Genomic DNA, 53270 nt, shown 5'->3' with positions numbered 1-53270 from the left:
CCAAGACATCATCCGGCAAAAGCGGAACGTATGAATGTCTGGAAATTGCCAAGACACTGAAAAACGCTGTCAACAGCGCCAGACAACAGCAGCAGCAGGGCCAAGGACAGGGGCAAGCATCTGGACAACAGGGTCAGCAGGGCAAGGAACAGCAAGGCGACGCCGGGCAGACACAAAAGGCGCAGACAGGGAGTGGCAGCAGCGGACAAGGTTCGCGCGGGCAAGATACCCCGCAGAAGGGCGAAGGCGGAAGCGGCGCGGGTAAAGCCCGCAGCGCCGGATTTGATGATGCCCTTGCCACTAAGCCGACGGATATATCCGAACGTTTCGGGATGACCAAAAGATATGACGCCAATGAAGCCCATGCCGATGAAAAGCAGCGGCAACAATTCAGCGCCGGTCAAATATCTAGCTGGTGCGGCCAAGCAGAATATCCAATGCCGACAAACCAGCATGTGGATGACACAGTCTATGCGAAGTTGAAAAATATGCTGAAAGGCAACGCAAAGCTCCGCACAGACATCAAGAATATCGTGTCCGCCCCAGATCGTGTGTCCTTTGAGCGTTACCTTGAAGCTGGACGGCTGGACACGCGCCTTGCAGCCAAAATGCGGGCGGGTTCAACTCGCGTGTTCAAGCGCCGCCAAGAGGAAGACGGAACGCTTGCAGCGGTCTATTTCCTTGTCGATATCTCGCCGTCGATGCGGTCCAACGCTCGCAACATGTCCGCCGCGACACTCGCTATTCATATGGCGGAAGCCGTTGAACAGGCGGGCGCAAAGATCGAAGTTGCTGGATTTGACGACGAGAATAGTAGCAATTCCAGCGTTTTGCGGATTGCCAAGCCGTTCAATAAAAAGACGCGCGCATGTGCGGCGAGCATGGCAAATCTGGCCTTCTATCAGAGCAGCGGGACCAACATGTCACCGGCGATCATTCATGCCGCAAAGAAGTTGATGAAAGTGTCTGCCACCCGGCACATTCTTTTCGTTTTGACGGATGGTAATTGCGATTATCGTCCACTGGTTTGCAAAGACGCGGCGCTTGTTGCCGAAAGCATGGGCGCGGAAGTCATCGGCTTTGGCGTGGGGATTGATGTTTCTCGCTCATTTCGAAACGCGATCAAGGTTTCGGACGACATGGACGATATCGCCCGCACCGGCCTTGGAGTGCTGGCGCGGCAGTTGGCGAAAAAGGCTGCATGAGCATCCCCATTGCGGGCGCGGGTTGCCGCGCCCCTTTTCCTCTCAAATCATCAGGAAACAAAATCATGACACATGAACTGGAAGAACCAGCGACAGCATTGCAGCTTGATAAAAACGTGGCGCTTGTCCGGCTGGAAAAGCCGCTTTTTAGTCGCGTTAAACAGGGTGGCTTTGTCGCCGTCCGGCCATGCGCAGAAACATACGGCGGCAAAACGTTCCTAGGCGTTTATCTGGGAGAAATGGGAATCATGATGGGCTGGAAGGTCGAATCCGGCATTCTTTCCATCAAACGCGGATATGCGAACCCCGCGATATTCGTTCCTGATCTGGCGCAGATTATCTACGGCGTGGAAAGCTGGTGGGGTGCTATCAAATCGCCCGACGATTTGCGCACGATCACGGATAGCGACATCAACAACGTATGGTACGTGCAAGCGCTCAAAACACTGGAAACGGAGGCCGCAACATGACCGGCCTTGTGTTCGCGCTGTTCGTCTTCGCCTGTCTTGTCGCCGGGTTTTGCTGGTTCGCCTATTGGGAGGAACGTAGGAACAAGCGGCTTTTGAGCGAGTATAACGACAACCCGCAGAAATACGCGGAGGGCATGAACCATACGCATGTGCTGGCGCGCAAGAAAGGCAGGAACCGCAAATGACAGGTAATCTCTGGGTCAAACGCGCGATTGCTTCTAGTTCGTCCGCGTTGGTGTCTTGGTTCTTCGGGGGGTGTCGCTCTCTGGATGTTCACAGATGGTATGCATTGGGCGGTCCGAACCGGACCGTTTGCAGGGAGCTTTACAATACTGGCGGGAACGTTCGCCGTGTTCATAACCATTCTGGCCGCAATTGTTGCGATAGGCGCGTGGGTTTGGGACGGGGCAGACTTGACAGAGTAAACCCCGCCGTTGAAATCTCCCCCTGTTGTCTTAGATCGCAGGGGGATTTTTTATGCGGGGGTTATCTATTGCCGTGGTGTGCGGGGTCTTGAGCGTTGCCGGTTGTCAGTCAGACGTACCGACATACATGCAGCCGAAAATCTATCCCGGACACTCGCAAGCCGAAATAGACAGATGCCAAATTGCGTCATTCAAAGAAATACCGCAGGCCGTCGGCTCTTTCCAGATGAATGACCCGAATCTGGTCACGGGCGCGCCGTCTGGACGTATCGTCCCGGTAGACATGAACAGGGGCTTGCGCGAGCGGTACATGGACCGATGCCTAGCGAAAAAATACAACCGGCTACAGCCACCTAAATAGCTGTTAAAAATCCAGATTTTACTAATATGTTTTGATTTTCTGGTGAATTTTCATTTTGAAATTTCAAACTTCGCGCAAAAGAAAACCCGCCGAATAAGGCGGGTTCTAATTTAGGGGAAACGTCAAAAAGTGACAACAGAAACGTAACGAAATAACGTTTCAAAGTCAAGCTGTCACCTCAAGTTTCTGGCTTATTTGCGACCCCGCCGAAGTGATCAATTTCCCCGACCGGAGTAAGCGTTGCAGAGAAGATTTCAGCATCTTCGTGTCTACAAAATCTTCGATTTCAACCGGCGGCTGCACATTGTCGTAAACCCATGATGGCGCGTAACGGGACTTGGACATATGCGATGCACCAAGCTCAAGGCCGCGCCCCGCCGCAGTGTGAATGCCTTGGATCAGGTAGTCGTCAACATCCTGATCGTGGTTGCCCGCGCCGCCCTGTGACGATGCCACGACAACAAAGACGCCCTTCTCCCACTTGAGCGTGATTTCATCGCCAGTGGATGAATAGTTGGATTTGTTCTTGGCGAGCGCATAGGTCACGCCGTCTTCATTCTTGCGCATGCCTAGCTTTTGCCGAACTGCGCCGTCCCACGCCGTGCTGCCCGATGACAGGTCTTTGCCCTGCATTGACGATTTGCTTGGGTGTGCGAGAACAAGGATTGCAGCCCCGGTTTCTTGCGCCAACTTGGCCAACGCCCCCTTGATGAAAAGGTTGACCTTGTATCGGTCATTTTCGTTGTCCGGGAATGTGTCGGCCACCGTGTCTACAATAATCAGGTCAAAGCCCTCTTTCTCGGTCAGAACTTTGACCCCCTTCCAGAAATCGGTGAGAGTGCCTTTGTTGGTCTGGGGATCGATGGTCATCAAGGCGTTGTCGATGTTTCCGACGCGGCTCCAATAGCCGACACCAACGTCCACTGTCTGCATGTCTGTCATCAGATGGGAGTTCACGTCCTCCTGTCTACGCCAGATCTCATCGAGCTTGTCTTCGCAGGCCAAGACAAGAGTCCTGCCCGCCTTCGTCGGCAGCCCCAACCAATCCGCGCCGATTGCCCGGCACGTGGAAAGCTGCTGCGCCAAAAGGGATTTGCCGGAACCGCCGGGCGCATAGAACGACGTGACCTCTGCAGCCGGTATCCATCCATCGACCAACCAGACACGGGCGGGTGCTGTCTTGCCCTTCCAATCCTTCGGGTACACAAGCACAGATGCGACCGAGTTCAGCAAATTGCTTTTGGCCTGCTGTGACACCGGGGGCTTTGAACCCAGATCAACGTCATCGAAAGCGTCCCGCGCGGCGGTTGCAGTGCCGTCTGTCCAGCCGTTCTGTCGGGCTTCCCAGATCAGAGAGCCAAGACCGACATTGCCGCGGTTGGAGACAGCAATATCGTTCTCCCATTTGTGTCTCGTGAAATCCGGGTCATCCTTGGGGCTGCGAGCTGAAAACTCTTCCCAGATGGCGAAAGCTTCCGCCTGTCGATCCTCATTGTCTCCGGCGCATGTCCTGAGTGCGAAACCCACCTTGAGCCAATCGTCCCAATGCCGGTCATCATCGTTCGGAATGGCTGCGACGATAGACGGAAGCTGTTCCCATTGTTCGTCTGTGACTTCGATCTGTGGAGCCGCTTGCACCTGTGCTTGATGGGTGCTTGTGCCGTTTACCTTGATTTTGGTGCATCCCATCCTTTCAAAGTGTTCGGCAATCCTTTCAATGGCGGTTTCGGCAGACATCACGTTCACCATGTCCAGCTCATCCGCGTTGCGCAGCGTAGACAAAATCCCGTATTCGGACCCGTCGGGGTGTGTTCCTGCAAGAACTACCTGTTGCCCGTCAGCAAGTAGCTCCACCGCAATTTCGTCGCCCGATACTGTCTTGGCAGACACGCGCATCTTGCGGAATTTTCCAGCGAACGGGTCAAGCCTGTAGACAAAAGCCCGTTTAACATAGGGCCTTCCGTTCGCATCTTTCCGACCTCGAAATACGTATCGCGCTCCAATCGTGTCGCGCAGGATCGTTTCAACTGCGGATGCCACCGCAGGAATGGAAATATCGATATCGAACGTTGGGTAGTATGTGGTCCGCAGGCCGACATTGTTTCGCTGCATGTCCCAGCGGTCAATGTCCTTGTCACCGACGACGTATGTTTCCCAATCCGGGAACATCGGGACTTTGCTACCGCGCGCAACGGCCACAAGTTCATCCTTAAAACCAAAGTCAGCCTGTGTTTTGAAGTTTCCAGCCATGTCATTGTCCCTGAAATCTGGCTTGACGCCTTATGTTCGCGCGCACGTTGAGCGCCGCGCGGAAATCGCTTGCGGTGGCAGCGCAGACAGTAATGTGTCTTTCGCCGGTCACGCTGACCCAGAACACTTTCCAGTGTTTGCGGCCCTTGATGGTTTGCTGCACTGTGCCGCCTACAGCGGCAATCTCTTCTCGCATTTCGCGTATAAGCCCCCGGCGCAGGTTCATTTGCGATACCTCGGGCCGGTCCAGCCGTCCGAGCTTACGGGCAGACCGCCAGCCCAGACCGGGGGAGTATTCATGATTTGCGCAATTGTGTCTGCTGTGTTTTTCTCATTTACCAACAAACATTCGTGGATCAGCTCGTCGTGCACAGACATGACGATACCGGGAATGCGGGTTTCAATCTTGACTGTTGCCTCTGCCAGCACGTCGCGGGCGACCGCCTGAGTGATGTTCTCGACCAACTTTCCGCCATAGGTCCGCAAGCGTTCCCATTTCCGGGTGTACTGGTTCATGCCCATGTAGGTAACTTCGAGACCGTATCTGCCCTGCTCAAGCGTGGCGTCCCGATACACAAGGTATCGCGTGGAGGGCAACTTTATGAGCAAATGGCCCGCTGTCCTGCCGGAAGTGGAAACACCAATCTGGACACGTCTTCCGGCGGGGCCGACAAAGTGTCTTGTGCCGGGGGAAGCGATTGCACGGACACAAGCCTCCTGTATCAGACGCCAGTAAGAGACAATTGACGGATTGTTTGCTCGCCAACCTTGAACAGCCCGTTCGGAAAAGTCATCGGACAGCGACAAGCCGTAGGTTTTGGCGGTGTCTTGGAATTTGGACCAGCCCATGCCGAAACCGCAGGCAAGAACCAGAACTTTGCCAAGTTGGCGATCACTAGAGCCCATCTTGTTCGCGGTATAGACATACACGTCGTCGCCGCTCTCAAAGACACTCAAGATATCGTCTTGCCCGGCTAGCCACGCGACAACGCGAGCCTCGATCTGGGACAAGTCGTTTTGTGCGAAGATGCATTTTGCGGATGCAGCGAAACAGCCGCGTATCACCGAAGACACGGCATCCAAAGGATTGAGGAACAGACCTACTTCGTCCGGCCCTGCCCCCTTCAACACCATGGCGATAATCTCGGCCACGCGCTTTGTGGTGGGTCTGGGTAGGTTTTGAATTTGGACCAGCCGACCGGCCCAACGCCCGGTGCGGTTCGCACCGTAGTATTGTATCAGCCCTCGCACTCGCCCGTCCCGGCAGACAGTGTTCAGCATGGCCTCAAGTTTGGACGTGGAGCTTTTGGCGGCGTTCTGGCGCAGCTCAAGCACTTCGCGCGCCACAGGGGTCAGTCTGCTTGCGAGCGCGCCTATGATCGCTTCCTTGTCCAGAGAAAGCACATGCGGGTTGTTCTTTTGGACGAATGCCAGAATGCGGGCAACCTGATTGCAGGTTGTCACCTCCCCGCCGGTCAATTGCTGCATGCGCCGGTCAAGGTCTTGCTTCTCGTAGTCTGTGAACTTTTTCAGTTCTGAGACAAGCTGCATGTCCAACTGGACGCCGCGCTCATTAATTTGGAGGTCGGCCATCCAGACTTGCTGTTCCGTGTCCGGCAGTTCGGGGATTTTGTCCGAGACGGCGCGTTCGGCTGCAACGTCCTGTTTGCAATAATCATAGAGGCCGGGGAGCAATGACGGGTCGGCGTCATGCCACCAAGTCCCGTCTTTGCGGGGCTTGCTCAACTTGCGCATGAGCGCAGCGCCGATCTTGTCTTTGAGTATGCTTGCGCCACAGGCAAACGCTGCCATGTCCAAAGACAGGGGCAGGCCCCAATATGCGGCCGCAGCCATGGTGTCCCGGAGCTGGTAGACACGCAACGCTGGCCAGCCTAGACGAGGAACACATATCCGGTTCCAAATGGCATATTCGAACGCCGCGTTCCATGCGTGGACCTTGCGGCCACCCATGACATAGTCCGAGATTGCCTGCGGCAGCGGTTGCCCCTCGATCCAGATATCTACAGGTCCGTTGCCGAAGGCATAGGCCATGCAGAAAACGTCCGTAGAGCTGTCTTCTGCATAGCGCCACGCGCCCGACTTTTTGAGGTCCACTCGTGAACGTGTCTCAAAGTCGATATATAGCTTATCAGCCATGCTGATTGACCAAGGCTTGCACGACGGTTTCAATGTTCTCGTACAGATCGTGGATGTTGCCGTGGTTGATGATGGTCGCGTGGCACAAGCTCTTGAGGTTGCCAAGTTCAGAGACATGCTCGCTTGAGACGCCCCGGTCAGCTGCGGGGCGATCCACATAAAGGACGTACCCGCCAAGGGCCTTTACAGTCTCGATTTCGTTGGGAAATCGCGTCCCTTCCTCGACAACAGACAGGCCGTCGGCAAGTACACGCTTGGCGCGGACGGTCCAATGATCGGTCCAGACCTTGGGGAAGATCATGCCCCGGCCCCACTCGGTGCCAAGGGTTTGCATGGCGTGACGAGGTGTCTTTCCGCCCAGACACGCCAACGGCATGTTTTTCAGACGACCTTCAAGATGTTCATTCGTCAGCCCAAAGGACCGCAACATGTCTTTCAGCGGTTGGCTGAAAGCCTCGCGCTCGAAGCCGTGAACATCCTGCAGATATTGCGCAACTTCGGATTTACCGGACTCGATAGGACCAGCAAGGGCGATGATCATTGGCTTTGCCATGGTCATTCTCCCCGGCCCTGATTGAGTTTTTCCACGACGGCGGAAATCTCACCGATCACGTCAAAGCCAAAATCTTTATTGTATCCGAGGAAGACAGAGCCATGCGCAGTCTGCCGGGCGAACGTGACCCGCTTGGGGTCTATGGCCACTCGCTGGCCCTTCCCTTCCGTGATCACGAACTTGTCAAATAGTTGAAGTCTGGAAGCCATGACGGCAGCTCCTATGCAGAAAACAATCGAAGGGTTTGGGGGGTGCGCCCGGCGGGGGAGGATTTCCGCCGGGCGCTGCAGACGATCAGCGGAAAGGATCACTGTCGTCTGTGTCTCCTGCATTTCCAGACACATCGCCAGCGTCATCGAATGCCTTGTTTGCTGCAGTGCGTCCGTCGAGGCGTGGCATGTCGAACTTGCCAATCTGGATATTCTCAAGACCCAGAGCTACGCCCTTGTTGCCGGACGTGTCATAGGCAAAAGGCTTCACGGTGATGCGGGCGAGCTGGCCAGCCCAAACGTCGTTGGGATCAAGGATGTCTTCACGGTTCGGGCCAACAATGCCGGGAGGATTTTTTGTCCAAGCATTGATGAAGACACAGCCGTCATCATAACCGGCATAATCCTTTTCCGAGGCGTCCCGGATGGGATTGCGCAGGTTGGCAGGCATCTTGTTGCCCCACTTTTCCTTGGCGCACTGAGCGATTGCGTCTTTCAGGGCCTTGAACTCTGGGGACTGTTGGGCCTCCTTGTCGAAGACAAGATTGACCGAGTAGCGTGGGTCCGCACCCTCAACAGGTGCGCGGGCAGTAAAGATGTTCGGGAATGAGAGAAGTCCGAACGGGGTACGAAGTGCAGCCATGTGATAGTCTCCTTATTACGATTGAACCGGTGGCTGCCGGGGTGTTGTCTACAGGTCAGCGTCTTCAAACGCGTTCTGCGGGCCTGTAGGTGCCGCAGAGCGAGTGTCTTCATCAGGCACAAGTGTCGTGCCGGAACTTTCTGCTGTGATTGCCGCGTCAAGGCCCATATCCTTGAGATCAAGAGCAAAACCCCTCTTGAGGGCCTTTTCCATCTGTGCGGGAGACAGCGGCTTAGGTTCGGTGCAGAGTTCACCGATACCGGTCGAACCCATCTCTTTCCTGAGAATTTCAAGCACTTGCTGTTCGTCGGTCCATTTACGGGTTGCCCGCTTGAGGACCAGCTTCCAGCCATTGACTGTCTTGCCGGTGTCAATGGCGTGAGACACAGCAGCGCGGACTTGCGCCACCCAACCGGAAATCAGTTCGGCCTGTGCGAGGATCGCCCCCAAATCATCCAGCGAAATAAGACCCGGATCAGGAGGCGTTGCTGTCACGTCGTCAAACTGTGTCTTGGCGATCTGCATGGCGTCCTTGCGCAGTTCCGGGCAACGCCCTGCAATGGGACACCAGCGACAATGTTTGCCTGTTTTGTAGGCCGTATTACCAGACAAAATCGCTTCAACAGTAGGAATGATGACCGTATCAGCCCACAAAAGCAGGTCGATTGTCGGGATTGTCCACTGCCGTACAGGTCCACCAGCGCCGTGAGCGCGGGGCTGCACAATCGTCAGACAAACATTGTTCGGGAGCCGGTATCCTTGCTCACTCAGATGAAGCAACGCGCCCAGACCGTAATACCGGAGCTGTGTGTTGTTCACAGCCTCGACAATGACCCCCGCACCATATTTGAGGTCCACGACATGCAGGGTGTCACCGGCATACGCGATGAAATCGGCGGTTCCGTATAGATCGGTCGGGCATGTCTTGCCCTCAACCTCCCATAGCGATTTCAACGACACGACCGTTTCGACCGCGTGATAGGCACTGCCGGACATCAACGTGCGGCAATGATCCACGAAAATCTGCACACCATCCGCCATTTCACGGGATACCTTGAACCCGTTGAAATCAAGATTGAGGAACAGGTCAGCGTCTTTCTGATCCCGCAAGCATGTCTCGGCCAACTCATGCGCTGCGGTGCCTTCGGCGGCAAAGACACTATCTTTGCGCGGTGGAGCATCCGGCAATGCCGAAAGCTCCCCCGATTTCGTGCAGTTCAACCAGATGGATGAACCGCTGGCCGACAAGACGGCATGAGCTTTCTCCGCCATTATTTGGCGTCCCATTTGGTCTTGAGGCTGGAAGCTTTTTCAAGCAAGTCAACGCCGTGTTCGTCGGCATCAATATCCATGAAGCTCTTGACGCCATATTCCTTGAGAACGGCCATGACATCGGACTTGGCATCCGGCTTGTTCGCGTAGATTTCCATCATGATCGCAACGCCCTTGTCGTAGGCGTCCTTGCCGGACAATGCCGACGCAGGTTCGTCCGCTGCGGGCGCAGGTTCGTCTTTTGCGGCGTCTTCGGTCGGCTCGGCTTTCGCCTTGGATTTCTTCTCCGCCTTGGGCGCGGGCGTTCCTGCCTTGGCGACATCTTCCGTGGCGTTGTTCGTCTGCGCGGTGATTAAATCAATGCTATATCCGCGATGGACAAGCTCGCCTGCCAGTTCCTTGTCCGTGTATCCGGCAAGCCCCTTGGCCTGCGCCGGGAAAGCATCTTCCCCTAGAATACCAATCGCAAGTTTCTGCAGTTCTGCACCCAATTCCGCGAGATCGTCTGCGACGACCGAGATTTTAAGCCCCATGACTGTTTCCTTTCTTTCAGCCAAAAAATTCCGCCAATTCTTGTGTTTTGCGGGTGATCACCCGCAAAACGAGTTCGTCCACGGTGCCGGTAGCGACAATGAGACGTGCCAGCACCGGCCTCGTCTGACCAATCCGCGAAGCTCGTTTTGCGGCTTGGTAGTTGTCCTTGGGCGTCCACGATGGTTCGCCCAAGATCACTTGATTTGACGCAGTCAGCGTCAGCCCCTCGCGACAAACCATCGTTTGCCCGATGAAAACCCTTGTATCCGGGTCGTTCTGGAATTGGTCCGCCAACCCCTGACGCTCAGCCATGGGAGTCCGACCATTTAGGACTACAGTCCTATAATGCTTCAATAGAGACGCGGTTTTGTCAATCGCCTCACTGTGGTTAAGGAAAATAATCCGCTTATCCACACCCCCAATAAGTTCGCTATCAACTAACTCCGCGATAACTTCTGCCTTGAGAACGCCGATGATCCGGCGTTGGGTGGAGAGCGCCACTTCCTGACTTTGCAGTGTCGCCAAAATTTCAGCTTCACTCTGGCAGCCGGCCAAAATGGCCTTGATCGTCTTGAACGATTGCTTCAAGAGCGAGCTGACCTGATCGTTGGTCGGCTTGACCTGAACAGGATGTTCCGCGAAGCGCAGCGGCGGCAGCTCCTTCAAAACGTCCGCAGAACGGCGTCCGAGGTAGTACGGCGCTACAATTTGCTTGAGGGCCTTGATATTCTTGGACCCCTGCACGACACGCCCGAACGGGGTATCCCGCACGTCGCAGAACCGGTCTTCAAACTCACTCTGTCGCAGGGGCTTGCCGTCTGCTTTCGCGATTGCATCGGGGAACAGCGCCCGAATGTGCGGGTAAAGTTCCCCTGCATGGTTCGGCATGATGGTGCCGGACGTTGGCCACCAATGGGTGTCGCCAACCGGATTTTGCCGCAGCAGATCACCATAAATTGATCGTGTGCGATTTGACCCGATGTTCCCCAAAGCGTGGGCTTCATCTGGAATGATCGCGTCCCATTTTGTCGAGATCGCAAACAACGCCCACGGGTTCGTGCATCGCCGTGCCTTTTTATCCCGGCGAGAGAACTTGTCGTAGTTCACAATGAGGATCGTCGGTTCTGTGCGGGATAGCGTCTTATATTTGGCATCCGTGCGGACGATGTTCGGCAGGGGCGCGGTTGTATAGAGGCTCCACCACATGCGGAACTCACGTTCCCAATTGACGAGCAAGACAGACGGGCAAATCACAAGGATGCGCTTTGCGCCAATTCTTGCTGCAGCCACTACAAGCTGTGCTGTCTTCCCTAGACCCGGCTCGTCGCCAAGAATGCGCGCCGGGCCAGCCGTCAGAAAGTTGGTGCCTGTCTCTTGGTAGTTCTTGAGAGAAAGCCCGCTCATTGGACCCCCTCCGCATACTTCTGAATGCTGGCGGAGACGGTCGAGAAATCGCGATTGATGATCTGGCCGATGACGTGGGTGGTCATGCCAAGCTCATGTCTGCAGCGATAGCAGAACTCATGCCGCGCCTTGGCAATGTCAGCCCGGCGGGATTTGCTCTTTATGTCTTCTGCGGCCACGCCGTGTTTCAGCGCTACGTCGAACAGGAGGAAGGCGGCGTTCATACCTTTATGTCTCCTGTGTAGGCTAGATAAGCCAACAAAAGAGCTTCCGCGCGCCCATGGTCCATCTTGCGCTGAAACAGGTTTGAGTATTTCGGGAACAGCTCAAGCACCTTGACGCGGGATGCGTCCTTGTCTTTGCCGACAAGGCCAAGCATGCCTTTCCACTTGGCGGGCGTCACATAGACAGTGCGGATTTCGTTCGCTGCGACAATGCCGCGGATAATCCCGAAAGCCGTCCCAAACTTGAAGGCCGACGACGATCCGTCGCGAGGCATGGAGTGAACGTCTTCAATGATCGCAACATCTATTTCGCCAAACGATTTGAGGTTGCGGGCAAGAATGCTGTCCATAATGACAGACCGGCCATTCGGCCCTGCCTTGCCTGTCGGGGTATCAAAGACCTTGACCGACATGAACGTTGTGTCGAGCAAGGCAATAGCGCCGGACGCGCCGGGATCTACACCAAGAATGCGGGTCATTCGCTGACCTCCAAGGGGGAAAGTAGATCCCGGATACGATCAGAAGGGATTTGAGGGGCGACCATTGCCGCCACCCGGATCAGGGCAATATGCCAACGGGCCGGAACAATTTGCCGGTGACGCCAGACGCGGATGTTACCTGCGCTCGGCGGCCGATATCCGCAGCGATTAATGGCGTCATTGATGGACCGGGGATCGCCCAGAAGGTCCAGTAGTTCGCCTACGTTGGTGGGTTTGTTGTTCATGTCTGTTTTGTCTTTTCATTAACCATCAAACGAGACTTAGAAGCGCCCGTTACAAATTGCAATGGTTTTATGTTGCGTGGTGTAGATGTCACGTGCTACAAACACGACACAAACAGACACGTAATATGCACCTGAAAGGCAAGATCATGACCAGACGTGGCCGCAGACTTATGCCGCCCGCAGACCTTACGGAAACGGAAGGTGCGAGCCCTGTAACACAGATACAGAACGAGAATTTTGCTAGGCGATTGCAGCAGATAATGGTTGAGCGGGGGTTGTCACAGTCCGACGTTGCCAGAGCCATCTGGGGCGAGATTACCAACGCGGACGGCAAAATCAGCGCCCGCAACCGGGACAGAATCAGTGTCTACCTCAAAGGCAAAACGGTGCCCGATCCGGTGAACCTTCAAAAGCTCGCGGAAGCCCTAGGCGTCGATCCGGCTGACCTTGCGCCCGACGTAATCGGCGCAACGATTGAGCGCGAAAACCCAGAGCTGTCTATGACTGTGGTCGCAGGGCATTCGGATAAGGTGTATCTGCGCATCAACAAGCTTTTGCCGCTGCAGTATGCGGTCAAAATTGTGAACGTGGTTGAGGAAGCCGACCGCTTTGCAAAAGGTTTGATCAAATCGGATAGATCGGAATGATAAGCCCGGCGAAACCCGCGAAGACCGGGAGGGGGTATAATACCCCTATAGGGGGTATATACACCCCTCACCTGTCTGAGGTTCGGATATGACCGACGAATTTCTCACTGACGCCGAAGCTGCAGCAATAATCCGCCGTAAACCATCGACGGTTGCTCGCTGGCGACGTGAAGGCAATCTCCCTTTCGTAGGGGGCCGACCTTGCCTTGTGCGTTTGTCTGTTTTTCTGGACTACATACAAGACAATAAGCATTTAGAACCAACACCCAAGACAGGAGACACAGACACATGTCTACAATCGCCCTCGGCAGCCCGCCACTCGTCAAAAATCGGGCTGGCAAATATGAGATCAGATTCAGCGAAAAGCTCGAAAACGGAGATTGGCGGAGCCGAACTGTATCGACGCGCACGGCAAGCAAGCCTGCTGCGCAGACGTTCCTGAAAGAATGGCTAGAAGCCGAACAGACGGCGGTCAAGAAAGCGACCGGGCAGGACGTAGGCGCGATCATTGATCGGTATCTACGCGCTCGCACGAACGACGCGGAAAAGTGGGCCTTGAAGCCGGTAAAGGAGTTCTTCAAGGATTACCTGCCGCAGAACATTGACGACGAAGTAATCGCAGAGTACCGCGCCGAGAAAAAGCACTTGAAGGACGGCACCGTAAGACGACAACTGGCGTCTTTGGTTGCGGCGATGAACTATTCAGCCAAGCACAAGCACATCAAGCGTGATGACATTCCGCAAATTGAACTACCGTCACAGTCCCCCAGAAAAGAGTTATTCTTGGATGAGAACCAAGAAACCGAATTTCACGCTTTTGCCATGGGCGACAGCATAGGTGAAAAACGCCTGACCCGTGTAACCCGGTTTGTGGCTATCGCTCTCGATACCTCGTCTCGCAAGGGAGCGATTGAAACACTGACATGGGATCGCGTGGACTTGAAGCACGGGTTGATAGATTTCCACGTGACCGGCGCGAAGATCACCAACAAGCGCCGCGTCAAGGTTCCCATCGCTGACCGGCTCATGCCGGTACTGGAACGCGCCTACAAAGAGCGCATTTCCGAATACGTCATAGACGAGGGTGCTATCCGCAAGAGCTATGACACCTTCCGCGAACGTACACCCCATCCGTGGGTCACGCCCCATGTTATGCGCCATACATGGGCAACGCTCGCGGCACGTGCCGGGGTCGCGCTATGGGACATCGCCGGTGTTCTGGGCGACAACGAAGCCACCGTGCGCAAGCACTATCTGCATCATTGCCCGGAGCATCTACGCGGTGCGGTCAACAGAAGAAATTTTTAACCATACCCTCTTGCGCACCGTTACAAACTGTAATATGTGTGTTTTGTAGGTTATTAAAACCAACACTCAGGACACGACAAACAAATGAACATCGCAGACCGTCTCATAAAGGTATTGATGCCGTTTTCGCAGGAATACAGACACATGCGGCAGCTTTTGCTGCAGTCCTGCGCCCGGAACAAAGAAGCTGTTGAAGTGCTGGACATGCAGACGAACGCCCTGTCGGAAAGCCATGCGACTATCAACATCATGGGCCGGGAATTGGGATGGGCGATCATGGAGCGCGAACAGGCGCTTCATGTCCTGCGATTGGTAGACAGCGGGCATTACCCCGACATCGTATTGCGGTCGTTTCTCAACGCCCGCGATAGCCAAAACATGCATTGAGGTTCAAAATGGTCGACATAAAATCAGGCAAGCCGGATGCCGCTATCGACGGCGTTGGAGTTGATGCGGAAATCTCCCAAGATGGGAATGTTGTGACTTCTACAGGTCGAATGATTGCCCCTTGGGGCTGGAAATCCCTATACCCTAAAGCCTTGTATCCGGGAACCTTGGAGGACGCGGAAAGGCAGTTTATAGCGGCAATGACGCAAGCACCTTCGCCGTCGGGGATATTATCTGGTTTTCGACCGGGTACGATATACGCCGATGATGTGGCCGCTAAAGACACGTACCGTACACAGCCAAGGTCGTATCGCATGACACGGATTTTCCGTGACCGCGATGCACGGCTGTCACCCGATGAACGCCGAGATTATCTAATGCGGGACATCGAAAGCCACATTCTGAGCAATGTTCACTCTCGCGGCAGGTACAAAGAAAAACAGGACCATAAACAGGGCGGCATAACGGCCACCATGGACGTGTCTCTGAGCGATTTTGTTTCGGGTATGGGTGAGACACCGCTGATTGACGACGAGAAGATCACCCGCGAGGTCAAAGAGGCCGTGTGGTCGGGGTTGCAGCACGTCTTGGCCGATGAAATTCGCACCTTGGAAGCCCGCGACGGCTATCAGGATGACGTGCGAGCGGATGCCCTGCGGAACCTCCAAGACAAGTTGGAGAAGACCCTGTGAACAGCAAAGAAACCCGCTGGACTGATGAAATGATTGATTACCTCGTGTCTGCTTATGTCACAGACACGCCATGCAAACAAATCGCTGCAGCCCTTGGCAAATCTCACGGCGCGGTTCGGGAAGCGGCACGGCGGTACGGGCTGGCAGACAAAGAGCGGGTGCGGCGGGTTGCGAGTGAGCGTTTCCGCCGGATGCATGCCGAGGATGAAGATTTCAAACGGCGTCTGCAAGACACGCATGCGCGACAGCGTGAAAGGGCGGCGGAAATCCCCGACGACATCCGGCACCTGAAAAGGAAGCTGCGCCGGGAAGGAATACCCGTCACCGAGCGAGACAAGATGATCAACGAGTTATTGCGACAAAGAAAGGAACAGCAATGAGCCGACTGAATGAGATTTTGAACAGCCCTTCCCTGTCACCGGAGGGGAAAGCCGTCATCGGTGCTTTTATGAACCTCACCTACGAGGCTGCGCAGGTTGACGAAACCAGCAAAACCACGGGCGATGCTGTGCTTGATGAAGCAATCGAAACGCTCCGGCAGAAAGGCGAAGGCGCGCTTGCAGACAAGCTCCATGGGGTATCCTTGGCGTTTGCCCGTGTCGTCGTGAGTACCGGGACGGCCTACGCTGAAACGATTGCCACCATGGAGACAGCCGACAAGGTAAAGGGCCTTTTTTCGGCGCTTGGCGGGGCGGAGGGCGTTAAAAATGGACGTTAATCTTGCCACCGAAAAGTGCCTCAAGACAGCGACCTATGTCGGTTATGAACGTGTCCACAACATCTGCAAAGGCACGTTCGTTGATGTGCCTTGGGGGAACGCCGATTGGTTCGGCGCATGCTTTGTGGCTGCAATTGTCGCTGCATTGACCCTGTTCTTGCTGGTGCTAGCCGTTGGCACGATCCGCATGGTGATTTTCGACCGGTTCTGAAACCAGCGTGTTTTGTCGCGTTATGCGCGCGACAAAACAAGCAAATTTGAAAGCAAAGAAAATGGCAAAACTGACAAATTACATGCGGGAAACAATAGCCAACTTGGCTGTTGCGCACACTTTTGACCCACGAAAAGCGGCACTGGACAAAGCAGAAGATGCCCTTGCGCGGGAGGCATATGCCTCGATTTACCCGGAAGCCGAACTGAAAAAGGTCAATGCGCTTCCCGGCAATTGGTTTCGCCCGGATGCGTGTCTGCGCTTCAACGTCGGCGGTTTAACAATCCGACTGAACGTCATCGGGGGTGGCTTGCCTGTCCCATACCGTGCAAAGGGCGAGAAACAGGGCGGTTTTCACTGCAACCAATTGGGGGTCATCCCCCACGGCGATCTGTGCGACCGCATTCAGGCCCACGCGACGGCATGTGAAAAGTACAAGGAAGAACGCACGGCGGCGGCGAAAGCCTGCGCGGTCATGCTGTCTCGCGTCACGACCACCGCAAAGCTGTCAGAGGCTTGGCCGGAGGGCGAACAGTTCTTCAAGAAATTCCACGACGAGCCAAAAGCAGCTTTGCCCATGGTCCGAGTGGATGAGGTCAATTCCTTGCTCGGATTGGCCGCAGCCTGATCACCCACACAAACAGAGGAATGTCACATGTCTACAGACAAGATCACCAACTACGCCGAAGCCCTCGCCAGCGTGAAAACTGCGCGCAACACCTCAAACCTCTCAAATCTCGCCCACGCGCGGATCATGGTCGAACAGCGAATAGAGGAATTGACGGCGCTCGCAAAAGAAATCGACTTGGCAGGCTCCGACGTCGACAACACGACCGACATACAGGTCCGCACTCTCTACTCACGTGCGCAGGGTACGCGCTGACATGACCGAATATTTCACCCCGGACGAACTGCACGTTGAGGCGTGGCCCCCTCGTCAAAAGGGCGGTCAGCATGTCGGCGGCGGTTCGTCTGGGGTGAAAGTTACCCACATTCCGACCGGAACCGTAGCCGTCTGTGTCTCGCACCGGTCGCAGCACATCAACAAACTCATAGCGCTGGACATGATCCTGTCTGCGCTTTCTCACCCCAAATTCAGATAAGGAGAACCCGAAATGCCATCCGTTTATGAGAATGCCGTGGCCGAAGGACTTACGGCTTTCAATGTCAATGCCCGCGACACCCGCACGGCGAACAGCTTCCGGGCTGCAGGCGCTCACGCAAGTGATGTCTTGGAAACCACTCGGAAAGTGCGCCTGCGCCTTGTGGATATGTTGTCAGGGATTACAGGCGACCCGATTGCAATAAAAGCGCATCAATCTGGCGAAAAAACAAACGGTGCCAACGTCATGCCGAGTGTCTTGGTCGGCGTGGCGCGTCCACTCTCTGATCTTGACGCTGAGCTGTACGCCATCAACGAAATCATCGACCAGATCAACGAGCAAATTGGGTAGTTGATATGTATCTGCACGATTGGGAAAACACAGGTCTGGAAGGTCTTAAAGCGGATTTCAGGATCACGGACGCAGACCTTGCAGGCGTGTCTATCCTGATCGCGTCATACACCTATGAGAACTACAGCGGTGATGCGTTTGTCCTGTTTGAAAAAGACGGCAAACTCTACGAAGTGGCCGGGGGTCACTGCTCTTGCCATGGTCTTGAGGAACAATGGGAGCCGGGCGAGACATCAATTCACGCCCTAATCCGTGCCTTAAACGGCAGGAGCCGGTGGCGACCCTACGACTATGATCCAGACGGACCCGACGAGTTGAAAACTTGGAGGGCTATCTGGGAATACGTCGTCTGGAACTTTGACGGCGACTATCTGGACTGAGTGCTTTTGATGACGCGCGCCCCGATCCGCAACGTAATAGGCCGGTTCGGGCGCTGTTTCACCGCTTCATCGAATGCCGCTTGGCCGATGAGAACATTAGTGCACATGGCGAGGATATAGCGAACGTGCGCTTGCCGTTCGTCCCATTCCTCAACTCTAAATTCCAAATCTGATGTGTCCATGCCTGCACGATAAAGCATGAACAAAAAGAGAACAAGAGGCAAAATTGTGAGTACAGCAACTTTCAGAATGTTGGCGGATGGTGCAACGCTGGATGCCCACGCAACTGACACAGATGTGCATCTTCTCGTCACGACAAGCTGCGACCCAGACAACGAAGAACACGTAATACTGAGCCGGAATACAGCGAAAATCCTCGGCCTCGTTTTGCTTGGCTTGGCAGAACCGGAGGACTGTTGAGATGTCACAGACAGAAACCACGATAATCGCTGAACTCATTTCACGCCTAGAGCAAGCCAGCGGTGGTGACAGGGAGTTGGATATCCTAATTGGTAATCTATTCCCTCCCAAGAAAATTCAGAGTGATGGGAGTTGGTTTGAACGTGATGACTTCGCGCGCTACCCCAAGGTAACTTTCTCTGTAGACGCTGCCCTGTCATTGGCTGAGAGGGTGTTGCCGGGGTGGTCTTGGCGCGTGGCTTCCTGCTGCGTGTCAGATGATGCATGGGTCGAGCCAGACTACAATTGCCCTATACATGGTGAGCGTTTGAAAATGGAATTCCCCGAAGGCCGGATTGATTGGGTCGATCTCACTGACGTTGACCTCCGTCCATCAGGCAGGCCAGCTATTGCCCTATGCATTGCGATCCTTCGGGCACGTGGAGCGAACGGATGACACAGACAGAACCGAAAATGACCGAAGCCGAAGCCCGGAAGATTGTTCGTCCCTACACTGGCCGTCTTGGCCAAAAACACAACCCAGACAAGTGTTGCGCCAGCTTGTTCGGGGATTGGTCTTCGTACCAATGCGGGAATAAAGCCAAAACGTTCTATGCAGAAGGGCTTGGGTACTGCGGCACACACAACCCGGAGATGGTGAAGAAAAAGCGGGCGGACAGGGAGGCCGCTTGGAGAAAAGCTCGTGCGGATAGACAGGAAGTGTACCGCCTGCAAGGGCTGCGGCAGGAATTTCAAGAGGCGTCTGCGATTGCGATTAACTCAATCGCCGCCGGGCATAACGACCCCCGCGCCCTTTGTTTGTCTCTGCTTGAAAAATTTGCAGAGTTGTTTCCAGAAAAAACTAATACTTGAGATAGTGTTTGTCTGCGGTGCCTGACATCGCAGACAATACAATTTACGCGGATACCTGCCATAGACTTTCGCGGATGTTCTGTTATTGAATCCCTGTATAAGGGGACACCAGCATGGCGCGCTTTTTATATTATCCTTTCTTCACCATATTCTTATGTATTTCTACAAGTGCTTTTGGCGTCAATTTACAGTGCAGCAGTTTCAGTCCGCTACTCCAAGATAACACGCTAGAACGCCCACGTTTGCCGGACTGTGTTTCGGCGTCATATCCTTTTTCGCACAGTTACGATTTTCAAAACTGCAAGGACCAGATCGAAGATTACCGGTCGAAATTAAACAGCTATCTCGCTTGCCTCGACAGTGAATCAAAGGAGGCCGTCTCTGAGTACAATCAGGCGGTTTCCGCGTTCAACCGGCGCGCTCAACAGTAGGGAGCTGGCACCATCCACCCCACGGGAAAAGCAGCAGTGATCCGCAGCACACAGGGCCGAAAGTGCAGAAAATCGGCATCACTTTTGTTGGCCAACATAAGACAAAATGAAGCTTTGAAAACTCACATTTGTTGTTTTTATTCGTAAAATCCGTGTCTTTTGTGTCTTGAATCAACCATCAAACTCCATTGGTAATGGAGAGGTCGAGAGTTCAATCCTCTCTCGCAGCACCAGTCTTTTCGATGATCGGACGATCATTCCGTGTGCGAACGTTATCCACAGATCATTTTGACGGCACAGCCTGATCGCTGACCAGGGGTCATGTTCCGCTGACGCGCTTGTAGTGGGCTGATTCGCTGCCCATGCATGCCCGCAGGACGCCGACGATACTGCCCAAGCGCGATGCCGCCTTGACCAGTGTTCTTCCGCGCGTGAACGGCACGGCGATCAGATAAAGACAAAGCGACAGCAGGCGGCCAATGAGCGAGCCGGGCAAACGCAGGAGCGTTGCGGCCCTGTGCTTGTTCAGCTTGCTGCCCATTTCAATGATGCTGATGTCCCGGCTGCGCCGGTATTGATAGGCGAAGGTCAGCCGGTCCTGCGGTACGGTTTCATAGGCGACGGCCGCCGGGGTCCAGCCTGTCTTGGCACCGAGCCTGCGCGCGTCCGCCCACAAGCGCCAATCCTCGCCGCCAGCCAGGGCAAGCGCATTGTCGAAACGCACGCCGGTTCTGCGGAAGAATGCCAGATCTCCCATCCAGCTGCCGGTGGCGATCCGTATCCGGTCGCCCTGTCCGGCATTGCGCCTGCGCAGATACTTTGCTTCGCTGTTCCGGTTGGCGCGGTCCATGCCGGACCAGATCATTTTCTGCCACACCGTCACATCCGGACCATGCGGCGCGAGCCGAACCGGAGACCCGACAATATCAAAATCAAAGGCATCGCGCTCGGCAAGCAGCTGAACGAGCCAGTCCGGTTCGACCGTTTCGTCGTCGTCGGCAAAGGTCAAAAGGTCATCGCCGGCATCGAGCGCACAGTCCAGAACCCGATTGCGGGCAAAGGCAATGCCGAGACGCGGCTCAACTTCGTACTGAACGGTGGACTGCGGCAGCAGTGCCCGGAACGTTTCCACCACGTCGGAAAGGGTTGGCTGATCATTGTTCTCGACCACGACAAAACGGATGCTGGTACCCGTCGGAACCTGCATCCGCGCATAGGATTCGAAGAGGTTTTTCAGCATCATCGGCCGATTGCGGGTGATGGTCCCGACGCAGATGCTGCGTTCCCTCACCGTTTCTGCGGACACAGGATTTCCCATCATCAACCGGTAACGGATTTGCGCAGGACATTCAGCCAGCCATCGGTCCGGCGAACGATCTTGCGGGGCAGGAGCAGCATGTCATGCTGCGGTGTCGCCCGGCCGCGCTGGGTGGTGGTTGCGGTGGTATATCCCGCCTCCTCAACCATTTGCCTGACCTCCCCGGAAAAATCACCATAGGGATAGCAAAAGGCATCCACCGTGCTGCCCAGCATGTCTTCGAGTTCGTGGCGCACATCGGCAATCTGACGCCGCGCCTCGTCCGGGCTGACCTCGGTCAAGTGCACATGATCGAGCGTATGCGCACCGACTTCATGCCCCGATGCCGCCCATTCCAGCATTTCCGCGCGGGACATGCAGGGGGAATGGGGAACGCCGACATCGGCATCCCATATGTTGGAGCCACCGATCTGCCGGCTGACAAAATAATTCGTGGCGGTAAAGCCAAGCGCATCCAGCACCGGCAGCGCATGCGTCATGACGTTGCGAAATCCGTCGTCAAAGGTGATGCCCACCACTTTGCCGGTCTTTTGGCCCGCCAGGTAGGGCTGCAAATCCCGCATCGACAATCCGGCATACCCCATGCGCTTGAGCCATTTCATCTGGCGATGGAAGTTGGCCGGATCGACGGTCAGATAGCGGAACGGACTGCCGCGCCCTGCCGGTTTGTCAATCTGATGGTACATCAGGATGGGTATGGGCATTTTATGCGAACTCAAATGAAAGTGGACCGGGTTGAAATTTCAGACATGACATATGACGGTATCCATCGAATATAGGAGAAACAGCTGCAGCGCCAATTCTAGCTCCGGCGATCATACTTGTCGCGCGATCTGTATGTTACGTTTTCAACATGACGCCTGGGTTGCCGCGGGCAAGATTCGGCCTATGGACCACTCAGTAGGCGCATGCGGCCATTTCCCGCGCGAATCGCTCGACCCACCATTTTGCAGCGGGTCCAAGCGGATGGTCGGCCATGTGGAGGGCAAAGAGCGAATAGTGGCTCTCCGGATAGGGTTCAAGGTCGAGTTTCACCAACCGGCCTTCGGCAACGTCGTCCTTTATCATCCACTTGGGCAGGCCGCCCCAACCCAATCCAGCGACCATCAGCTCATGCTTGATACCCACATCGGTCAGCCGCCACGTCCGGTAGGCGAAAACGCCAAAGTTCCGGCCCTTGGTCTGTTCGGAAAGGTCAGTCACCACAAGCTGGACGTGATCGCGGATGAAGGAGAGCGGCACCGGCCCCTTGTACAGGGCCAGGGGATGATCCGGCGCGGCAGCGGGTGTCATGGTCATCTCGCCAACCCGGATCGTGGTCAGGTCATCGCTGGTCTGAACTGGCGGCCCGCCAATACCGATATCCGCCTGCCGTTTTTGCACGAGATCCCATACCATGCCGAGCGCGCCGACATGCAGCCGCAGGCTCACGGTCGGGAACTGTTCCTGGAAGGCCTTCAGCACGGATATGAGCACCGGCGACGGCACGGACACGTCGACGACAATCGCTATCTCCGCCTCCAGCCCCGCCTTGAGACCCTCGGCACGCGCCCGCAGTCCCTGCAGCGCCGATGCCATTCGCCGGGCGTCCTCCAGCATGGCGACACCCGCCTCCGTCAGACGCGGTTCCCGGGTTCCGCCGCGGGAAAACAGCTGCAGCTCCAGCTGTGATTCCAGATTGGCGATCGTATAGCTGATAACCGACTGAGACCGGTTGAGATGGCGCGCAGCCGCGGAAAAACTGCCGGTATCGGCAACGGCAAGGAAGACCTGGAGCTGATCGAGAGTCGGATTTGGCTGCATGATATATCTAATCCATAGATGGGTTTGATAGATATTTTCCCAGTTTTCTAAATGGATGTCGAGCACCAAATTACGGGCATCAATTCATTGTCCTTTTTGGAAGGTACCAAAACCATGTCGTCCATACTTCTCATTACCTCAAGCCCGCGCGGCGCGGCTTCCCACTCGACACAGGTCGCCACGGAGTTTGCGCGTAAGCTACAGCGGGCAACACCGGGCAGCATCATTGTCACACGCGACCTTGCCAGCCGCCCGCTGCCGCACATCAATGCCGACTACACGGCCGGCATTTACACCCCCGTGGAGGCACGCACCGCCGAACAGCAGCGGGTTGTCTCGGTTTCGGATCAGGCCGTCGACGAACTCTTTGCCGCCGACAGCATCGTCATCTCGACGGGATTCATCAATTTCAGCATTTCTTCAACGCTGAAATCATGGATCGACCATATCGCCCGCGCCGGCAAAACCTTCAGCTACGGTGAAGATGGTCCCAAAGGTCTTGTCACGGGCAAGAAGGTCTATCTGGTGATCGCATCCGGCGGAATTTACTCCGCTGGCCCGGCATCCGCATTGGATCACGCGACACCTTACCTCAAATCCGTGCTTGGCTTCCTCGGCATGACCGATGTCGAAGTCATTCGCATCGAAGGCGTTGGCATGGGACCGGAAGCCGAAGCCAAGGCAATCGCCACGGCTCAGGAACAGACCAGTCATCTGGCTCTGGCTGCCTGACGCAGCGGGCTCCCGGGAGGTGGATTCGCGTCCACCTCTTTGATCCATTTTGGCAGTGATGCTGATTTTAATCGAGGGACGCCCATATATACCCGTTGGGGGCTGTCTATTTTGCCTGCTTGTATTCGGCTTCGTCCAGGCGGCGGAGCTGGTCGAGCAGGCTCTCCGGCACGGTATCATCAACCTTGTAGATACCGGCGGCGCGTATAGCGGTCCGGTAGGACGACTGGGAAATTTGTCGTCGCATAATCCTGGATAGCTGTTTTTCGTTGGTCCGGTTGGCGCCGCCCATCGCATTACTCCAACTCTACTTCGTGGTCTTCAAGGTCCTGAACTAAACACCTTCCCAGCGAAGAAGGTTCCCCTTTTCTAGGATGACGCATGTTAAAACAATGTGTCGCTCCGCCGCATGGCCGATTCAACGACCGAAAGTACGGCATCCCGCGCAGCGGCGCTGCGCAAACAGGACAGTCAGCGCCCTGAATTGCGGCTGGCAAGACCCTTTTCCCACGCCAGCGCCGTTTCGACGATCACATCAAGATTGTCAAAACCGGGTTCCCAGCCCAGGTCTTTTCGCGCCCGCGCACTATTGGCCACAACCGATGCGGCATCGCCCGCCCGCCGATCCGTCAGGCGCGCGTCAATCGGTCTCCCGTGAACGCGCTCGACGCTTTCAATCACGTCGCGCACCGAATATCCCCGGCCATAGCCGCAATTGGCGACAATGCTGCTGGCCCCAGTGCGAAGCCGGTCCAATGCCAGCCGATGGGCGGCAACGAGGTCGCTGACGTGAATATAGTCACGCACGCAGGTGCCATCCGGCGTCGGAAAGTCGTGACCGTAAATTTCCATATAAGGCCGTTTTCCCAACGCCGTTTCACAGGCAACCTTGATCAGATGAGTCGCTCCGCGTGTCGACTGGCCGGAACGGCCCTTCGGATCGGCCCCGGCCACATTGAAATAGCGCAGCGCCGTATACCGGAAATCATGCGCCGCCGCCGTGTCGCGCAGCATCCATTCCGTCATCAGCTTGGAAACTCCATAGGGCGATTGCGGCAGCAGCGGTGTCTCTTCGGTAACGGGCTCCAGCCCCCCATCGCCGTACACAGCGGCCGTTGACGAAAAGATGAAGTTCTTCACGTTGGACTTGACGACCGCTTCAATCAAGGTGCGGGATTTCGAGGTGTTGTTTTCGTAGTAGGCCAGCGGATCCCGAACGGAATCGGGCACCACCACGGAACCGGCGAAATGGATGACCGCGTCGACATAATTGCGCTCGATCGTATCGCGCACGAGATGCTGGTCGGCAATGTCGCCAATGATGAGCTTGGCCTCCGCAGGGACCGCCCATTCAAACCCGGTGGAGAGGCGATCGATGACCACGACGGATTCACCGGAATCGAGCAATTCCCAGACCATGTGACTGCCGATATAGCCCGCACCCCCGGTTATGAGTACTGTCATCTGCCATCCCCCCTGAACCACGCCAACAGCTCTATTGCGGTATCTTGCCGCATTTTGGCGGGTCTGCAAAGCGTTGAAGATACATCATAAAAATAACGTGGCGAAAGAATCGCAGACCATCCTGCCTTCGGAGCGGGCAGAACGGGTTTCCGGCGTTGCCCATATCGCCGGCGCTCTTTCGACGTTATAGTGTCGGAGCCCGCTGGCAGACTCGCAATTTGCCAAGCGTGGCAAATTGCCCACCTTCCCATCATGGATTTTAGCCCGCAAAAAAGCTACTAAGTCCAGGATACAGGAGCAGTTCATGGACTATCGTCGGTTTTTCGAAGACGCGATCGACCAATTGCACGCTGAAAAGCGCTATCGGGTCTTTGCCAATCTGGAACGGATCGTGGGGAGATTTCCGCGCGCGCTTTGGCGTACTGCCGATTCCACACGTGAAATCACCGTATGGTGCTCGAACGATTATCTGGGAATGGGCCAGCATCCCTCGGTTATCGCGGCCATGCACGATGCATCGAGCCGCATGGGCTCCGGTGCCGGCGGCACGCGTAATATCTCCGGCAACAATCATCCGCTCGTCGAGCTGGAAAACGAACTGGCCGATCTTCACAACAAGGAAGCCGGTCTGGTCTTTACATCGGGCTTCGTGTCGAACGAGGCATCGATATCGACGATTGCGCGGCTTCTGCCCAATTGCCTGATCCTTTCCGACGAGTTGAACCATGCCTCGATGATCGAAGGCGTACGCCGCTCCGGCGCCGAAAAGAAGATTTTCCGCCACAACGATGTGGCACATCTCGAAGATCTGCTGAAGGCCGCCGGCAAGGAACGCGCCAAGCTGATCGTGTTTGAATCGGTGTACTCCATGGACGGCGATATCGCCCCCATCGCGGCCATTGCCGATCTGGCCGAGAAGTACAATGCCATGACCTATATCGACGAGGTTCATGCGGTTGGCATGTATGGCAATCGCGGTGGCGGCATCACCGATCAAGAAGGCCTCTCGGACCGCATCGATATCATCGAAGGAACCCTGGCCAAGGCTTTCGGTACCCTGGGCGGCTACATAACCGGCCCCAAGACCGTGATCGATGCCGTTCGCTCCTATGCGCCCGGCTTCATCTTCACCACCGCCCTGCCCCCCGTGATCGCGGCAGCGGCTACCCAATCGATCCGCCACCTGAAAGTTTCGCAGGAAGAACGCAGATTGCATCAGCAGCAATCGCAGCTGACCAAGGATGTCCTGGCCGCCGCCAACCTGCCGGTCATGCAGTCGCAGACCCATATTGTCCCGATCCATGTCGGCGACCCGGAACTGTGCAAGATGGCGAGCGACCGGCTGCTTCAGGTGCACGGCATCTATATCCAGCCGATCAATTACCCCACCGTCCCGCGCGGCACCGAGCGCCTGCGTGTCACGCCGACGCCCTTCCACTCCGATGAACTGGTGCTCGAACTGAAGGACGCGCTGGTCGAGGTCTGGACGGCGCTTGGCATTCCCTTCGCCAAGGACAGCGCTCCGTCGGTCAACACGGGCGAACGCGTCGTGACGCTTGCTGTTTCCAAGGCCGGCGGCTGAAGCCAGGCTTTCCTGAAATCGCATAAGCCCGCTATTTCAATGAAATGGCGGGCTTATTTATTGGCATCGGTATCGTTCAGCCAGCGCGCCAGAAACGGCACGGCAAAGGCGATCATCAGAAATCGCGCCACGTGGTGGGACGCCACATAGGACGGATCGACGCCCAGCGAAAAGGCAATCACCGTCAGCGCTTCCAGCGCCCCCGGCGCAAAGGCCAGGGCGATCTGTGCGGGATGGATATCCAGGATATACCAAACCGCCAGGGCTGCCAGAAAAGAGGCGGCCGTTCCGAGAACAAAGGCGCAAAGGGCAGCCGGCAGATAGCGAACGAGCTGGGTACGATGCTCCGCACCCACCCTCGACCCGATCAGCACGCCCAGAATGATCAACCCGATATCCGCGATCGAACGCGGGACCACCGCTGTCACGACCGATGCGGCGTGCAATGCCGCGCTTGCCAGCAAAGCACCGAGCATCATGCCGCCGGGAACGCGCGTGTACTGGCCCAGAAGCGCGCCGGCAAGGCCGCAGACAAACAGAATGAGCGCTTCCTGGACTGTCCAGTGATCGTTCATCTCCACCACGACATGCGGCGCATTCCTGGCGATGACGGCAAGCAGCGGGGCAAGAAAACCGATGAGAAGCAACAGGCGGATACACTGAACGACGGTGATCTTGACCATGTTGGCCTGCGTTCCCATGGCGGCCACCAGCACGAAGGAAAGCGCTCCCGGCAACGATGAAAACAGCGCGGTGGGCCCATCCCAGCCGAAGCCCTTGCGCAGCATGAGATAGGTCAGTCCGGTCACCGCGATGAGCGCCACGAAGAGCATGAAAAAGCTGACGGGCCACAGCACCATCTGATTGACGGTATCGGCGGAAACGCCGGACCCGGCCTGGATACCCAGCATGAAGAAGACGAAGGCACGCAGCCAGTCGGGCAGATGGATACGGACGCCGGAAAGGGATGCAGCCGTGACCGCAAGTGTCGACCCGAGCAGGAACGGGATAGGCAAACCGGCAAAACCGGCGCTGAAGGCGCCGGCTGAAGCGATGAGGAGCGAAAGAATGGTGGCCTGGGTATTATTCAGATGTAAGCGATTCAACGTTTCCTGATCCAGTCTGCGAGGCGATCGGCAGCCTCCTCGACCTGATCTATACGCCGGGCAAAACACAGTCGCAGGAAGGCTGCGCCACCATCGCCAAAAGCCGTTCCGGGCGCAAGGCCAACCTTTGCCTCATCGACGATATCAAAAGCTGCGCGATAGGAGTCGGAAACGCCCTCGATGCCAAACAGCAGGTAGAAGGCGCCGGCCGGCGGCGACATGCGCACCCTGCCCGTTGCTGCGAGTTTGGCGCAAAGAATATCGCGCGCCTTGCGCGCACGCTCCACCTGCATCCGGATAAATTCGTCCCCATGATCAAGGGCCGCGACAGCACCGCGCTGCATGAACTGCGCAACACCCGAATTGGAATACTGGATCAGGTTCTCCACGGTTTTGCCAAGGGCGGGATGCACGGTCATCCAGCCGACACGCCAGCCGGTCATTGCCCAGTTCTTGGAAAAACTGTTGACGAAAATAATCCGGTCATCGGGATCCATGACATCGAAAAATGAGGGGGACCGGCGCGCACCGTAATAGAAATGCGTGTAGATCTCGTCGGCAACGATCCACAGACCGTGCTGGCGGGCGATCTGCAATATCTCGCGCAACGTCTCGATATCAGCGGTCCACCCGGATGGGTTGGATGGAGAGTTGATGAACAGTGCCTTCGTCCTGGGAGTGATCGCGTCGCGGATTTTTTGCGGATCAAGCGTCCAGCCATTGCCGGTGAAATCCTGCGTTACCGGAACCGGCGTTGCACCCGCTATGCCGGCGGCAGCGGCAAAATTCGGCCACGCCGGCGACACGTAGACGACCTCGTCTCCAGCCCCGGCCGTGGCCTGGATGGCCAATTGTATCGAATGCATCCCGGAACCCGTGACATAAAAATGATCGACGGGCAGATCCACATTGAAATGGCGCTTGTGATAATCGGCCAATGCTTGCCGCAATTCCGGAATGCCTGCCTGCCAGGTATAAAAGGTCTCGCCATTGGCCAGACCCGCATTCGCCGCATCCCTGATGAAATCCGGCGTAGGCAGATCGCCCTCACCCGCCCAGAGGGGAATGACGCCGTCCTGGCGCCTGCCATGGTTCATCACCGCAACAATGCCGCTCTCCGGCGCGACCGCAGCTTCATGGCGCAAATGTTCAATCAGACCCATACATATCTCCAGTGCCAAACGCACATCCCGTTCAAAGGCAGACCTAACGCAACGAAGCGCAACAATCACGCGGATATTTGTGATGTTCCCATCACCGATGCTGATGATCTGCTGACGTCATCCTGACAATCAGGCAAACAAAAACCCCGGCACCAGGCCGGGGTGTCTGAACCAATGCGGAAAGTCCTAGCGCTTGGCCAGGAGATCGCGAATATCGGTCAGCAGGGCTTCTTCCTTGGTCGGTGCAGCCGGGGCTTCAGGGGCCGCGGCTTCCTTTTTCTTGAGCCGGTTCATGGCTTTCACCACCATGAAAAGAACCCAGGCAATGATCAGGAAGTTGATCAGCAGGGTGATGAAGTTGCCGTAAGCAAGTGTTGCACCGGCTGTGCGTGCGGCGGCCAACGTTGCAGCGGGCGCACCTGCCAATTGGATAAACATATTGGAGAAGTCGACACCACCGGTGAGAAGCCCGATGATTGGCATCAAGATGTCGTTCACGATCGAATCAACAAGTTTGCCGAAAGCACCGCCGATGATCACACCAATGGCGAGATCGACCATGTTTCCCTTCAAGGCAAATTCTTTGAATTCCTTTAGCATGATATACCACTCTCCAGTATTCCGTGTTAATTGGAAGCTGTCAGTCCCCAGTGATGCAAGTTGCACCACAGATTGACAGTAACAGATGTTCCTAATTTATTAACATAAAGTTTTATTTTCCGAGCCAGCAACCCTGGTTATTCAAGTGTTTTCGACGGGCAGGTTTTTAAATTAATTCATTTTGATGAACACGTTCATCGCAAATTGATGGAAGGTTGAAGCCCATGACGGGCTGGACTGTAGCGCTTGTCGCGATTTTATATCTCATTGCACAGTATGTGCGGGTCAAAACCATCGGCCGGCGCAATCGGCTTGACCAGAAGGTCGACCGGCCGTTCATCTATGCGCTCAGTCTTGCATCGGGCGGCAGCAGCTGGCTGTTTTATGGTGGCCTTGGATATGCCGCCGAAAACGGCATTGAATTTGCCGGGCTGTTCATCGGGATCGCTCTGGCTTTTACCCTGGGCTTTCCGTTCTTCCATCGTGTGATCAAACTTGCGCAATCACAGGGCATTGCCTCCATCGCCGACCTGATTGGCGCCCGCTATGGCAAGAGTTTCTCGGTGACGGCGTTTGTCACGATCATCGTCACGGTTGGCGGCGTTCCCTATCTCGCCCTGCAGCTCACCGCAGTCCATTATCTCTTCGAGGTATTCGCCGGCACGTTTACCCCGCATAGTGCGGACAGGGCCCACGAACCCCATTGGCTGCTCTGGGGCCTCCTGTGCGTCATCGCCCTGTTCGTCATCCACAACAGCGAAAAATCGCCTCAAACCATGGATCGCGATGAAAGCATCGTGCGCACGCTGGCCAGCGATTCCGCTTTGAAGATGATTGCCTTCATAGCGGTGGGCATAGCCGCGACGACGTTTCTTTTCGGCACACCGGGCGAATTGCTCAGCCACCTCGCTGGCAGCAATACTGCCATCCCCGCACTGCAGGCACATGTCTCGTTGGCGAATGTTGTCGCGCTCGCGCTGATCGGCGCATCGACAACGCTGCTTCTGCCCAGTCAATTCTATCTCACGGTCGTGGAAAACAGGAGCAGACGGGAATTGTCGGCCGCGCGATGGCTGGTTCCGGCATGCCTGTTGATTGCCGGTCTTCTTGTTTTGCCGCTTGCGGCAATTGGCAACTGGATCCTGCCGTCCGGTGTCTCTCCCGATTTCTATTTTCTTTCACTCCCTCTGCGGGCCCATCAAAGCTGGCTGGGCGTTCTGGCTTTCGCTGGCGGTCTCTCGGCTGCAGCCACCATGCTGGTACTGCCTACCATTGTGTTGTCCATCATGATTTCCAACGACCTGATTTTGCCGACCCTGTTGAACTGGCCAAGGCGGGCGACATCGGCCGGCAAGGATGATTACACGGCCATCATTCCAAAAATCCGGCGTTGCTCCATCATTGCCATTCTGCTTGCCGCCTATGCCTACCAGTTCACAATAAAGGATTACGTTGACTTCGCGGAGCTCTCGCTCATTTCCGCGGTGAGCCTGATGCAGATGCTGCCGCCTTTTCTCGGCGGTTTTGGCTGGCGCAGGGCAACAGCACGCGGCGCACGGTGGGGTATGGCTGCAGGCACTGCCGTGTGGCTTTACACCATGCTTCTCCCCACTTGGCTTGATGAATCCTGCTCCCTTGTCACCAGCGGACCCTATGGCATCGGTCTCTTGCGCCCGCATCATCTCGGGGGATTGGACGCAAGTCCCGTGGTGAACGGGCTGCTGTGGAGCCTGACTGCCAACCTGGCTTTGTTCATCCTTGGCTCCCTGTCAAAAAGCGCGTCGCCGCTGGAGCGCATTCAAGCCAATATTTTCATCCCCGAAACGGGAGAAACCGCTCTTTCCAGCAGGAACCATCATGCCAACGTGACTGTCGATCACTTGAAGGACACCATATCCCGTTACATCGGCGCTGAACAAACCCGGCTTGCGTTCAATGCCTTTCATGACCAGAAAGGAATTACCCTGGAAGGCGCGGCCGATTTCAAAACGGTGCATTTCTCCGAACAGCTGCTTTCCAGTGTCGTCGGCTCGCCGTCCGCCAGGTTGATCCTGTCCCTTGCCATGGGTCCCTCCGGAGCGGCGCAGAAGCAGACGCAGATACTGCTTGATCACGCGACGGAAGCCCTGGTGCAAAACCGCGACCTGCTGCAAACGGCGCTAGACCGGGTGGATCAGGGGATCGGCGTTTTCGACCGGCAGTTCCGGCTCATGTGCTGGAACCGGCCGTTGCCGCTCATGCTCGATCTACCCGATCGCCTGCAGCGCATGGGCACACCGTTCCACGCTATTGTTTCCTTTCTCCTTGCGCAGAGAAACGCTGCTGCAAACGGCGGCGACGGCGCGTTGCAGGAGCTGGAAGCGCTGCCCGCGCGCTGGCGCATCGCCCTTGGCAATTCGGGCCGGATCATCGACATTCTTGCCAATGCCATACCGGACGGTGGCATGGTGGCAACCTTTACCGACGTCACCCAGACTGTCGAAACAGACAGAATATTGCGGCAAAGCAATGAGCGCCTCGATGCACGGGTGCGAGAACGCACGAAAGCGCTCACCCTTGCCAATCAGGAACTGGCCAAGGCACGGCGCCGCGCCGAGGACGCCAATATCAGCAAGACACGTTTTCTGGCCGATGCGGGGCATGATATTCTGCAGCCCCTCAACGCAGCCCGTCTCTATGCCTCGGCACTGACGGAACAGCTTGCCAAGCCGCAGCTGAAGGATCTTGCGACCAACCTCAATTCATCCCTTGAGGCGGTCGAGTCGATCTTCAACGCGTTGCTGGATATTTCACGGCTTGATGCCGGTGCCCTCAGGCCTGAGATATCGACCATTCCATTGAATATCATCCTCTTGCAGGTCTTTCGCGATTTTCTGCCGGTGGCGCAGGAAAGGGCGCTGGAGTTCAAACTGGTTGAAAGCTCGGTTGTCGTTGCAACCGACCCTCATCTTCTGCGGCGGCTTCTCCAGAACCTTGTTTCGAACGCCATCAAATATTGCAAATCGGGCAAGATACTCATGGGCGTTCGCCGTCGCGGCGATATGATCGAGGTTCAAATCTTCGATACGGGTATAGGCATAGCCAAAACCGAACTGAACATCATTTTCCGCGAATTCTCCCGGCTCTCCCGCGGCATGAGGGAATCGGATGGACTTGGGCTTGGCCTATCGATTGTCGAGCGCATCGCCGCACTGCTGGGGATGTCCATCGGCGTATCTTCCCGCGTTGGCAAAGGCTCGGTGTTCTCCGTCAGAATGCCGGTATGCTCCGATTCTGTGGTGCCGGTCATCAAGAATCCGGCGGCTTCAGAGCCCAATCGCGCGCTGGATGGCCTCAGGATTCTCTGCATCGATGACGACGAACGTTCTCTTGCCGGAATGAAGGAGCTGCTGCAGACATGGGGCTGCGTAGTGGAGGTCTTGACCAACGGCAAGGGCTTGGAGGCGCTATGCCAGAACCTTGGCGAACCACCGGATATGATCCTTGCCGATTACAATCTCGAAGATGAGAACGGAATTGACCTCATCGGGTATTTGCGCGGCCAGTATGGGTGTTCCATACAAGCCGCCCTGGTTACCGCAGACCGGTCGAGCCAATTGCGCGACCGGGCTGCCGCCGCAGCTATCCCGCTGATCAACAAGCCTGTGCGGCCCGCTGTCCTGCGATCGCTGCTATCCCATCTTCAAAACACCCCTGCGGACGCCTGAATGATTGCCCGCGCTAATGAAACTCCACCGTTCTGGCGTTCAGGGGCGCGGGGGTGCTGTTGAAACGGGACAAGCAAATGACCGCTTGTGTCCGGCTTTCAACACCAAGCTTGTAGAGAACCGCAGAGACGTGCGCCTTGATCGTGGCTTCCGACACGTTGAGTTCATGCGCAATCTGCTTGTTGAGCATACCGTCGGCCATCATGCCGAGAACCCGTCCTTGCTGCGGGGTAAGACGGCGCAAGCGGCCGACCAGCTCGAACAGTTCCTGATCCAGTTGTCCCCCGCCCTGACCGGTCAGCGGCGACCATATCTCGCCATCGAGTATTCTGCCGATGGCATCGGCAATCTCGTCAAGGGTTGAGGATTTGGAAATAAAGCCCAAGGCGCCGAGCGCAAGCGCCGTCCGGATGGTAACGGCATCATCGGTTGCCGAAACAATCGCTATCGGCACGCTCGGGTGCAGTGTACGCAAAGCAATCAAGCCAGTCAGACCGCTGACGCCGCCCAAGGCAAGATCGAGCAGCACAAGATCAACGTCGGCTGCATCGAGGATGTGCCTTTTGGCACTCTCCAGATCGCTGATCTCGATAATATCCGCGTCGCCTGTCTGCAGCATAAGTGCAGCTTTCAACGCACCCCGGAAAAGCGGATGATCGTCCACAATGACAAACTTAAATCTCATGCCTGAAAAGTCTCCGTTTTAAAATTGCAACATCTGAAAATCTAATCGTTTTAATAATAGCGACTAAAGCGCATTTTCCTGATATATCAAGACAAATCTATTGCGCGGGTAAGTTCAAAACCAATGCGGACTGTTCGTAGATGTCTGCTAAACACATGAATTGACTTGGCAAAACCTCAATCCCGCGCAATCATAGACCTATTTCGCCACTTTTCGAAAGAAAGATGTATGATAACGAATACACTTTACCCCGAGACCCAGCCCTATGCCGAGCAGATGCTCGCCGTGTCTGATCTGCACAGTATTCACGTGGAGGAATGCGGCAATCCCCAGGGCAAACCGGTCATCATGATCCATGGCGGCCCTGGCGGCGGGATCAACCCCGCCATGCGCCGGCTGCACGATCCGGAACTCTACCGCATCATTCTTTTCGACCAGCGCGGCTGTGGAAAATCAACGCCTTACGCTGAACTGCGCGAGAATACCACCTGGGATCTCGTGGCGGACATGGAGCGTATCCGTAACCATTTCGGCATCGATAAATGGCAGGTTTTCGGCGGTTCGTGGGGGTCGACACTGGCTCTTGCCTATGCGCAGACCCACCCCGCCCATGTCAGCGAGCTGATCCTGCGCGGCATCTTCATGATCCGCCGTTTCGAAATCGAATGGTTCTATTCCAACGGTGCGAGCATCATCTATCCCGACCGCTTCGAAGCCTATCAGGAGCACATTCCGGAGGCAGAACGCGGTGACATGATCGCGGCCTATTACAAGCGCCTTACCGACGAGGACCCGGCCGTGCGCCTGGCCGCCGCCAAATTGTGGGCTCGCTGGGAAGGTTCCGCGCTTTCCCTTCTGCCGGATCCGGCGCGGGAAGAGGCTTTTGCCGGCGATCATTTCGCCATCGCGTTTGCACGCATCGAATGCCATTATTTCCAGAACAGGGGCTTCTTCGAAACGGATGACCACCTCCTGCGCAATGCCCATCTGATCCGTGAAATTCCCGGCGTTCTCGTACACGGCCGCTATGACATGTGCACGCCGCTCCTGAACGCCTGGCATCTGAAAAAGGTCTGGCCGGAAGCCGACCTTCGCATTGTCGAAGATGCCGGGCATTCCGTCACGGAACCGGGCATTGTGCATGAGCTGATTGCTGCAACCAAAAGATTTGCAGCCTGACAGCAACGCAGGCAACCGGTTGTTTCGGCGGCCGGTTGCTTGGTTATGCCGCCAGATGCTTGCGGCGTGACTTGACCACCCACAAATGGCCAAAGGGATCGGTCAGCACACCGACGCGGTCACCATTGTCCAGTTCCTCGACGGCATTGCGCACATGGCCGCCTTCCGCCGTGGCGTGGTGCATGACACGGTCGACGTCGTCAACATGGATATCGAGCATGACTGGCGTCGCGCCAATCGCGTGGACAGAACGCGGCCCGCCCAGCGATGCATCCGCATCGCGTTTGGGGTTGGCGCCGACAATCATGATCACCGACGCGCCCATCCGCATTTCCGCGGCGATCAACGCGCCATTGTGCAGATACGGGCGCCCAACCACCCGCGCGCCGAATACATTTTCATAAAAATCCATGGCCATTTGCTGGTCGCCGTGGCGCACAAAAAGCCGGATGGAAATTTCACCGATCAGTCTTGGCCCCTCGTTCATCCTGTCCCTCCAGCGTCCATTAGCGAGGGACTAAAGTCGTATAAAAACGCGAACAAATCAAGAACAAAATGATCTTTGGAGCAAAGGTTTTGGCGTTTTCCGTGGAAAACATGCCTTGACAGATCGCCCCAGATTTGACCCGTTTCAGGTTTTCTGCGGCTGGCCCTGCTGCGGCTTGGCGCCGCTGTTATCGTTCTGGAATTCCTTGGCTATCCCCATGAAACGGCGCATGAATTTCTCCATGTAATTCATGCCCTTCTCGAACTCTTCATCGGAAGGAAGCGCATCGCGGACAACCGGCGGAATCTTGCCCATGCTGGCGACCGTGTCTTCCAGCTTGGCAACACGGGTCTTCAGATCCGCCACATCCTCCTCGTAGGCCCTGCGTTCATCCGCAGCGAGTTTGCAGATCAGCTGCCCGGACTTTTCCTGACAGATGGACATCTCTCCGGTCCTGTTGTTCATCCTGATGTAACCGGTATCGGTTTTTTCCAGGGAATAATTCGTGGTTTCCTCGGCCGTCGCGCCGCTCAAGGCTGCGATTGCGAGGAACGGAACAGCCGCAGCAGCGGCCAGCAGTGTTCGTGTGCGTGACATGACAGACCTCCGAAATGCTGAACCTCAAGCTTGAGAGGATAATACGCCGAAAATAGGAATGAGCGCCGAGATTTCTGTTACCGGCAGCAGTCTACCCTTTGCGTATTGCGGTTTTGCGTCTAGTAAATCCGCATGAGCAAACTGATTTACAAGATTGCCCCACGGGCACTGTGGCAGGCGGCGGAAGCCGCAGGCGTGTTTGATGGCGCACCGATCGACCATGCCGACGGCTATATCCACTTCTCCACCGCTGCACAGGCGGTGGAAACGGCGAGCAAACACTTTGCCGGACAGGATGACCTGCTGCTGGTCGCCGTCGAGACCGACCGGTTGGGTGATGCCCTGAAATACGAGGTTTCCCGCGGCGGCGACCTCTTCCCGCACCTCTACGCGTCTTTGCCGATGGCGGCCGTCCTGTGGGTCAAACCGCTGCCGCTTGACACCGATGGCAAGCACCAGTTTCCGGAGATGAATGCATGAGCGGACTGTTTCAGTCGCTGGGCCGCAAGGTCCTGTTTTCCTTCGACCCGGAAGACGCCCATGGCATGTCGATCAAGGCATTGAAGACCGGGCTGGTGCCGGGATGTACATTGCCGGACAGCCCCGCCCTGCAGGTTACCGTTGCCGGGCTGAAATTTCCCAATCCTCTCGGCATGGCCGCCGGTTACGACAAGAACGCGGAAGTGCCGGACGCCCTGTTGAAGCTCGGTTTCGGCTTTGCCGAGATCGGGACCCTCACGCCGCTGGCGCAATCCGGCAATCCAAAGCCACGCATTTTCCGCCTTGTCGACGACAATGCCGTGATCAATCGCCTAGGCTTCAACAATGAAGGCCACGAAGCCGCGTTCCAGCGGCTGTCATCGCGCAAGAATCGTCCGGGAATTGTCGGGGTCAATATCGGAGCCAACAAGGATTCAACCGATCGCGTGGCTGACTACGTCGCCGGCATCCGGAAGTTCCATACGCTCGCAGCCTACTTCACCGCCAACATCTCATCGCCCAACACGCCGGGCCTGCGGGATTTGCAGGCCCGTGACAGCCTCAAGGAATTGCTCGGCAAGGTACTGGAAGCCCGCGATGCGGTTGCAGCACAATCCGGTGTCCGGCGCCCGGTCCTTCTGAAGATCGCGCCGGATCTGCCTGAAGCCAGCCTTGACGATATTGCTGCCGAAATCGCGCTGCATCCGCTGGACGGCCTGATCATCTCCAACACCACCCTGTCACGCACGGGTTTGCGCAGCCCGCAGCACACGGCCGAGACCGGCGGTCTGTCAGGTGCGCCGATCTTCAATCGCTCCACGATTGTTCTGGCAAAGATGCGCCAGCGCGTTGGCCTCGCGCTGCCGATCATCGGTGTCGGCGGCATCGACAGCGCCAGGACGGCAATCGCCAAGATTCGCGCGGGTGCCGATCTCGTCCAGCTCTATACCAGCATGATCTACCATGGCCCCGGGCTCGCTGCTGAAATCCTCAAGGAGATGTCCGCCACGCTCAAGCGCGAAGGCATCAGCAATATCAGCGCATTGCGGGATCGTGACCTTGCGGATTGGGCGGCGAAAGACATTCCCGCCTGACGGCAGAGCGTAATTTTGCCACTGTTCCGCAATCCAACGGATGGCGGCGATAAACTCCAGCGAAATGGAAACAGAGTGATGACGCGCAAGAGACGGGTGGCAGTTCTATTCGGCGGCCGTTCGGCCGAACATGAGGTTTCCCTGCTTTCCGCCGGCAATGTCGTCAAGGCAATCGATACGTCAAGATATGAGGTGGTGCCTATCGCCATCACCCGCACCGGTCTATGGCTGCTTGTCGCGCTTGAAGATGGCGGCCTGCCAAAGGCTGTTCCGGCAACCGGAGCTGAAATCAGCCTGCTGCCCGGCGGCAAAGGCCGGCTTCTCGTTATGCCGGCAAGCGGCGCCCCGCATGAAATACCACCGGTCGATGTGGTCTTCCCCGTGCTGCACGGCCTCTTCGGCGAAGACGGTTCGGTGCAAGGCTTGGCGGAAGTTGCCGATGTGGCCTATGTCGGCTGCGGCATTCTCGGCTCCGCAACGGCGATGGACAAGGACATTGCCAAGCGCCTGCTCAAGCAGGCCGGCCTGCCCGTCGCCAAGGGCCTGACACTCCAGTTTGGCGAAACCGCCGGGTTTGACGACATCACGCGCGACCTTGGCACACCGGTCTTCGTCAAGCCCGCCCGGCAGGGCTCGTCCGTCGGCGTTGGCAAGGCTGCCACAGCCGAGGCTTTCGAGGCCGCCGTCAGGGAGGCATTCCGGCACGACCGCAAGGTCATCGTCGAGGAATTTGTCCAGGCCCGCGAGATCGAATTTGGCGTTCTCGAAGGCAGCGACGGTTCATTGACCGTTTCGGTTCCCGGCGAGATCGCTCCAGCCGCCAGCCATGGCTTTTATACCTATGAAGCCAAGTATATCGATGCCGATGGCGCGGCCTTGTCCATTCCGGCCAACCTTCCGGCATCTGTCCGGGAACAGCTGCAGGAGATGGCAGGCCGGGCCTTTCGGGCCCTCGGCTGTGAAGGCATGGCACGGGTCGATTTCTTCCTGCGGCCGGACATGAGCGCCGTCGTGAACGAGGTCAACACCATACCGGGTTTCACCAATATCAGCATGTACCCGAAGACACTGGGCGCGAGCGGCATTCCCTATCCCGAACTGGTGGACCGGCTGATCCAGCACGCGCTGGATCGCGCCGATCGCCAGCGCTCCTGAACGATCTAGCTGGCGAACTGCAGCCGCGCCCGCCGCGGCAGGATCGCCAGCAGCGACAGACCGCGCAGCCCGAGGAACAGGTGAAGCGCCAGCCAGAGCCCGTGATTGCCCAAGAACTGCGGCAGAATGAAATAGGCGGCGAAGTACCCGGCAAGTGACAGCATCATCATGTTGCGCATGTCGCGTGACCAGGTGGCGCCGATGAATACGCCGTCCATATGGAAGGCCAGCAGCCCGGTAACGGGCGCGAGGGCCGCCCACGGCATGTAGAGTGCGGCCATGGCCTGCACATCCGCAGATTTGATCAGAACCGCCACGATGGCATTGCCGTAGATGAGGAAGAACAGCGCCATCAGCGAAGCAAGGACCAGCCCCCACAGGAATGAAAGCTTGATGCCGCGATCAAAGGCCGGGCGATAATGGGCGCCGACGGCACGGCCGGAAATCTGCTCGGCTGCCGTCGTCACGCCATCAATGAGATAGCCCGAGATCAGCAGAAAATTCATCAGCACGGCGTTGGTTGCCAAGGTCACGGCACCGGCCTCGGTACCAGCGCGGGTGAAATAGGCATAGGCGATCAGCAGGAAGAACGAGCGCAGCATGATATCGCGGTTGACCGCAAACATCCGCCGGATGGCCGGCATATCAAGGATACGCGCAAGCGATGGATTGGGAACGGCCCGAAACTGCCAGTAGACCATGGTCAAGCCGACAACCAGCGCGACGCTTTCGCCAAGCACGGTTCCCCAGGCAATGCCCGCCACGCCCCAGCCCATGACCAGACCGAGCCAGCAGGTCATGACCACATTGACGCCGTTGAGCAGGAATTGCAGGTAGAGGCCCTGCATCGCCTTGCCCTGCCCGAGCAGCAGGCCGAGAACGACAAAATTTCCAAGCGCCATCGGCGAGGAAAACAGCCGGATCGACACATAGGTGGACATGGCGTCAGCGACCGCCTGATCCGGGTTCATGAAACGAACCGTTGCAGTCAGCACCAGCGGCGTTACGGCAATGAAAACAAAGCCGACAAGCACGGCTATGCCAATTGCCCGCCAGAACACCGCTTGCTGTTCCACATTGTCATGACGGCCCATCGCCTGCGCCACCAGCCCGGTTGTTCCGGCGCGCAGGAAATTCATGGTCGAGAAGAGAAAATCGAAAACCAGAGCCCCGATCGCCAGCCCGCCGAGCAGATGCGGATCGCCGAGCTGGCCAATGACAGCCGTATCGACGAGACCGAGCAAGGGCGTCGTCAACGATGCCAGCATCACGGGAATCGTGATCGACAGCATCAGACGGTTCGTCACCTCGAACGGGCGAACGATTTTTGATCCATCAGGATGGGACACTTGCGTTGACATGGGACACCGGGAAAGACGCCAGAGGGGCTATCGATATCCTATGCCATTGCGCGCGGCGCTTTTCCAGAACTATCGGCCAATCCCGGCCGATAGTTCAGCTGGCAAGGACCAGCGCCCAATACCGCTGACTGCTGCCGCTGGCAGCTTCCGAATAGGCAAGACCGAACCGGGTGAACTTCTGATCCAGCATATTGCGGCGATGCGGCGGCGAGGCCATCCACATGGCAAAGAGCCGGTCGAGTTCCATGCGGCCGACGGCGATATTCTCCGCAGCAATGCCGTGGATCTCGTTGTTCCGCACACGGGTGGCAAAATCACGCCCCCAGCCGGTCGTATGGGACATCCGACCGGCGCTGGCCATGTAACCCGCCTGCTGCAGTGCGGCGCTTTCCAGAGAAGAATCGGCGGTCAGGCCAGCCAATCCATTGGAAGAGCGTATATTCTGCACAAGCGATGTCGCTGACGCCGATACACCGGCACTTTTCCCCGGCGTGCGTGTCACTGTCTGGCAGGCGGCCAGCGGCAACAGCGCCGACACGGCGGCGAACCCAAGCACGCTGCGGCGTGACAAATGAAATCTATGGTTGGGCATAAGCAATTCCTGAATGAGGCGCACTGCCGATATCCAGCAATTGTGGCTCATTCAGGCCAAGGCGATGTTTTTGCGTTTAACGCCGGTAGCTCAGCAGCCGCAAAATGATGAAGCACGGCACAACCACGACCGCGCCCAAGAGGAAGTAACCGGCGAAACGCTCGATGGCGCCAAAACCGAGGTTCCAGATGCGGCGGGCAAAATTCTCGAAGCCATACAGAATATCGAGCGGCGACCAGTTGAACGCGTTCATGATCACGCCGACGAAAAGCGATACGAGAATGAGCTTGAGCAGAACACGGCCCGGCGTGTCTCCCAGAAAACGGTTCATCTTGTCCGACATTGATACTCCGATAGCGGCGGCGGCAATTGCAGCGATGGTGTTCACATATGGCCATATGCGGCCCGGTTCAAGCAATTGCACGGCGATAGCGGATTCGCCAAGCGTTCCAGTCGAAATATATCCCGGATAAGGCCGGCAGGACGGTCAAATTGGTTTCAATGCCGATCCTGCACGAAAATATCGACGGTTTTTGCCGCCGCAATGAAGGCTTTTCGGGCTTCGCCGACCGTTCTTTCGCCATTCAGGGCATCATGGCATATTTGTTGTGCGGCGAGATAGCTCGGTCCGTGCCGGGCCGGCCAATCCTCCGACAGAAATTCAGCGGCTTCTTTTACCGAGGCTATACTTCGGTATTTGCCTATCTGCCTGGTTTCTACGGTCACAGATTCAAATGTCAGTTTACGCATGATGTGAGACGCCCAAGAAACAGCCATGTCCCCTCAAGCTTTCATTATATTGGCATTCGATAGTGAGTACAACTCTTCCGGCCGGGCATACCACCAGGCAGGATATGCCTGAAGGCCATTGCCGTGCGACGAGTGCCCTCGATCACAGTGCGTCTGAAGATGATCGCGTTACTTGCCGCATTCTTCGAACAACCTGGAAACAACAGGCAAAAAGTGATCTTCATAGGTCAAGCAGGATTGATAAATACCCGCCGCAACCCTTTCACGTCCGATTTCCTCCCACTCGGGATTTTTCGGTGTGTGCCAATCCGTGACTTGAGAAATCAGCACTTCCCTGTCCATTGCTGCGGGATACTGTTTCAGAATAGAGCGCGCCTCATCAACCAGTGGAAGATAACGCCCCACCGCCGCCAGTTTTCGCGTGCGGGCTTCGCCATCCAAAACCAGTTCACAGACACGATCGCCTTTTGCTCCAGCCGTCGCCGCGGAAAAGAGGAGTTCGGCCGGTTTGCCGCGCGCGGACAGTCGCTTTTGCAGGATCGCGCCCATGGCCGATGCCAGGTCGTGGATTGGATTGTATCCATCACGTGCATCCGCAACTATTCTGTAAGAATGATGCTCTCCAATATCAGCCTCAATTGACGCGATCACTGCCGCGAAAAACCCGTGATCATGACGTGCCAGCGCTTCGTACCAAAGCCTGTCCGAAATATCGCCAAATATCGCGCCTGCAGCGGATCCGGTTTTTTCGATGATTTCCCGGGAATAATGCGTTCGGGACTGTTCCTTGCTCCCAGACCCGTCTGTCAGAAAGAAAACAAGGGGCTTGTTCAATTCCACCCAATGGTGAATGCGCAGCTCATGCCCAGGATGCGCCAAAAGAAGAATACTTAGTGTTTGTTTATTCTGCATTGGTGAAATAGACCATAGCTGCGCAACAAAAGCATCGGGGAAATATAAAGTGCGTGTTCTTATTACAAATTTTGTTTTTGGAATGCGGTCCGGATCTGAAAGTGTCGTCGAACTGCTGGCTGACGCACTTCGAGGCGCAGGCCACCAAGTTATGATTTTTGCCCCGACATTGGTCGGCGACACCAACTGGATGATACAGAAGGGACATCAGATCTATCATGCGATAGATCAGATACCCTATCGGCCTGATGTCATTCATGCCCACCATGTGTCCCCATGCTTTATTGCCATGGCACGTTTTCCCGACGTGCCGGTCGTCTACACCTGCCACAGTTCCGTGTTCGAGATCGAAGCGCCTTTGCTGCACCCGCAGATCAAGCACTATGTCGCCGTAGATGCAGCGTGCAGAGACAAATGTTTGTCCAGAGGCATCCCGGCCAATCGCCTGACCACGATAGAAAACGCCGTTGATTCAGCGCGTTTTATCGCAAGGCCCCCTCTTCCGGACCGGCCCCGGAAGGCGCTCCTGCTTACCAAGGCCAGCGGTCATGCTGAATTGGTGCGGCGCGCGTGTGCCGCAGAGACCATGACCCTTGACGAGCTGGGCCCTGGAACAGGCAAGTTTTCCGATGCGCTTGAGAAGGAATTGCTCAAATATGATTTGGTCTTTGCAACGGCACGCATGGCGCTGGAAGCGGCCTTTGTCGGATGTGCGGTTGTTGTATGTGATGGTCGCGGCTTTGCCGGGCTTCTCACGACCCGCAATGTCGCGGCCTGGCGGAAGAACAATTTTGGTGTGCGGTTGCTCGCCCGGCCGACAACTGTCGGGCTATTGCAGGAAGCGATCCAGCATTTCGACGCCAAGGACGCGGCAGATGTAGCCGATTATCTGCGTGAGCATTCGCCGGCGGACAAATATGTATCCCAATACGAAAAGCTCTACCGTTCGGCCATCAAGGCAGGATCACCCGGCCTGCCCGTGCTTGGTCTTGCCAATGGCCAATGGGCGCAGGAACTCGTTGCAACCGCTGAAAAAAGAACCTGGTTTCGTATCGCCTCTGAAATGCATTGGATGCCGGAAACAGACACTCTCAGGCAAATCCTGGATCAATCAAAATCAGAGATCCTTGCTGAACTGCATTCGGTGACAGAGCGTCATCTGCCCAATTCCCACTCCATGGAAACGCTCGCTCAAACATTGACCACGAAAATCGATAAACTCGATCGTGAAATTTCAACGTCAACGAATATCCTGGTGAGTTTGAAGGCCATGTATCAAGCGCTCATACCATCTCCACTCAGGCGCGTTGGCGCGGTGTTGCGGGCGCGCTCAAAGCGGCACAACAAATCGCCGTAGCCGAAAATATCCGGCGCGAGAACCACCTCAAATGCAAAAGCCCCCGCGTCCGGAGATACGGGAGCTTTGGAATATCGCACCAATCCTGTCGATTGGCCATTTCGGTCTCAGCGGCGGGCGTCCAACAGGTCGTTCACTTTGTCAATTTGCGCCGTCGTGAGTGTCCGATGGAAATCCGTGCTCAATTTGGCTTCAGCAGCTTCGAGGGCCTGCTCCCGCAACGTGGGATCAGTAATGGCGAGGGCTGCTTCGCGGCTGCGTTCGTAAGCGGCGATCTTGCCGACGGAGGAATTGGGGGCTGCCCGCTCCCGTGCCCGCGCGGATGCATGTGCTGCGTTGAGCGGACCCAAGGTATTCTTGTCCAGATCCCTGTCACTCAGATCTGCTTCCTTGGTCTTGGATTTGTCATTTGCATGGTCGCCCTTGGCATTGCCATGGCCTTCGCCGCCATTGCCTTTTCCGCCGCCCTCTCCGCCACCATTGCCATTGCCATTTTTGGCCAGTGCAGAACCGACAAGGCTGTAATTGTCCGTCGTCGAGAGTGCAGTGCCGGCAACCAGCAAACCAAAACATGCAACGGCAACAAAACCGCGCTTCACAAGAGTCATACCCATCTCCTCAATATGTCCCGGTGATCGTTCCCCTGCCGGAACGTTAAGAATCCGTTTAGGGCCATTATGAGGCGCTAATAGCGATAATAGTGCCTGTGATGACGATGGTGCTTCCAATAGCCGGGACGATGGTGCCGATTATTCCAGTGGTGGCGGCGATGGTGATGACCTCTCCAGCCGTGCCGATAATGATGGCGGTGGCCCCAATGCCTGCCGCGATTGTGCTTGTATTTGACCAGCTCCACATTCGAAGCGATCGGCGCGCGTTGGACGGAGATAGGCGAGGCCTGCGCGGATACGATTGATGTCAGGCCCATCACAAGCGCGATGAGGCCAGCAGCCACTAGGGAAAGAATATTCTTCATGACAGCTCCCTCCAGATGATCCCGCTCCACATTACGCCGTTGTCGATGAACATTCAAACAAGTACGCCGCGGCAAGCGAAAAGCAGGCGGGTCTATTCGCCGCGAGGCAATTTTTCGAGCACAAGCTGCAGAGTGGAGGTCAAAACGTCGATATTCTCTTTGCCAGCGACGCTTTCCCAGTTCTGTTGAATACGTTTGCCCGCCGCCATCGCCGTGGGCTGCACCGCCTGCCCCCGGGCTGTGAGAAAGACCAATCGCCCCCGCTTGTCCCGAGGATCGGGGCGACGCTCCACATAGCCAAGCTTTTCAAGCTCTTCTACCGCCTGAGTGATCGATTGTTTGCGGGTTTTTGACAGTTTCGACAATTCGCTGACCTGAATTCCGGACGAAGGCGTAAAGGCCAATACATTCGAATGGGATGGACGGATATCGACGAACCCCGCCTCATCAAGCGCGGTGTCGATGGCCTGCGTCCATTGCTGATGCAGGAGCCGCAGAAGAATTCCGAGATTGGGCGTTGGTGAACTCATCAGCGTGCTGTTTCCTGTTCGTGTGCGGAGCCAGAATCCTTCAGATATTGACAGGTGACTGTCTACACGATATTAGACAGTCACCTGTCAATATCTGAAGAGGATAATCTCATGCCATCCATCTCCATCCTTGATTCAACCCTATACTATGAAGAGATGGGCGTGGGTACGCCCATTGTATTTCTCCATGGGAATCCCACCACATCGCATTTGTGGAGAAACATTACCCCCGCTCTGTCGGGTTATCGCCGTCTCGCTCCCGATCTGATCGGCATGGGGCGCTCGGGCCGCCCCTCCCTCGACTACAGTTTTGCCGATCAAGCCCGATATCTCGACGCCTGGTTCGATGCGCTGGGATTGACCGATGCCATCCTTGTCGGCCATGACTGGGGCGGTACGCTTGCCCTGGATTGGGCGGCGCGTCATCCGGAGCGGGTGCGGGGCGTCGCCTTCATGGAAACAATTCTGCGGCCGATGCGGTGGGCCGATTTTCCGCCGGAGGTTGCAGAACGGTTTCGTGCATTGAAGACGGAGGGGCTTGGCGAGACCATCGTGCTCCAGAGCAATAGCTTCATCGAACAAACCTTGCAGGCAACGGTGCTTTCCGGCCTTTCAAGCGAAGATATCCATGCCTATACGCAGTCATACACCACCCCTGAAAGCCGCCGGGCCATTCTCGAATGGACGCGCTCAATGCCTGTCGATGAGGAACCGGCGGCGGTGATTGAAAGAGTGCGGCATTTCAACACCTGGCTTGCCGACAGTGTCGATGTTCCGAAACTGTTGATTGCGTTCGAAGGATCGGGGAAAAACCTGGCGATCGGGGCGGACATGGTAGCCTGGTGCAGGGCCAACTATGCCAACCTAAGCGTTGTCAATTGTGGTGCCGCCAAACACAATGCACCGGAAGATCAACCCGAGGAAATCGCGCAATCACTTGGCAAGTGGCTGGAGCAGATCAATATTTGACAACCGATTCAACGCGAGGCGGCATCCTTGCTGCCGTCTTGCGTTCCATGCAAACAAGGGATGGAGCGGGTGAAGGGAATCGAACCCTCGTATGCAGCTTGGGAAGCTGCCGTTCTACCATTGAACTACACCCGCCTATGCCCGCAGACTTGCCTCGGGCAGATAACGGGAATGAAAAGCAGCCGGGATCGATAGTCAACCGGATTCGCACATCACCCTGCAAACAGCATGTATATCAGCTGCGGCGCATGCGGCCGGCGATGGCGACAATGCCAAGGCCGATCCAGCCCAGCACCGCAATCAGCAGAAGCGGCGCGGCCGGGATCATCAGCCAGCCCAGCACACCCATGGTGTGAAGCGTATCGCCAATGTCGATGCCGCCCAGCAGACACGGGTGAACGCTGTTCTCATCCACCGTGCAGCCAAGCGTATTGGCGATCGCATAGGTCACCAGGACCGACAACAGCGGCAGCAGCGCAATGAACGTCAGAATGGCGAGCACGACAGCTGCTGCACGCCGTTTCGAGCCGGTTTTCCGAGGCATCGCAAACCTCCAATCCTGCATGACAAATCCCAGGAATACATCCAGGCCGTCAAATCGGCGTCTTGTCAATCAACCGCGGTTCACGACCGGAAATGTTTGGAGAGTTTCAGGCCCTGCGCCTGATAGTTCGAGCCGAGGTCGGTGCCATAAAGGGCCTTGGGCCGCTCCAGCATATGCTCATAGATCAGGCGGCCGACAATCTGGCCATGCTCGAGAATGAATGGCACCTCGTGGCTGCGCACTTCAAGCACCGCGCGGCTGCCGGTTCCGCCTGCTGCGGTGTGCCCGAAACCCGGATCGAAGAACCCGGCATAGTGCACGCGGAATTCGCCGACCAGCGGATCGAACGGCGTCATCTCCGCCGCATAAAGCGGAGGAACATGCACGGCTTCACGCGACACGAGAATGTAGAATTCATCGGGATCAAGCACCAGTTCGCGCGCGCCGCGATCATGGATCGGCTCCCAGAAATCGAAGAGGTCATGCGCCCCGCGCTTGTCGACATCCACCACACCCGTGTGGTGCTTGCCGCGATAACCGACGAGGCCGTTCGCATCGCCGGTCAGGTCGATGGACAGGGCAATGCCGCCGCCCGATATGTTCGGCGTATCCGACGCCACGAGCGTCTCGCTTGCATGCAGTGCGGTCAGTTCCGTCTCGTCGAGCTGTGCCCGTCCGGTGCGGAAGCGTATCTGCGAGAGACGCGATCCTGCCCGCGCGACAATCGGGAAGGTACGCGGGCTGACTTCGAGATAGATGGGGCCATTATATCCCGCCGGCACCTTGTCGAATTCCTGTGCCCCATCAACGATGACGCGGGTGAAAATATCAAGACGCCCGGTCGAACTCTTGGGATTGGCCGATGCCGAAACCCCGGCGGGCAGCGCCAGGCTTTCCAGCAGCGGGACGATATAGACACAGCCGGTTTCCAGCACGGCACCGTGACTGAGGTCGATCTCGTGCAGCTTGAGTTTTTCCAGCTTGTCGATGACCGGCGTTCCCGGACCCGGCATGAAACTGGCGCGCACACGATAGGCTTTCGTGCCCAGGCGCAGGTCCAGACTGGCCGGCTGGATCTGATCGGCGTCGAAATCACGCTCGGTTTTCAGCGCACCGGCCTGATGCAATGCCCTGATGCCACTATCCGCCAGAATGCCCGCTTCACGTATACTCATATCGACCGCCGAAACCTCACACAATTTCCCAAAAGCTTTAGCGTCTCACCCGATTGACGCAAGCCGCCAAGAGGATTAAAGCAATTTTATCCCGTGGTGATTTGGCCGGCCGGCTTGCAGCCACGTTAAACAATTTGCTAAAAGAGGCCCGGTCTCGTCCGGCCTTTTTGCGATTCCCGCAAGGCCGGTTTTTTATTGGCCAGATTCTGGCAGATTGAGAAGACGATGACCACAACCCGTAAGCTGCGCCCCGCGACACAACTCGTTCATGCCGGAACCTTGCGCTCCGGTTTCGGTGAAACATCGGAAGCCCTCTTCCTCACTCAGGGCTTTGTCTATGACACGGCGGAAGCTGCCGAATCCCGCTTCAAGGGCGAAGAACCCGGCTTCATCTATTCGCGCTACGCCAATCCGACAACCGATATGTTCGAAAAGCGCATTTGCGCGCTCGAGGGCGCGGAAGATGCGCGCGCAACGGCTTCGGGAATGGCTGCGGTTGCGGCAGCAATCCTGTGTCAGGTCAAGGCCGGAGACCACGTTCTGGCAGCGCGCGCCCTGTTCGGCTCGTGCCGCTACATCATCGAGACGCTCCTGCCGAAATATGGCGTGGACTTCACCCTGATCGACGGCTCGAGGGCCGAGAACTGGGAAAAGGCCATCCGCCCGAACACCAAGGCGCTGTTCCTGGAAAGCCCGACCAATCCAACACTCGAGATCGTCGATATTGCCGCCGTGGCAAAGGTCGCCAATTCCGTCGGCGCCAAACTGATCGTCGACAATGTGTTTGCGACCCCGCTGTTCCAGAAGCCGCTGGAACTTGGCGCCCACATCGTCGTCTATTCGGCCACCAAGCACATTGAAGGCCAGGGACGCTGTCTTGGCGGCGTCATCCTTTCCGACAAGAAATGGATTGACGAAAACCTCCACGAATATTTCCGCCACACCGGCCCGGGCCTCAGCCCGTTCAATTCCTGGATCATGTTGAAGGGGCTTGAAACCCTGCCCGTCCGCGTCCGCCAGCAGACCGAAAGTGCGGCGAAAATTGCCGACTTCCTCGCGGACCATCCGGCAGTTTCCAGGGTTATTTACCCCGGCCGTGCGGATCACCCGCAGGCGGACATCATCGCCAAACAGATGACCGGTGGTTCCACGCTTGTGGCCTTCGAACTCAAGGACGGCAAGAAGGCGGCCTTTGATTGCGAGAACGGACTGGAAGTGGTGCGGATTTCCAACAATCTTGGAGATTCGAAGAGTCTCATCACACACCCCGCGACAACCACGCACAAAAACCTTACAGATGAAGCACGTGCAGAACTTGGCATTTCGGACGGGCTGCTGCGCCTGTCGGTTGGCCTGGAAGATGCCGATGATCTGATCGAGGATTTCGATGCTGCCCTCAAGGCAGCCAAGTAAGACAGGACCAATCCCGCACTGAAACCAATTTCAGTGCGGGAGCGGTATATTTAAGTATAAACGTTGCAGAATGTTGGCTATTCACATTAAATTTAATCATCTTTATGTATTGTAATGGTTGACGAGACGGCCACGACCCGCAATATCATTGATAAGACAAGGTTTATCATGTATCGCGCAGTCACTCAGAATATTGAAGTAATCGTAGAACCATTCTATCTGGAGGAGCAGTCCAATCCGGAAGAAAACAGATATGTCTGGGGATACCGGATTACGATCGCCAATGAATCCGACGGCACCGTCCGGCTTCGGGCGCGCTATTGGAAAATCACCGATGGGAACGGCCAGATCGAAGAGATTCGCGGCCCTGGTGTCATCGGTGAACAGCCGGTGCTCAATCCCGGAGACTCGTTCCAGTATTCCTCAGGCTGCCCGCTGACAACGACATCCGGTGTAATGGTTGGCCGTTATTCCATGGAAAGCGAAACCGGAAACTTGTTCGACATCGAGATACCGGCTTTTTCGCTTGATTTGCCGGATCAATTGCGGACATTGAATTAATTCTCGACCGGACTGTTGCCTTTGCGGAGCGCAATCGTTGCAAGCGCCGTTTTGATCACATGCATGAGTACACGCCCTGATGACCAGCCAAACTGAAATGCCGTACCTGAAGGCGCTTGCCTGCTCCGTTGTCACCTTTGCCATTGGTGTCGGCGCACTTTTTATGGGCTATGCCCTGCCAAGCATTCAGGCCGGCAAGGCCGGCATGCCGGAACTTCTGGCGCTGGCGCTTGTGCCAGGTCTTGTCGTCGGCCTCTTCGCCAAACGTTCGGCGAAGCCGTGGCCGTTGTGGCTGATCATCGGTGCGTTCCTGATTGTCCTGGTTGCAGTCACCGGTGCCCACGAGGCGCTGGTATCCTGGCGGATCGCCAACGGGCTGCTGAAATAGCAATTCACCTGCGGCGCTTGTGACGCCGCATTACGCCTTCTTGACGAATTCCGTTTTCAGAACCAGGCCTTTGACCTGTTTGGTGTTGCACTCGACTTCACCCTCGCGGCCGTTCAGGCGGATATTCTTGACGAGCGTACCCCGCTTGATCGTCTCAGATGTTCCCTTGACTTTCAAATCCTTGATCAGGGTGACGGAATCGCCGTCCTGAAGCTCATTTCCGTTGCTGTCGCGTACGTCCACAGGGGCAATCCTCGTTTGGATAATCAGTTCTTTGGCAGGAATTCCGCCGGGTCAAACTCGTAATGGGTCGAGCAGAACTCGCAGGTCACGCTGATCTTGCCATCTTCGATGCTGTCCGTGATTTCTTCGGCGGTAAATCCGGAGAGGACGCCTGCAATCTTGTCACGCGAGCAGGAACAATCGTCATTCACCGGCACTGCGTCGAACACGCGGACGCCGCGTTCATGGAACAGGCGGTACAACAGCCGCTCCGCACCCACCTGCGGATCGGTCAGTTCCGAACTCTCGATGGTCGCAACCAGAGCCTTCACTTCAGCCCAATCATCGTCCTCTTCAATATCGTCCTCATCCTCATCGGTATCCGGCGCATCGCCCGCAGGCAGATCCCGCTGGCGGATACGCAGCTCGGATTCCGGCAGGAACTGCACGATCAGCCCTCCGGCGCGCCATTGCTCGACGGGTTTGCCATCCTCGCCGCGCTCTATGAGCTTGGCGACGGACAGGCGGATATCGGTCGGAATCTGCTCCGACTGGCGGAAATAGGTCTTGGCTATTTCCTCCAGATTGGAACCGTCGAGTGCAACGATGCCCTGATAGCGCTGGGTGTACTCACCCTGATCAACCGTCAGCGCCAGCGTTCCCGTCCCCATCAACTGCTCCGGCGAAAGCCGGTGTGCGGCGATCGCCTCGGCCAGCCGGTCTTCGTCATAGCGGGCATAGGCGCGCACCGAATTCGGCGTGCGGAAATCAACCACCAGCATGTCGACAGGCCCATCGGACTGCGACTGGAAAATGAACTTGCCGTCGAACTTCAGTGACGTTCCCAAGAGCACGGTCAGGACAATCGCTTCAGCCAGGAGCTTTGCAACCGGCTCCGGGTAGTCGTGCCGGCTGAGAATATCGTCCAGTGTTGCACCCAATTGCACGGCGCGGCCGCGTGCATCGAGTGTCTCGACTTGGAACGGCACAACCGCATCATCCCCGGCGAAGACGTATTCGTCGGAGCGCTTGGTGATGTCAGGCATATCAGACACGCGGGCGACCTCCTTCGAGACACCAGGCTAGAATGGCTTTTTGCGCATGCAACCGGTTTTCGGCTTCATCGAAAACGACCGAGTGCGGCCCGTCAATAACGGAATCCGTTACTTCTTCGCCGCGATGGGCAGGCAGGCAGTGCATGAACAGGGCATCGGGATGCGCGTGCTTTATCAGGGCATCATTGACCTGATAGGGCATGAACACATTGTGACCGCGCGCACGGCCTTCCTGTCCCATCGAAACCCATGTATCGGTGACGATGCAGTCAACGCCCTCGACAGCCGCGATAGGATCGGACGTCAGCTTGACATTGCCGCCGGCGCTATTGGCCCAGGCGAGATATTTGCTCTCGGGCTCGCTGCCTTCCGGCGTGGCAATGTTCAGGTTGAAATCAAAGCGCACAGCCGCTTCGACGAGCGAATGCAGCACATTGTTGCCATCGCCTGTCCAGGCAAACGTCTTACCCTTGACCGGACCGCGATGCTCTTCGAACGTCATGATATCGGCCATGATCTGGCATGGATGCGTGTCGTCCGTCAGGGCATTGATGACGGGAACCGTGGCATTCTCAGCCATTTCGATCAGCCGGTCATGGGTCGTCGTGCGCATCATGATGATATCGACGTAGCGCGAAAGCACCTTTGCTGTATCCGCAATGGTCTCGCTGCGTCCAAGCTGCATTTCGGAACCGGTGAGCATAATGGTTTCGCCGCCCAGCTGGCGCATGCCGACATCGAAGGACACACGGGTCCGCGTCGAAGGCTTGTCGAAAATCATTGCAAGCACCTTGCCTGCAAAGGGCTTCTCAATATTGCCTGCCTTGAGGCGGTTCTTGCGCGCGCGCGCATCATCAAGAATGGAACGCAACACACCGGAAGAAAGCGCCGAGATGTCCGTGAAGTGACGGAGGTCCTGCTTGATTGTCATGACAGTTCCCTACGCACTCTTCTGCCGGGCCGTGACCGACAGGCGTTCGGCAGCGGCTTCAATCCGGGAAAGGGCCTCGCGGGCCTCTTCTTCGGTCACGACCAAAGGCGGCAGCAACCGGATGACGTTGTCGCCGGCACCAACGGTGAGCAGGTGTTCGTCACGTAGGGCCTGAACAAGCGCTGTGTTGGGAACAACACTCTTGATGCCCATCAACAGGCCGCGGCCGCGTACTTCCGCAATAACCTCGGGATAGCGATCGGAGATCGAGGCGAGGCCCTGCTTCATGAAGAGGGCGACCTGCTGCACATGCTCGAAAAAGCCGTCGGCGAGAATGACATCGAGCACAGCGTTGCCGACGGCCATGGCGAGCGGATTGCCGCCATAGGTCGTGCCATGCACGCCGGCTGTCATGCCCTTGGCTGCCTCGGCCGTTGCGAGACAGGCGCCG

65 protein-coding genes, 1 tRNA gene, 1 pseudogene and 1 riboswitch (2 of these 68 cut by a window edge) are annotated in these 53270 nt (G+C 56.6%); of the genes and pseudogenes, 29 read left to right on the top strand and 38 right to left on the bottom strand.

Annotated elements, in window-relative coordinates:
- The 3 genes from AC1Q5O_RS25310 to AC1Q5O_RS25300 form a co-directional block, all read left to right on the top strand.
- On the top strand, positions 1 to 1205 hold the 3' portion of the coding sequence (locus tag AC1Q5O_RS25310; protein ID WP_492566831.1) for a VWA domain-containing protein. The gene continues 586 nt to the left of window position 1, outside the view; 1205 of the gene's 1791 nt are visible here — the last part of the coding sequence; the start codon falls outside the window, past its left edge; the stop codon is at positions 1203 to 1205.
- A gap of 65 nt (positions 1206 to 1270) precedes the next feature.
- The gene (locus AC1Q5O_RS25305; RefSeq protein WP_492566829.1) at positions 1271 to 1675 is read left to right on the top strand and encodes a hypothetical protein; all 405 of its coding nucleotides are present in this window, start codon (positions 1271 to 1273) and stop codon (positions 1673 to 1675) included.
- Positions 1672 to 1860 (top strand): hypothetical protein, encoded by a 189-nt coding sequence (locus AC1Q5O_RS25300; RefSeq protein ID WP_492566828.1) that lies wholly within the window; start codon positions 1672 to 1674, stop codon positions 1858 to 1860. Before AC1Q5O_RS25305 ends, AC1Q5O_RS25300 begins: the two co-directional genes overlap by 4 nt.
- Positions 1861 to 2626: 766 nt before the next feature.
- On the opposite strand, the gene AC1Q5O_RS25295 is transcribed toward AC1Q5O_RS25300, so the two are convergent.
- From AC1Q5O_RS25295 to AC1Q5O_RS25240, 12 genes are all read right to left on the bottom strand, one after another.
- The gene (locus AC1Q5O_RS25295; RefSeq protein WP_492566826.1) at positions 2627 to 4711 is read right to left on the bottom strand and encodes an AAA family ATPase; all 2085 of its coding nucleotides are present in this window, start codon (positions 4709 to 4711) and stop codon (positions 2627 to 2629) included.
- Between the two features lies 1 nt (position 4712).
- Complete coding sequence (locus AC1Q5O_RS25290; protein WP_492566824.1) at positions 4713 to 4937, bottom strand: hypothetical protein; 225 nt, start codon at positions 4935 to 4937, stop codon at positions 4713 to 4715.
- A complete protein-coding gene (locus AC1Q5O_RS25285; RefSeq protein ID WP_492566822.1) occupies positions 4934 to 6868 on the bottom strand; it encodes a DNA polymerase in 1935 nt (644 codons plus the stop codon). The genes AC1Q5O_RS25290 and AC1Q5O_RS25285 overlap by 4 nt, the downstream gene beginning before the upstream one ends.
- Positions 6861 to 7421, bottom strand: coding sequence for a deoxynucleotide monophosphate kinase family protein (locus AC1Q5O_RS25280; protein WP_492566821.1), 561 nt, complete (start codon positions 7419 to 7421; stop codon positions 6861 to 6863). Before AC1Q5O_RS25280 ends, AC1Q5O_RS25285 begins: the two co-directional genes overlap by 8 nt.
- 2 nt (positions 7422 to 7423) lie before the next feature.
- A complete protein-coding gene (locus AC1Q5O_RS25275; RefSeq protein ID WP_492566819.1) occupies positions 7424 to 7630 on the bottom strand; it encodes a hypothetical protein in 207 nt (68 codons plus the stop codon).
- An 85-nt stretch (positions 7631 to 7715) separates the two neighbouring features.
- Entirely contained in the window at positions 7716 to 8273 is a 558-nt protein-coding gene (locus AC1Q5O_RS25270; RefSeq protein WP_492566817.1) for an ssDNA-binding protein, read from the bottom strand.
- A 48-nt stretch (positions 8274 to 8321) separates the two neighbouring features.
- The gene (locus tag AC1Q5O_RS25265; RefSeq protein ID WP_492566815.1) at positions 8322 to 9545 is read right to left on the bottom strand and encodes a DUF2800 domain-containing protein; all 1224 of its coding nucleotides are present in this window, start codon (positions 9543 to 9545) and stop codon (positions 8322 to 8324) included.
- Positions 9545 to 10078, bottom strand: coding sequence for a hypothetical protein (locus tag AC1Q5O_RS25260; RefSeq protein WP_492566813.1), 534 nt, complete (start codon positions 10076 to 10078; stop codon positions 9545 to 9547). The genes AC1Q5O_RS25265 and AC1Q5O_RS25260 overlap by 1 nt, the downstream gene beginning before the upstream one ends.
- Positions 10079 to 10094: 16 nt before the next feature.
- The gene (locus AC1Q5O_RS25255) at positions 10095 to 11483 is read right to left on the bottom strand and encodes a DEAD/DEAH box helicase (protein ID WP_492566811.1); all 1389 of its coding nucleotides are present in this window, start codon (positions 11481 to 11483) and stop codon (positions 10095 to 10097) included.
- On the bottom strand, positions 11480 to 11707 hold the full coding sequence (locus AC1Q5O_RS25250; RefSeq protein ID WP_492566809.1) for a helix-turn-helix domain-containing protein: 228 nt from the start codon (positions 11705 to 11707) through the stop codon (positions 11480 to 11482). Before AC1Q5O_RS25250 ends, AC1Q5O_RS25255 begins: the two co-directional genes overlap by 4 nt.
- Positions 11704 to 12186 carry a hypothetical protein gene (locus AC1Q5O_RS25245; RefSeq protein ID WP_492566807.1) on the bottom strand — a complete coding sequence of 161 codons (483 nt, stop codon included), beginning with the start codon at positions 12184 to 12186 and terminating at the stop codon, positions 11704 to 11706. Before AC1Q5O_RS25245 ends, AC1Q5O_RS25250 begins: the two co-directional genes overlap by 4 nt.
- Positions 12183 to 12431, bottom strand: a complete 249-nt coding sequence (locus AC1Q5O_RS25240; protein WP_492566806.1) for a hypothetical protein — start codon at positions 12429 to 12431, stop codon at positions 12183 to 12185. The genes AC1Q5O_RS25245 and AC1Q5O_RS25240 overlap by 4 nt, the downstream gene beginning before the upstream one ends.
- Before the next feature lie 146 nt (positions 12432 to 12577).
- Here AC1Q5O_RS25240 and AC1Q5O_RS25235 point away from each other — a divergent pair, with 146 nt between their 5' ends.
- The 14 genes and pseudogenes from AC1Q5O_RS25235 (at position 12578) to AC1Q5O_RS25170 (ending at position 19500) form a co-directional block, all read left to right on the top strand.
- Complete coding sequence (locus AC1Q5O_RS25235) at positions 12578 to 13078, top strand: helix-turn-helix domain-containing protein (RefSeq protein ID WP_492566805.1); 501 nt, start codon at positions 12578 to 12580, stop codon at positions 13076 to 13078.
- A gap of 88 nt (positions 13079 to 13166) precedes the next feature.
- Positions 13167 to 13313: pseudogene (locus AC1Q5O_RS25230) on the top strand (helix-turn-helix domain-containing protein); the annotation flags it as partial.
- A 53-nt stretch (positions 13314 to 13366) separates the two neighbouring features.
- Positions 13367 to 14386, top strand: a complete 1020-nt coding sequence (locus AC1Q5O_RS25225) for a tyrosine-type recombinase/integrase (protein WP_492566803.1) — start codon at positions 13367 to 13369, stop codon at positions 14384 to 14386.
- A gap of 84 nt (positions 14387 to 14470) precedes the next feature.
- Positions 14471 to 14773, top strand: a complete 303-nt coding sequence (locus AC1Q5O_RS25220; RefSeq protein WP_492566801.1) for a hypothetical protein — start codon at positions 14471 to 14473, stop codon at positions 14771 to 14773.
- Positions 14774 to 14781: 8 nt separating this feature from the next.
- Positions 14782 to 15465 carry a hypothetical protein gene (locus AC1Q5O_RS25215; RefSeq protein WP_492566799.1) on the top strand — a complete coding sequence of 228 codons (684 nt, stop codon included), beginning with the start codon at positions 14782 to 14784 and terminating at the stop codon, positions 15463 to 15465.
- A complete protein-coding gene (locus AC1Q5O_RS25210; protein ID WP_492566797.1) occupies positions 15462 to 15845 on the top strand; it encodes a hypothetical protein in 384 nt (127 codons plus the stop codon). Before AC1Q5O_RS25215 ends, AC1Q5O_RS25210 begins: the two co-directional genes overlap by 4 nt.
- Positions 15842 to 16183, top strand: a complete 342-nt coding sequence (locus AC1Q5O_RS25205) for a hypothetical protein (RefSeq protein ID WP_492566795.1) — start codon at positions 15842 to 15844, stop codon at positions 16181 to 16183. Before AC1Q5O_RS25210 ends, AC1Q5O_RS25205 begins: the two co-directional genes overlap by 4 nt.
- Entirely contained in the window at positions 16173 to 16394 is a 222-nt protein-coding gene (locus AC1Q5O_RS25200) for a hypothetical protein (RefSeq protein WP_492566793.1), read from the top strand. Before AC1Q5O_RS25205 ends, AC1Q5O_RS25200 begins: the two co-directional genes overlap by 11 nt.
- Before the next feature lie 61 nt (positions 16395 to 16455).
- Complete coding sequence (locus AC1Q5O_RS25195) at positions 16456 to 17022, top strand: Nmad5 family putative nucleotide modification protein (protein WP_492566791.1); 567 nt, start codon at positions 16456 to 16458, stop codon at positions 17020 to 17022.
- 27 nt (positions 17023 to 17049) lie between these two features.
- Positions 17050 to 17277 (top strand): hypothetical protein, encoded by a 228-nt coding sequence (locus AC1Q5O_RS25190; RefSeq protein WP_492566789.1) that lies wholly within the window; start codon positions 17050 to 17052, stop codon positions 17275 to 17277.
- 1 nt (position 17278) lies between these two features.
- The gene (locus AC1Q5O_RS25185) at positions 17279 to 17497 is read left to right on the top strand and encodes a peptide chain release factor-like protein (protein WP_492566787.1); all 219 of its coding nucleotides are present in this window, start codon (positions 17279 to 17281) and stop codon (positions 17495 to 17497) included.
- Between the two features lie 12 nt (positions 17498 to 17509).
- On the top strand, positions 17510 to 17848 hold the full coding sequence (locus AC1Q5O_RS25180; RefSeq protein ID WP_492566785.1) for a hypothetical protein: 339 nt from the start codon (positions 17510 to 17512) through the stop codon (positions 17846 to 17848).
- A 5-nt stretch (positions 17849 to 17853) separates the two neighbouring features.
- A complete protein-coding gene (locus AC1Q5O_RS25175) occupies positions 17854 to 18228 on the top strand; it encodes a hypothetical protein (protein WP_492566784.1) in 375 nt (124 codons plus the stop codon).
- Positions 18229 to 19080: 852 nt separating this feature from the next.
- Entirely contained in the window at positions 19081 to 19500 is a 420-nt protein-coding gene (locus AC1Q5O_RS25170) for a hypothetical protein (RefSeq protein WP_492566782.1), read from the top strand.
- Positions 19501 to 20250: 750 nt separating this feature from the next.
- On the opposite strand, the gene AC1Q5O_RS25165 is transcribed toward AC1Q5O_RS25170, so the two are convergent.
- The 3 genes from AC1Q5O_RS25165 to AC1Q5O_RS25155 all read right to left on the bottom strand — a co-directional run bounded on the left by AC1Q5O_RS25165 (position 20251) and on the right by AC1Q5O_RS25155 (position 23052).
- Positions 20251 to 21237 (bottom strand): glycosyltransferase family 2 protein, encoded by a 987-nt coding sequence (locus AC1Q5O_RS25165; protein ID WP_492566780.1) that lies wholly within the window; start codon positions 21235 to 21237, stop codon positions 20251 to 20253.
- 14 nt (positions 21238 to 21251) lie between these two features.
- The gene (locus tag AC1Q5O_RS25160; RefSeq protein ID WP_492566778.1) at positions 21252 to 21953 is read right to left on the bottom strand and encodes a polysaccharide deacetylase family protein; all 702 of its coding nucleotides are present in this window, start codon (positions 21951 to 21953) and stop codon (positions 21252 to 21254) included.
- A gap of 193 nt (positions 21954 to 22146) precedes the next feature.
- Complete coding sequence (locus tag AC1Q5O_RS25155; RefSeq protein ID WP_472461776.1) at positions 22147 to 23052, bottom strand: LysR family transcriptional regulator; 906 nt, start codon at positions 23050 to 23052, stop codon at positions 22147 to 22149.
- Between the two features lie 114 nt (positions 23053 to 23166).
- Here AC1Q5O_RS25155 and AC1Q5O_RS25150 point away from each other — a divergent pair, with 114 nt between their 5' ends.
- Positions 23167 to 23784: an FMN-dependent NADH-azoreductase gene (locus AC1Q5O_RS25150; RefSeq protein ID WP_492566776.1), complete on the top strand. Its 618-nt coding sequence runs from the start codon at positions 23167 to 23169 to the stop codon at positions 23782 to 23784.
- Between the two features lie 106 nt (positions 23785 to 23890).
- Here AC1Q5O_RS25150 and AC1Q5O_RS25145 read toward each other — a convergent pair whose 3' ends face one another.
- Positions 23891 to 24076: a hypothetical protein gene (locus tag AC1Q5O_RS25145; protein ID WP_464662738.1), complete on the bottom strand. Its 186-nt coding sequence runs from the start codon at positions 24074 to 24076 to the stop codon at positions 23891 to 23893.
- A 179-nt stretch (positions 24077 to 24255) separates the two neighbouring features.
- A complete protein-coding gene (galE, locus tag AC1Q5O_RS25140; RefSeq protein ID WP_223611841.1) occupies positions 24256 to 25248 on the bottom strand; it encodes a UDP-glucose 4-epimerase GalE in 993 nt (330 codons plus the stop codon).
- A gap of 304 nt (positions 25249 to 25552) precedes the next feature.
- Between galE and hemA the strand changes: the two genes are divergently transcribed.
- On the top strand, positions 25553 to 26830 hold the full coding sequence (gene hemA, locus AC1Q5O_RS25135) for a 5-aminolevulinate synthase (protein WP_472461777.1): 1278 nt from the start codon (positions 25553 to 25555) through the stop codon (positions 26828 to 26830).
- A 53-nt stretch (positions 26831 to 26883) separates the two neighbouring features.
- Here the strand turns inward: hemA and AC1Q5O_RS25130 are convergent, their stop codons facing one another.
- From AC1Q5O_RS25130 to mscL, 3 genes are all read right to left on the bottom strand, one after another.
- A complete protein-coding gene (locus tag AC1Q5O_RS25130; protein WP_492566772.1) occupies positions 26884 to 27936 on the bottom strand; it encodes an AbrB family transcriptional regulator in 1053 nt (350 codons plus the stop codon).
- Positions 27933 to 29099, bottom strand: coding sequence for a pyridoxal phosphate-dependent aminotransferase (locus tag AC1Q5O_RS25125; RefSeq protein WP_464662734.1), 1167 nt, complete (start codon positions 29097 to 29099; stop codon positions 27933 to 27935). Before AC1Q5O_RS25125 ends, AC1Q5O_RS25130 begins: the two co-directional genes overlap by 4 nt.
- Positions 29100 to 29285: 186 nt before the next feature.
- On the bottom strand, positions 29286 to 29699 hold the full coding sequence (mscL, locus tag AC1Q5O_RS25120; RefSeq protein ID WP_464662733.1) for a large conductance mechanosensitive channel protein MscL: 414 nt from the start codon (positions 29697 to 29699) through the stop codon (positions 29286 to 29288).
- Positions 29700 to 29923: 224 nt separating this feature from the next.
- Here mscL and AC1Q5O_RS25115 point away from each other — a divergent pair, with 224 nt between their 5' ends.
- Entirely contained in the window at positions 29924 to 33406 is a 3483-nt protein-coding gene (locus AC1Q5O_RS25115; protein ID WP_492566770.1) for a hybrid sensor histidine kinase/response regulator, read from the top strand.
- Between the two features lie 13 nt (positions 33407 to 33419).
- Here the strand turns inward: AC1Q5O_RS25115 and AC1Q5O_RS25110 are convergent, their stop codons facing one another.
- Entirely contained in the window at positions 33420 to 34091 is a 672-nt protein-coding gene (locus AC1Q5O_RS25110) for a response regulator (RefSeq protein WP_492566768.1), read from the bottom strand.
- Positions 34092 to 34319: 228 nt separating this feature from the next.
- On the opposite strand from AC1Q5O_RS25110, the gene pip reads away from it, so the two are divergent.
- Positions 34320 to 35270 carry a prolyl aminopeptidase gene (gene pip / locus AC1Q5O_RS25105; RefSeq protein WP_223611852.1) on the top strand — a complete coding sequence of 317 codons (951 nt, stop codon included), beginning with the start codon at positions 34320 to 34322 and terminating at the stop codon, positions 35268 to 35270.
- A gap of 43 nt (positions 35271 to 35313) precedes the next feature.
- On the opposite strand, the gene AC1Q5O_RS25100 is transcribed toward pip, so the two are convergent.
- Positions 35314 to 35757: a VOC family protein gene (locus AC1Q5O_RS25100; RefSeq protein ID WP_223611854.1), complete on the bottom strand. Its 444-nt coding sequence runs from the start codon at positions 35755 to 35757 to the stop codon at positions 35314 to 35316.
- Positions 35758 to 35901: 144 nt separating this feature from the next.
- Positions 35902 to 36354, bottom strand: a complete 453-nt coding sequence (locus AC1Q5O_RS25095; RefSeq protein ID WP_492566765.1) for a hypothetical protein — start codon at positions 36352 to 36354, stop codon at positions 35902 to 35904.
- Between the two features lie 132 nt (positions 36355 to 36486).
- Here AC1Q5O_RS25095 and AC1Q5O_RS25090 point away from each other — a divergent pair, with 132 nt between their 5' ends.
- From AC1Q5O_RS25090 to AC1Q5O_RS25080, 3 genes are all read left to right on the top strand, one after another.
- Positions 36487 to 36834, top strand: coding sequence for a DUF952 domain-containing protein (locus tag AC1Q5O_RS25090; protein ID WP_223611857.1), 348 nt, complete (start codon positions 36487 to 36489; stop codon positions 36832 to 36834).
- Positions 36831 to 37928 carry a quinone-dependent dihydroorotate dehydrogenase gene (locus AC1Q5O_RS25085; protein WP_492566763.1) on the top strand — a complete coding sequence of 366 codons (1098 nt, stop codon included), beginning with the start codon at positions 36831 to 36833 and terminating at the stop codon, positions 37926 to 37928. The genes AC1Q5O_RS25090 and AC1Q5O_RS25085 overlap by 4 nt, the downstream gene beginning before the upstream one ends.
- 78 nt (positions 37929 to 38006) lie before the next feature.
- A complete protein-coding gene (locus tag AC1Q5O_RS25080) occupies positions 38007 to 39083 on the top strand; it encodes a D-alanine--D-alanine ligase family protein (protein WP_492566762.1) in 1077 nt (358 codons plus the stop codon).
- Between the two features lie 5 nt (positions 39084 to 39088).
- Here AC1Q5O_RS25080 and AC1Q5O_RS25075 read toward each other — a convergent pair whose 3' ends face one another.
- From AC1Q5O_RS25075 to AC1Q5O_RS25055, 5 genes are all read right to left on the bottom strand, one after another.
- Positions 39089 to 40444, bottom strand: a complete 1356-nt coding sequence (locus tag AC1Q5O_RS25075) for an MATE family efflux transporter (RefSeq protein WP_492566759.1) — start codon at positions 40442 to 40444, stop codon at positions 39089 to 39091.
- 94 nt (positions 40445 to 40538) lie between these two features.
- Positions 40539 to 41036, bottom strand: a complete 498-nt coding sequence (locus AC1Q5O_RS25070) for a CAP domain-containing protein (protein WP_492566757.1) — start codon at positions 41034 to 41036, stop codon at positions 40539 to 40541.
- 76 nt (positions 41037 to 41112) lie between these two features.
- A complete protein-coding gene (locus AC1Q5O_RS25065; RefSeq protein ID WP_346307005.1) occupies positions 41113 to 41379 on the bottom strand; it encodes a DUF6460 domain-containing protein in 267 nt (88 codons plus the stop codon).
- 155 nt (positions 41380 to 41534) lie between these two features.
- A complete protein-coding gene (locus AC1Q5O_RS25060) occupies positions 41535 to 41786 on the bottom strand; it encodes a DUF982 domain-containing protein (protein WP_223611866.1) in 252 nt (83 codons plus the stop codon).
- A gap of 168 nt (positions 41787 to 41954) precedes the next feature.
- Positions 41955 to 42698 (bottom strand): hypothetical protein, encoded by a 744-nt coding sequence (locus AC1Q5O_RS25055; RefSeq protein WP_492566755.1) that lies wholly within the window; start codon positions 42696 to 42698, stop codon positions 41955 to 41957.
- 49 nt (positions 42699 to 42747) lie between these two features.
- Here AC1Q5O_RS25055 and AC1Q5O_RS25050 point away from each other — a divergent pair, with 49 nt between their 5' ends.
- A complete protein-coding gene (locus tag AC1Q5O_RS25050; protein WP_492566753.1) occupies positions 42748 to 44055 on the top strand; it encodes a glycosyltransferase in 1308 nt (435 codons plus the stop codon).
- Between the two features lie 107 nt (positions 44056 to 44162).
- Here the strand turns inward: AC1Q5O_RS25050 and AC1Q5O_RS25045 are convergent, their stop codons facing one another.
- From AC1Q5O_RS25045 to AC1Q5O_RS25035, 3 genes are all read right to left on the bottom strand, one after another.
- Positions 44163 to 44663: a Holotricin-3 precursor gene (locus tag AC1Q5O_RS25045; protein ID WP_492566751.1), complete on the bottom strand. Its 501-nt coding sequence runs from the start codon at positions 44661 to 44663 to the stop codon at positions 44163 to 44165.
- A gap of 77 nt (positions 44664 to 44740) precedes the next feature.
- Complete coding sequence (locus tag AC1Q5O_RS25040; protein ID WP_403169881.1) at positions 44741 to 45031, bottom strand: hypothetical protein; 291 nt, start codon at positions 45029 to 45031, stop codon at positions 44741 to 44743.
- A gap of 92 nt (positions 45032 to 45123) precedes the next feature.
- Positions 45124 to 45561, bottom strand: coding sequence for a MarR family winged helix-turn-helix transcriptional regulator (locus tag AC1Q5O_RS25035; RefSeq protein ID WP_403169878.1), 438 nt, complete (start codon positions 45559 to 45561; stop codon positions 45124 to 45126).
- A gap of 90 nt (positions 45562 to 45651) precedes the next feature.
- On the opposite strand from AC1Q5O_RS25035, the gene AC1Q5O_RS25030 reads away from it, so the two are divergent.
- Positions 45652 to 46530: a haloalkane dehalogenase gene (locus AC1Q5O_RS25030; RefSeq protein ID WP_492566925.1), complete on the top strand. Its 879-nt coding sequence runs from the start codon at positions 45652 to 45654 to the stop codon at positions 46528 to 46530.
- 61 nt (positions 46531 to 46591) lie between these two features.
- Here AC1Q5O_RS25030 and AC1Q5O_RS25025 read toward each other — a convergent pair.
- The 3 genes from AC1Q5O_RS25025 to AC1Q5O_RS25015 all read right to left on the bottom strand — a co-directional run bounded on the left by AC1Q5O_RS25025 (position 46592) and on the right by AC1Q5O_RS25015 (position 48249).
- A tRNA-Gly gene (locus tag AC1Q5O_RS25025) sits at positions 46592 to 46665 on the bottom strand.
- Positions 46666 to 46765: 100 nt separating this feature from the next.
- Entirely contained in the window at positions 46766 to 47074 is a 309-nt protein-coding gene (locus AC1Q5O_RS25020; protein ID WP_492566748.1) for a hypothetical protein, read from the bottom strand.
- A gap of 80 nt (positions 47075 to 47154) precedes the next feature.
- Complete coding sequence (locus AC1Q5O_RS25015) at positions 47155 to 48249, bottom strand: 2'-deoxycytidine 5'-triphosphate deaminase (RefSeq protein ID WP_492566746.1); 1095 nt, start codon at positions 48247 to 48249, stop codon at positions 47155 to 47157.
- 83 nt (positions 48250 to 48332) lie between these two features.
- Positions 48333 to 48412: riboswitch (SAM riboswitch) on the top strand.
- A 62-nt stretch (positions 48413 to 48474) separates the two neighbouring features.
- On the opposite strand from AC1Q5O_RS25015, the gene AC1Q5O_RS25010 reads away from it, so the two are divergent.
- The 3 genes from AC1Q5O_RS25010 (at position 48475) to AC1Q5O_RS25000 (ending at position 50611) form a co-directional block, all read left to right on the top strand.
- Positions 48475 to 49662, top strand: a complete 1188-nt coding sequence (locus AC1Q5O_RS25010; protein WP_492566744.1) for an O-succinylhomoserine sulfhydrylase — start codon at positions 48475 to 48477, stop codon at positions 49660 to 49662.
- A 168-nt stretch (positions 49663 to 49830) separates the two neighbouring features.
- Positions 49831 to 50223 carry a Co2+/Mg2+ efflux protein ApaG gene (gene apaG, locus AC1Q5O_RS25005; RefSeq protein WP_105736766.1) on the top strand — a complete coding sequence of 131 codons (393 nt, stop codon included), beginning with the start codon at positions 49831 to 49833 and terminating at the stop codon, positions 50221 to 50223.
- A 79-nt stretch (positions 50224 to 50302) separates the two neighbouring features.
- Positions 50303 to 50611: a hypothetical protein gene (locus tag AC1Q5O_RS25000; protein WP_492566742.1), complete on the top strand. Its 309-nt coding sequence runs from the start codon at positions 50303 to 50305 to the stop codon at positions 50609 to 50611.
- Positions 50612 to 50641: 30 nt separating this feature from the next.
- Here the strand turns inward: AC1Q5O_RS25000 and AC1Q5O_RS24995 are convergent, their stop codons facing one another.
- The 4 genes in view from AC1Q5O_RS24995 to AC1Q5O_RS24980 are tightly spaced (at most 23 nt apart) and all read right to left on the bottom strand, a layout consistent with a single transcriptional unit that may run on beyond the window.
- Positions 50642 to 50854 carry an alkylphosphonate utilization protein gene (locus AC1Q5O_RS24995; protein WP_162800123.1) on the bottom strand — a complete coding sequence of 71 codons (213 nt, stop codon included), beginning with the start codon at positions 50852 to 50854 and terminating at the stop codon, positions 50642 to 50644.
- Positions 50855 to 50877: 23 nt separating this feature from the next.
- Entirely contained in the window at positions 50878 to 51879 is a 1002-nt protein-coding gene (locus AC1Q5O_RS24990; RefSeq protein ID WP_464663193.1) for an Hsp33 family molecular chaperone, read from the bottom strand.
- 1 nt (position 51880) lies between these two features.
- On the bottom strand, positions 51881 to 52819 hold the full coding sequence (argF, locus tag AC1Q5O_RS24985; protein WP_492566739.1) for an ornithine carbamoyltransferase: 939 nt from the start codon (positions 52817 to 52819) through the stop codon (positions 51881 to 51883).
- A 9-nt stretch (positions 52820 to 52828) separates the two neighbouring features.
- Positions 52829 to 53270: the 3' end of an aspartate aminotransferase family protein gene (locus tag AC1Q5O_RS24980; RefSeq protein ID WP_492566738.1), read on the bottom strand. Its footprint extends 764 nt past the window's final position; the window shows 442 of its 1206 coding nt (coding positions 765-1206); its start codon lies off the right edge, out of view; its stop codon occupies positions 52829 to 52831.

The organism is Phyllobacterium sp. MT110 (genome assembly GCF_058792715.1).
The sequence above is the reverse complement of the archived record's forward strand: the minus strand, read 5'-3'. Positions and strand labels throughout refer to the sequence as shown.

Bases quoted from the DNA above. Each gene is read 5' to 3' on its own strand.
- hemA (WP_472461777.1), top strand. From the start codon at position 25,553: ATGGACTATCGTCGGTTTTTCGAAGACGCGATCGACCAATTGCACGCT.
- AC1Q5O_RS25255 (WP_492566811.1), bottom strand. From the start codon at position 11,483: ATGAGCGGGCTTTCTCTCAAGAACTACCAAGAGACAGGCACCAACTTT.
- AC1Q5O_RS25080 (WP_492566762.1), top strand. From the start codon at position 38,007: ATGACGCGCAAGAGACGGGTGGCAGTTCTATTCGGCGGCCGTTCGGCC.
- AC1Q5O_RS25045 (WP_492566751.1), bottom strand. From the start codon at position 44,663: ATGACTCTTGTGAAGCGCGGTTTTGTTGCCGTTGCATGTTTTGGTTTG.
- AC1Q5O_RS25110 (WP_492566768.1), bottom strand. From the start codon at position 34,091: ATGAGATTTAAGTTTGTCATTGTGGACGATCATCCGCTTTTCCGGGGT.
- AC1Q5O_RS25185 (WP_492566787.1), top strand. From the start codon at position 17,279: ATGACCGAATATTTCACCCCGGACGAACTGCACGTTGAGGCGTGGCCC.
- AC1Q5O_RS25245 (WP_492566807.1), bottom strand. From the start codon at position 12,186: ATGACCCGCATTCTTGGTGTAGATCCCGGCGCGTCCGGCGCTATTGCC.
- AC1Q5O_RS25150 (WP_492566776.1), top strand. From the start codon at position 23,167: ATGTCGTCCATACTTCTCATTACCTCAAGCCCGCGCGGCGCGGCTTCC.
- AC1Q5O_RS25010 (WP_492566744.1), top strand. From the start codon at position 48,475: ATGACCACAACCCGTAAGCTGCGCCCCGCGACACAACTCGTTCATGCC.
- AC1Q5O_RS25090 (WP_223611857.1), top strand. From the start codon at position 36,487: ATGAGCAAACTGATTTACAAGATTGCCCCACGGGCACTGTGGCAGGCG.
- AC1Q5O_RS25015 (WP_492566746.1), bottom strand. From the start codon at position 48,249: ATGAGTATACGTGAAGCGGGCATTCTGGCGGATAGTGGCATCAGGGCA.
- AC1Q5O_RS25020 (WP_492566748.1), bottom strand. From the start codon at position 47,074: ATGCCTCGGAAAACCGGCTCGAAACGGCGTGCAGCAGCTGTCGTGCTC.
- AC1Q5O_RS24990 (WP_464663193.1), bottom strand. From the start codon at position 51,879: ATGCCTGACATCACCAAGCGCTCCGACGAATACGTCTTCGCCGGGGAT.
- apaG (WP_105736766.1), top strand. From the start codon at position 49,831: ATGTATCGCGCAGTCACTCAGAATATTGAAGTAATCGTAGAACCATTC.
- AC1Q5O_RS25305 (WP_492566829.1), top strand. From the start codon at position 1,271: ATGACACATGAACTGGAAGAACCAGCGACAGCATTGCAGCTTGATAAA.
- AC1Q5O_RS25095 (WP_492566765.1), bottom strand. From the start codon at position 36,354: ATGTCACGCACACGAACACTGCTGGCCGCTGCTGCGGCTGTTCCGTTC.
- AC1Q5O_RS25075 (WP_492566759.1), bottom strand. From the start codon at position 40,444: ATGTCAACGCAAGTGTCCCATCCTGATGGATCAAAAATCGTTCGCCCG.
- AC1Q5O_RS25275 (WP_492566819.1), bottom strand. From the start codon at position 7,630: ATGGCTTCCAGACTTCAACTATTTGACAAGTTCGTGATCACGGAAGGG.
- AC1Q5O_RS25200 (WP_492566793.1), top strand. From the start codon at position 16,173: ATGGACGTTAATCTTGCCACCGAAAAGTGCCTCAAGACAGCGACCTAT.
- galE (WP_223611841.1), bottom strand. From the start codon at position 25,248: ATGACAGTACTCATAACCGGGGGTGCGGGCTATATCGGCAGTCACATG.
- AC1Q5O_RS25240 (WP_492566806.1), bottom strand. From the start codon at position 12,431: ATGAACAACAAACCCACCAACGTAGGCGAACTACTGGACCTTCTGGGC.
- AC1Q5O_RS25235 (WP_492566805.1), top strand. From the start codon at position 12,578: ATGACCAGACGTGGCCGCAGACTTATGCCGCCCGCAGACCTTACGGAA.
- AC1Q5O_RS25300 (WP_492566828.1), top strand. From the start codon at position 1,672: ATGACCGGCCTTGTGTTCGCGCTGTTCGTCTTCGCCTGTCTTGTCGCC.
- AC1Q5O_RS25100 (WP_223611854.1), bottom strand. From the start codon at position 35,757: ATGAACGAGGGGCCAAGACTGATCGGTGAAATTTCCATCCGGCTTTTT.
- AC1Q5O_RS25250 (WP_492566809.1), bottom strand. From the start codon at position 11,707: ATGAACGCCGCCTTCCTCCTGTTCGACGTAGCGCTGAAACACGGCGTG.
- AC1Q5O_RS25280 (WP_492566821.1), bottom strand. From the start codon at position 7,421: ATGGCAAAGCCAATGATCATCGCCCTTGCTGGTCCTATCGAGTCCGGT.
- AC1Q5O_RS25205 (WP_492566795.1), top strand. From the start codon at position 15,842: ATGAGCCGACTGAATGAGATTTTGAACAGCCCTTCCCTGTCACCGGAG.
- AC1Q5O_RS25195 (WP_492566791.1), top strand. From the start codon at position 16,456: ATGGCAAAACTGACAAATTACATGCGGGAAACAATAGCCAACTTGGCT.
- AC1Q5O_RS25220 (WP_492566801.1), top strand. From the start codon at position 14,471: ATGAACATCGCAGACCGTCTCATAAAGGTATTGATGCCGTTTTCGCAG.
- AC1Q5O_RS25055 (WP_492566755.1), bottom strand. From the start codon at position 42,698: ATGCAGAATAAACAAACACTAAGTATTCTTCTTTTGGCGCATCCTGGG.
- AC1Q5O_RS25115 (WP_492566770.1), top strand. From the start codon at position 29,924: ATGACGGGCTGGACTGTAGCGCTTGTCGCGATTTTATATCTCATTGCA.
- AC1Q5O_RS25180 (WP_492566785.1), top strand. From the start codon at position 17,510: ATGCCATCCGTTTATGAGAATGCCGTGGCCGAAGGACTTACGGCTTTC.
- AC1Q5O_RS25265 (WP_492566815.1), bottom strand. From the start codon at position 9,545: ATGGCGGAGAAAGCTCATGCCGTCTTGTCGGCCAGCGGTTCATCCATC.
- AC1Q5O_RS25225 (WP_492566803.1), top strand. From the start codon at position 13,367: ATGTCTACAATCGCCCTCGGCAGCCCGCCACTCGTCAAAAATCGGGCT.
- argF (WP_492566739.1), bottom strand. From the start codon at position 52,819: ATGACAATCAAGCAGGACCTCCGTCACTTCACGGACATCTCGGCGCTT.
- AC1Q5O_RS25085 (WP_492566763.1), top strand. From the start codon at position 36,831: ATGAGCGGACTGTTTCAGTCGCTGGGCCGCAAGGTCCTGTTTTCCTTC.
- AC1Q5O_RS25070 (WP_492566757.1), bottom strand. From the start codon at position 41,036: ATGCCCAACCATAGATTTCATTTGTCACGCCGCAGCGTGCTTGGGTTC.
- AC1Q5O_RS25295 (WP_492566826.1), bottom strand. From the start codon at position 4,711: ATGGCTGGAAACTTCAAAACACAGGCTGACTTTGGTTTTAAGGATGAA.
- AC1Q5O_RS25040 (WP_403169881.1), bottom strand. From the start codon at position 45,031: ATGAAGAATATTCTTTCCCTAGTGGCTGCTGGCCTCATCGCGCTTGTG.
- pip (WP_223611852.1), top strand. From the start codon at position 34,320: ATGATAACGAATACACTTTACCCCGAGACCCAGCCCTATGCCGAGCAG.
- mscL (WP_464662733.1), bottom strand. From the start codon at position 29,699: ATGCTAAAGGAATTCAAAGAATTTGCCTTGAAGGGAAACATGGTCGAT.
- AC1Q5O_RS25175 (WP_492566784.1), top strand. From the start codon at position 17,854: ATGTATCTGCACGATTGGGAAAACACAGGTCTGGAAGGTCTTAAAGCG.
- AC1Q5O_RS25190 (WP_492566789.1), top strand. From the start codon at position 17,050: ATGTCTACAGACAAGATCACCAACTACGCCGAAGCCCTCGCCAGCGTG.
- AC1Q5O_RS25270 (WP_492566817.1), bottom strand. From the start codon at position 8,273: ATGGCTGCACTTCGTACCCCGTTCGGACTTCTCTCATTCCCGAACATC.
- AC1Q5O_RS25215 (WP_492566799.1), top strand. From the start codon at position 14,782: ATGGTCGACATAAAATCAGGCAAGCCGGATGCCGCTATCGACGGCGTT.
- AC1Q5O_RS25000 (WP_492566742.1), top strand. From the start codon at position 50,303: ATGACCAGCCAAACTGAAATGCCGTACCTGAAGGCGCTTGCCTGCTCC.
- AC1Q5O_RS25060 (WP_223611866.1), bottom strand. From the start codon at position 41,786: ATGCGTAAACTGACATTTGAATCTGTGACCGTAGAAACCAGGCAGATA.
- AC1Q5O_RS25035 (WP_403169878.1), bottom strand. From the start codon at position 45,561: ATGAGTTCACCAACGCCCAATCTCGGAATTCTTCTGCGGCTCCTGCAT.
- AC1Q5O_RS25170 (WP_492566782.1), top strand. From the start codon at position 19,081: ATGACACAGACAGAACCGAAAATGACCGAAGCCGAAGCCCGGAAGATT.
- AC1Q5O_RS25290 (WP_492566824.1), bottom strand. From the start codon at position 4,937: ATGAACCTGCGCCGGGGGCTTATACGCGAAATGCGAGAAGAGATTGCC.
- AC1Q5O_RS25285 (WP_492566822.1), bottom strand. From the start codon at position 6,868: ATGGCTGATAAGCTATATATCGACTTTGAGACACGTTCACGAGTGGAC.
- AC1Q5O_RS25145 (WP_464662738.1), bottom strand. From the start codon at position 24,076: ATGGGCGGCGCCAACCGGACCAACGAAAAACAGCTATCCAGGATTATG.
- AC1Q5O_RS25160 (WP_492566778.1), bottom strand. From the start codon at position 21,953: ATGCCCATACCCATCCTGATGTACCATCAGATTGACAAACCGGCAGGG.
- AC1Q5O_RS25155 (WP_472461776.1), bottom strand. From the start codon at position 23,052: ATGCAGCCAAATCCGACTCTCGATCAGCTCCAGGTCTTCCTTGCCGTT.
- AC1Q5O_RS25260 (WP_492566813.1), bottom strand. From the start codon at position 10,078: ATGGGGCTTAAAATCTCGGTCGTCGCAGACGATCTCGCGGAATTGGGT.
- AC1Q5O_RS25125 (WP_464662734.1), bottom strand. From the start codon at position 29,099: ATGGGTCTGATTGAACATTTGCGCCATGAAGCTGCGGTCGCGCCGGAG.
- AC1Q5O_RS25065 (WP_346307005.1), bottom strand. From the start codon at position 41,379: ATGTCGGACAAGATGAACCGTTTTCTGGGAGACACGCCGGGCCGTGTT.